Source organism: Sphingomonas albertensis (assembly GCF_014358075.1).
Lineage (GTDB): Bacteria > Pseudomonadota > Alphaproteobacteria > Sphingomonadales > Sphingomonadaceae > Sphingomonas > Sphingomonas albertensis.
Genome location: NZ_JACONT010000005.1, coordinates 1 through 55280, shown reverse-complemented (window position 1 = coordinate 55280; position 55280 = coordinate 1). Strand labels below are relative to the sequence as shown.

Here is a 55280-nt window from a genome sequence, read left to right as displayed (position 1 = left end):
TAGTTCACCCGCTATGGCCAGCAAAGCGCGCAACCCTGCGGGTAGCTGCCGTCGTCCGGAATAGTAGAGGTAGAAGCCGGGCCCCGTCGTTGCCCAATCGGTTAGCAGCAGACGCAAGTTTCCATCGGTGACATGCTTGGCAAACAGTGGCTCAAGCCCGAACGTCAGACCTGCACCGTTCAACGCCATCGCTAGCGTCGATCGGCTGTCATCGGCTGTCATCGCGCTTTTGATGGGCACGTCGAAGTCACCCTCCGGCCCCTCGAACTCCCAACGGTAGATACTGTCGTCACCGAGCCGAACCCCGAGGCAACGGTGGTGCTTCAACTCCTCCGGATGGGTTGGCGTGCCATGTTCGTCCAGATAGCGCGGGGATGCCGCGACGACCCATCTGAGGTCGGCGGAAAGACGCTGCGCGATCATGTCTTCAGGAACGGTGCCACCATAGCGCACGCCTGCGTCGAACCCTTCACCGACGACATCGATGATACGGTTGCTGGAGACAAGGTCGACCTCGATATCGGGGTGGCGGCGAGACAGCTCGGCAAGCACGGGACCGAGAACTAGCGTTACCGCATCGACGACGGCGTTGATGCGGATCTTGCCGCCAGGAGTGGCACGAAGCCGATCGAGGCTTTCAAGTGCGGACCCGATGTCAGCAAATGAGCCGGAGACCGACTGCTCAAGCGCCTTACCAGCCGACGTCAGGGTAACGGAGCGGTTGGTCCGGTTGATCAGACGGACGCCCGCGCGCTCTTCAAAACCTTTAAGGGCGTGGCTGACCGCGGAGGCTGATACGCCAAGCTCCAAACCGGCCAAGCGGAAATTCCGATGACGCGCGATCGCCAAAAAATAGGCAAGGTCCGTCAGATTGGTACGGGTAACAAGCATACGCCAATGCTGAACTTGATTCATCGTTGCATCAAGTGGCGCATGGGTAACTCGCCATGCTTGAAAGCGTTTAATGATCCTAAGCGGCGCCCGTTGGCGCCCCCCGGAGGATTGCCGATGGCCAGTGAGACTTTCCAATTGTCACGAAGGGAGATGCTGATGAGCAGCGCCACGACGGCTGCAGTATCCTCTATCGTAAGCGAAACGGCCGCGGCCGCGCCGCGTGTGAAAGCCGTGCCGACGTACAAGGTCGCTATGACGGTGAACGGCAAGCCTCACCGACTGACGCTCGATCCGCGTACGACCCTGCTCGATGCCCTGCGCGAACATCTGCACCTGACCGGCACCAAGAAGGGCTGCGATCACGGGCAGTGCGGTGCCTGCACGGTCATCGTTAATGGGGAGCGGATCAACGCCTGCCTCAGTCTCGCCGTCCAGCATGAAGGCGATGCCGTGACCACGATCGAGGGCCTTGGCACCCCGGAGCGTCTGCATCCGATGCAGGCTGCCTTCGTGAAGCACGACGGGTACCAATGCGGCTACTGCACGCCGGGGCAGATCTGCTCTGCGGTCGCTGTGCTGGAGGAAATCAAGCGTGGCATTCCAAGCCATGCACAGGCCGATCTGATGGCAGCGCCACAGCCGAACGGTTCCGAGATGCGCGAGCGGATGAGTGGCAACATCTGCCGCTGCGGCGCCTATTCCAACATCGCCGAGGCGATGGCCGAAATCGCAGGAACGCGGGTATGAGAAGCTTCACTTACGAGCGAGCCTCGACGCCTGCCGACGCGGCTCGGATAGTCGCAAGCATTCCCGGCGCACGGTTCCTGGCAGGCGGTACAAACCTGCTCGATCTGATGAAGCTGGAGATCGAGACGCCCACCCATCTGGTGGACGTGCAGGACCTTAAGCTCGACCGGATCGAACCGACAGACGCCGGTGGGCTGCGGATCGGTGCGCTCGTCAGCAACACGGCGTTGGCGAGCGAGGAGCGGGTGCGACGCGACTATGGCGTACTCAGCCGCGCGATCGTCGCGGGGGCGTCGGGCCAGTTGCGCAACAAGGCGACGACCGCCGGCAATCTGCTTCAGCGGACGCGGTGCCCGTATTTCTACGATACCAACCAACCATGCAACAAGCGCAAGCCCGGGTCGGGCTGTGCCGCGATCGATGGCTATTCGCGCCAGCTGGCTGTCATCGGATCGAGCGAGGCGTGTATCGCTACGTATCCAGGCGACATGGCGGTTGCGATGCGGGTGCTCGATGCCACCGTTGAGACCGTGCGAGCGGACGGGAAGGCACGATCCATCTCGATCGAGAGCTTCCATACGCTGCCGGGCAACGCACCCGAGCGCGACAATGTGCTCGATCATGGCGAACTGATCACCGCGGTAACATTGCCCCGTCCGGTTGGCGGTACGCACGTCTACCGCAAGGTGCGCGACCGCGCGTCCTACGCGTTTGCGCTCGTGTCGGTCGCCGCCATTGTCCAGCGTGACGGCAGCGGGCGCGCTGCGTTTGGGGGTGTCGCCCATCGGCCATGGCGGGTGGAGGCAGCGGAGGCCGCCATGTCGCGCGGCGCGGTCGAGATGTCCCGCACGGTGTTCGCAGATGCGCGGCCGACCGCTGACAACGCGTTCAAGATTCCGCTCGCTACGCGCACGCTCGCCGCAGTCCTTGCAGAGGTGAAGCCATGATCTTCGACAAACCCGCAGGCGCCAATCCGACCGATCGGATGAAGGTGCTCGGCAAGCCACTCGATCGCTACGAGGGGCATCTCAAAACCACCGGCACGGCGACCTATGCCTATGAATGGCAGAATGTCGCGCCCGGCTTTGCCTATGGCTACATCCTCGGCGCTGCGATCGCCAAGGGTCGGATCACGACAATAGACACGCGCGATGCCGAACGCGCGCCCGGGGTAGTTGGGGTCGTCACCTATCTGAATGTTGGTAAACCCGGGGTCGGCAAGTTCTACGTTCAGAAGATGCTCGCTGCGCCCGAGGTGGAGCATTACCATCAACCGGTCGCCGTCGTCGTCGCCGAGACCTTCGAACAGGCTCGTGCCGCCGCCGCGCTGGTCCGTGTCGACTATCAACGGACGGCTGGACAGTTCGATCTAGCAGCGCAGAACGGCAGCGCGCCCGTCCCGCCGGAAGGCGAGTATGGCGGTCCCAACGAGAAGCAGGTCGGCGACTTCGTTAAGGCGTTCGCCGCGGCGCCGGTCAAGGTCGACGAGACCTACACCGTGCCCGATCAGGCGCACGCGATGATGGAGCCGCATGCCTCGATCGCCGAATGGGACGGCGACCGGGTGACGTGCTGGACATCGATCCAGCAGATGAACTGGGGAACGCGCGATTTGGGGCTGATTCTCGGTATCCCCAAGCAGAACGTCCACCTGATCTCGCCCTACATCGGCGGGGGCTTTGGCGGTAAGGGGACCGTGCAGATCGATCTCGCGCTGGCAGCGATCGCCGCGCGCGTGGTCAAGCGCCCGGTAAAGATCGCGCTGCAACGTCCGATCATGTTCAACACGACGATCCACCGGCCCAAGACGATCCAGCGTGTGCAACTGGGGGCGGGCCGTGACGGGCGGCTGACGGCGATCGGTCACGATAGCCTGTCGGGCAACCTCATCGGTGGGCGTACGGAGCCGACCGTTACCTCCACGCGGACGCTGTACGCCGGCGCGAACCGGCTGACGCGGATGCGGCTGGCGACGCTTGATCTTGCCGAAGGCAATGCGATGCGTGCGCCGGGCGAAGCGCCTGGGCTGATGGCGCTCGAGGTCGCGATGGACGAGCTGGCGGAAAAGCTGAAGATGGATCCGATCGAGCTTCGCGTCTTGAACGATACGCAGGTCGATCCGGAGAACCCAGACAAGCCTTTCTCGACCCGAGCCTTTGCCCGCTGCCTGCGCGAGGGTGCGGAGCGCTTCGGCTGGGACAAGCGCCAAAGCAAGCCCGGCAAGGTCCGCGAGGGACAATGGCTGATCGGTATGGGCATGGCGGGCGCAATTCGTGGCGGCAAGATCGCCAAGGCAGGCGCACGGGCCCGGCTCGACCGGCACGGCGTGGTCACGATCGAGACCGACATGACGGACATCGGCACCGGCAGCTACACGGTCGTCCAGCAGACCGCGGCCGAGATGATGGGCGTCATGCCCGACCGGATCGTCGTCAAACTCGGAGACTCCACCTTCCCTGAAACGCCAGGGTCGGGCGGGCAGCAGGGCGCGCCTTCTGTGACAGCAGGTGTCTATGCGGCGTGCATGAAGCTGCGCGAGACGGTCGCGCAGCGGCTCGGCTTCAACACCACCAACGTCGACTTTGCCGAGGGGCAAGTCCGCAGCGGTAACCGGTCGGTAAAGCTCGCTGACGCGGCGAAGAACGGCGATATTGTGGTCGAGGACCTGATGGAGTTCGCCAAGCTCGCCGATCAGTTCCAACAGCAGACCTTCGGGGCGCATTTCGCTGAGGTCGCGGTCGACGCATACACTGGCGAGGTCCGGGTACGGCGTATGCTCGCAGTGTGCGCGGCGGGGCGAATCCTCAACGCAAAGACCGCACGAAGTCAGGTGATCGGTGGGATGGTGATGGGCGTCGGTGCGGCGCTGATGGAGGACATGGCGATCGACAAACGCTTCGGTTTCTTCGTGAACCACGATCTCGCTGGCTACGAGGTGCCCGTGCATGCCGATATCCCGCATCTCGACGCCTTTTTCATCGACGAGGTCGATCCAACGATCTCGCCGGTAAAGGCCAAGGGCGTGGGCGAGCTGGGTCTGACCGGGGTCGCGCCCGCGGTCGCCAATGCGATCTACAACGCAACAGGCGTCCGCGTGCGCGAGTATCCGATCACGCTCGAGAAGCACCTCGACGCGCTGCCGGTGCTAACGTGATGCGCCTGCTGAAATTCGGCACGGTCGTCGGCTTGCTGCTGCCCGTCAGCTTCGCTCAAGCCCAAAGAGGACCTCCCGACATGACCATCGCCCGCAAATCCGAGATGAAGACCGTCGACGGGCCGGAGGCGAATTTTACCGGCAAGGTTACGATCTCCGGGCGATTCCAGCGCGACGACCCGTCGCGCGTCTCTGGCGCGATCGTCCATTTCGAGCCCGGCGCCCGGAGTGCCTGGCACACGCACCCCGCCGGCCAGACGCTGATCGTGACCGAGGGCATAGGCTGGACGCAAATCGCGGATGGCCCGAAGCTGGAGTTCACCGCGGGCGACATCCTGTGGTGCCCGGCAGACCGGAAGCACTGGCACGGCGCGACGGCGCATCAGGGCATGACGCATGTCGCCATCCAGGAGTCGGCCGACGGCTCGGCCGTGACCTGGATGAACAAGGTGACGGACGCCGAGTATCTCGCGCCGCTCGGAACCGAGTGAACGGTCGCCCCCCCCATCAAACGCGAGTATCTTCCATGACCAATCCCCATCGCTTTTCCGGCAAGGTCGCCTTCGTCACCGGCGCCGCCAGCGGCATCGGCCGCGCGACCGCCGTCGCCTTCGCAACCGAGGGCGCGCAGGTCGCGATCCTCGATCTGACCGAAAATGCCCTGTCCGAAACCGCGGACGCCGTCAGGAACGCCGGCGCACAGGTCCTGGTCCTTGCCTGCGACGTGTCGAAGCCGGACCAGGTCGAGGCGGCGATCGGGCGGGTGATCGAGACCTTCGGCAGTCTCGACATCGCCTTCAACAATGCCGGAGTCGAGAACAACGCGGCGCCGGTCGCGGCGATCGACCTCGCCGAATGGGACCGGATTCTCGACATCAACCTGCGTGGCACGTTCGTCTGCATGAAGCACGAGCTTGCGCAGATGGTGCGTCAGGGTAGCGGCGTGATCGTCAACACGTCGTCGGGGGCTGGTGTCCGGGGGGTGGCGGGCGGAGCGTCCTATGCCGCTTCCAAGCACGCGATCATCGGCCTGACGAAATCAGCCGCGCTCGACTATGCGAAGCAGAATATCCGCGTGAATGCGATCCTGCCGGGCAACATCGAGACGCCGATGATGGATCGCTTCACCAACGGTGACATCCAGAAAGCCATCGATCTCGAGCCGGTCGGTCGTCTGGGAAAGCCCGAGGAGATCGCCGACGCCGTGCTGTGGATGAGCGCGGATCTTGGCGGATTCGTCACCGGTGCCGCAATTTCCGTGGATGGCGGCTGGTCACTTTAACTGCCCAAGTAGAGGCAGACTCAAGACGGTGAGCGCGACAGCCGCTATCAATTCCTGTCTTGCGCCATTTGCTCTTAAATGGAGCGGCGTCGCGAACGGAAAATGAACGAACGGCTGATCTGGAGTTCGCAAATACTGTCGCAAACGTCCGCTTCTGGGTCCGAGCCGACGTGGTCAAACGGTCTTAGCTCGGACATCGCAAGCCTTATCGGCGTGACGGACGGAGGCATCAGAACAAAGCCGTGTCCCGCAGGCGTCGCACTGTCCTCATGCACCGACGGCAGGTGGTTCGTCCTTGTCGGGGTCACGCCCATGCTGTCGGTCGAGGAGACGCATGATCGGCGTCACCGTCAAACCGTGCAGGACGATCGATAACAGCACGACCAGCCCAACCAGCCCCCATAGGCGTTCGGCTCCGACAGCATGGATGTGGTTGAGGCCGTAGGCGAGATAGTAAATCGAGCCGACGCCACGGATACCGAAGAAGGCCAGCGTCAGCTTCTCCGAACGGTCCGCCTCATGCCCTGCCAAGCCAATCATGCCCGTGATCGGCCGGATGACCAGCAGGATCACCAGCGCCGCGAGGACATCCGCCACCGATATTTTCGCCAGCAGCCCATTCACCAGCGCACCACCAAACAGCAGGAGCAAGACCATCATGGCCAGCCGTTCGATCTGCTCGGTGACGTTGTGCATGTCGTGATGGAAATCATGGCTGCGATGCGTGCCGCGGAAGCTGAGCGCGGTCACGAATACGGCCAGGAAGCCGTAGCAGTGGATGATCTCCGTGACGCCGTATGAAATACATGTGGCAGCCAGCGCGATCAGGCCATCGCCGGTTTGGGCGAGCTTGGTCTGCGCGGGCACGTGAAAGGTCAGCCAGCCAAAGCCGCGGCCGATCAGCCAGCCGGCACCGACGCCCGCGCCGATTTCCCACAGCACCCGGTAGCTGAACCATTCGCCCAGCCATGACGTGTCCGTCCCGGCCGCGGCAGCGAGCATGATGGCGAGGTGCACGAAGGGGAATGCCAGACCGTCGTTGAGCCCCGCTTCCGACGTCAGCCCGAACCGAACCTCGTCCTCGTCCTCGCTTTTCGGCGGCCCGACCTGGATATCCGCGGCCAGGACGGGATCGGTCGGCGCCAGGCTCGCGGCGAGCAGAATGGCGATCGCCCAAGGCAGGCCAAGCCCCCATGCGGCCAGTGCGGCGATAGCCAGGATACCAAGCGGCATGGTGATCGCCAGCAGGCGCCAGGTGACCGTCCAGTTCCGCCAGTTGAATACGCGGTCGATCTTCAGGCCTGCCCCCATCAGCGCGATGATGACCACGAACTCGGTGAAGCGCTCGGTGATCTCCGGATAGAGCAACGGCAGCGGCTTCAACGTGACCTGCGGCAGCGAGAACAAGGCGGCCCCGAGCGCGATACATACGATCGGCAGCGACAAAGGTAGCTTGCGCAGGGCCAGAGGCAGCCAGACGACCAAAGCCGTGAGCAGGCCAAATCCCGTCAGGATCAGGATATAGGTATCGGGCAGGCCGGCAGTCGTGGGCATATGTGATAATCCGGCAATCGAAGACGCTGTAACGCGGGAGGCCCGTTCATAGTCGTCCAGGCCTATAGGCGGCGTCTGCCGAGGCGGGTCATCGACACCGCAACACCGGCAGCCAATATCCCCAGAAACAGCCCGGCCGGTCGAATCTTCTGGACCTGCAACACCGTGCTCGAGTCGCGCGCATGGACGGTCTGGCTTCCGCGCAAGGCATCGTCGCGCGGCACGTAGAGGTTGTCGCGTCGGGCCGGGTCGCCGGGATCTTTGGGCTTTTGCTGCAGGACCGTGCCGAGCTTTTCCATGATCCGGTCGCTCAGGCGCGGTGCCGCCCGCGATAGCAGCGAAGACAGCCAGCCGCCGCCACCCGCATACAGCGTGCGGCGCTGCGTCTCGCACGCGAACAATATGGCATCGGCGACGACGGACGGCGCGTATAGCGGCGGCGGCAGGCGCGGCGGCTGATCCATGAAGTTGCGCGCGTGCTCGGGAAACGGCGTATCGATCGCGCCGGGCTTGATCAACGTGACCGAGATACCCGCATCCTCCCGTTCCAATTCCATCCGCAACGTATCGGTCAGCGCCTGAACGGCATGCTTCGTCGCGCTATAGGGGCCCTGCTGGACGATCGTCCGATCGCTGAGAATCGACCCGACATTGATGATGGCCCCGCCGCGTCCGCGCAGATGCCGGGCCGCCACGAGCGAGCCATGCAGCACGCCGAAATAATTGACGTCGAACACCCGGCGGTGATCCGCCAAGGGCACCCGCTCGAGCGTACCATAGGTGCCCGCACCGGCGTTGTTGACCCAGCTATCGAACCCGCCGAACGCGTCATTGGCGACGGTCGCAATACGCTCCACCGCGCTGGGGTCGCTGATATCGGCGACACAGATCGCAATGCGGCCGCCGCCAGCCGACATGCCCTCCGCGAGCGCCTCTAGGGCGGCTGCATTGCGTGACGTGGCGACCACTGCGGCGCCGCGACGTATCGCTTCCTCGACCGTTGCAAGGCCGTTGCCACTGGTCGCGCCGGTAACGACGATGATCTGATCGCGGACGGGCTTCAACCGAACGGCCATGGCGCTCAGCGACCCAGCGGCGAGGTTGCGAAGTCCGCGAGCAACGCCGCGACATCGTCGTAAAGCGCGATCGCGCCCGCAGACTGCAATTGCTCATCGGTGAACTTGCCCGACCGCACGGCGATCGCGGCGATACCGCATTTCGCAGCGGCCTCGACGTCATAGGGCGTGTCGCCGACGACGATGACGTCGGCAGGGGCGATCCCCGGCAGCTTCTGCATCGCGACCGCAAAGATATCCGGTGCGGGCTTCGTCTTCTCGACGTCGTCGCCGCTGGTCGTCGCATCGACCAGATCGCGTGCGTTCAGAAGGTCGATATAGTGATCGACCTCCGCACCCGACGCGGACGACGCGAGGACCACGCGCTGGCCCCGGCCATGCGCCTGCGCCAGCAACGCGTGCGCCTGTGGGAACGGCCTGATCGCCCCCAGATACTTTGCCTTGAAGATCGCGCCATGCGCATCGCCGAGGTCCTTCTGCTGGGCCCCGTCCGTATCGGGCAACAGCGTCGGCACGAGCATGTCGGTACCTTTGCCGATCTGGTCATGGATCACCTGCCGGTCGAACGACTTACCGATGCCCGCGAAGGCTTCCTCCCAGGCGAGCACGTGCATGTCGTTAGAGTCCGCCAGCGTGCCGTCGATATCGAAGAGGATCGCTTTGATCTGCATGATGGTATCCCAAATTCTACGGACGCACCCGCTTGTCCCGATCGTCTGGTCTAAACGATGAGCTTGCCAGCGATGCCGGTGGATAATGATTTCCTCCAACGCGTCGCGGCAGAAGGAGGCCCCGAAACTCCTGCGCATTAATGTCGATTAATGCGAAATATAAGCGCGATCTGCTGCACGGATAGGGAACGATGGGGCTTTCAGATCGCTATATCTCATAATTGAGAATCCGATCCGATAATCTCAATATTTGTTGTATGGATGGGTTCTAAAATCTGCCCTATATCAAGTATAGCTTATTCATGCTTGACGTAGTTTCGGCGATCTTATTACGATCTGCTATGGAAAGTGGGTCGAAGTCATGGGCTCGTGCGACATATATGTCGGTTTTATTGGAGATCGGGTGCCGCCGTCGTCGCTACGGTGTCGGAGGCAGTTCACGCACTTCCGTGGCGCCAGATGCTGCATCTTCACCTCCGCCGGGCTCGTCCCGTACGTTCAACACTGAGGATATTTCATGGCCGACAAGGTTCCGATGCCGGTGAGCGGCAACCCCGATACCAAGGGTGCGCCAGACGGCGTGTCCGGCGTTCCGGAAGGCGATGGCGGGGCTAACGTCCATGGCAGGTCGGCCGGCGGGGAGAGCGGCGGCGGTGCCTATCCCAACCCGCACGCCGGGAAGGTCGCCACGAACACCGGCTTGATGGCGCACGGCGGCCAGACCGACATCGCCTATCACGGCGGTGGCCAGGCCGGCGAAGAGGGCGGTAGTGCGCCGAACGGGGTCGCCAGGTCCGGTGACGGCGCTCGCTCGACGATCGCCGCCGACCCCGATGCCGACCGTAAGCCGCACGCGCTGGCGGACGATGAGAGTTCGATCGACGTCGTCGAGACGTCCGGAATCGCGGAAGCCGAGGCCGAGGGGAAGGTCGGTACCGACGCCCGGTACGAAGCCGAACAGACGCATCCCGGTTCTGGCTGAGCCAGCCGGCACATTTCCAAATTTCCCCGTTGAACCCAGGCAATGGGCCTGGCTCCCGAAAGGACGATCACCATGTCGGCACCCGAAGATCTGAAAGACATCTATACCGACGAACTGAAGGACCTGTGGTCCGCGAACGACCAGATGAAAAAGGTGCTCAAGAAGATCACCGCCAAGGCCAGCGACGATGCGCTAAAGTCGATGCTGACCGATTCGCAGGCAGGCATCGAAAAGCATACCGACGTCCTCAAGGAACTGATCGCGGCCAACGACGAGAAAGTTTCGAAGGAGCATTGCAAGGGCATGGAAGGCCTGGTCGCCGAAGCCACCAAGCATGTCCTCAAGGAAGGGCCGGACAAGGGGCCGTTGCTCGACGTCATGATCATCGCGCAATATCAGCGCATGACGCATTACGGCATTGCCGGCTTCGGCACCGCCGCGGCCTATGCCAAGGCGCTCGGCCTCAAGGACGACCACAAGAAGCTGACCGCGGCCACCAAGGACATCTACGGTGGCGACGAGTATATGACGAAGCTCGCCGAAACGAGCGTCAATCTCCAGGCTGAAGACGCGTAAGTCCGAGCCCGCCGGCCATAGGTCGACGGGCAAACGCGGTTCGCGCTATTAACCCGTCAGGCGGGGCGGCTTGGCTGCAAATCGGATCGACATGAAGATCTCACCGATTCACCCGGAACGAATAGGGGCTTCTTCGTAGTCCCGCGTGCGGTGCGAAGGCCGCGACAGAAGCTCTCTGATGACGACGTCATCCTCGCGGGCCTCGACCGTTACCAGCAATTGCACCTAATGTCTTTATCGTTGAGATCAAACGGATTGATCCAGATTGAGAAGGCGAGAACGTTAGGAACATTGGCGGGTGGCGTCGGTTCCACTTGAAGCTGCGGGTCGCGATTGCCGCAGCATTCTCAGGAGAATGTCATGACCAAGCTTTTCGCGCTGGCAGCGATGATCGCAATGCCGGCTGTCGCAGCCGTGGCGCAGGCGCCGATGGCCGCGCCGACCTATGTGATGAAGGCTGGTGCCGGCGATCAATATGAAATCCAGTCCAGCCGTCTGCTTCTCGCATCGACGAAGAACGCCAAACTCCGGTCGTTCGCGTCGATGATGGTCGCCGACCACACAAAGTCGACCGCGGATGTGAAGGCCGCCGCGATGCGCGCAGGCCTGCACCCCGCGCCGCCCAAGCTCGATGCGATGGGTACCAAGGACGTCGCGGCATTGCGCGCAACCACCGGGACGGCGCGCGACCGGTTGTACGTCGAACAGCAGAAGGCTGCGCATCAACGCGCGCTGACCCTGCACCAGACCTATGCGCAGACTGGGACGGCCGCGCCGCTCAAGACGATCGCGGCATCGATCGCGCCGGTCGTTGAGACGCACATCGGTGAACTCTCCGCGATGTGACTCATGCACGGGCCGGCGACTGCATCTGCACGCCGGCCCGCGTTGCGACTGAGACTTGGCGCCGCGCGTAACCGGCAGGAGATTCGACATGAATGATACCAATCTGCATGGCGACGACGCGCCGCCAAGCACCTGGAAACAAGGCGAACCGCTTGCCGCGAGTGGTATCCCCGAGCGCAAGGGCGACTCGATCGTCGCGCGCGCGGTCACCATCAACCGGCCCGTTGCCGAGGTGTTCGCGTATTTCCGTAACTTCGCGAACCTGCCGACCTTCATGGAGAATGTCGAACGGATCGATACGCTCGACGCCATGCGGTCGCACTGGGTCGTGAAGGCACCCGCGGGAAAGACGGTCGAATGGGATGCCGTCATCACCGACGACGAAGTGGATCGCGTGATTGCATGGACCTCCGAGCCCGGCGCGGGCGTCGCCAATAGCGGGCGCGTGGAGTTTCGCGATGCCGGCGCACGCGGCACGGTCGTCGTCGCGACGATCGCTTATGATCCGCCGGCCGGTATGGTCGGCAAGCTGATCGCCAAGATGTTCCAGCGCGAACCCGCAATTCAGGCGCGCCGGGACCTGCGACGCTTCAAGCAACTGTTGGAAACCGGCGAGATCGCGACCGCGGCGATGAATCGCAAGCAGCACGAAGAGGAACTCTCCTGATGCGCGCACTGGCATGGCACGGTAAGCACGACGTCCGCGTCGACACCGTCGACGACCCCGAGATCGTCAATCCCCGCGACTGCATCATCAAGGTCACCGCGACCGCGATCTGCGGCTCGGATCTGCACCTCTACGACGGCTATATCCCGACGATGCAGGCGGGCGACATCCTCGGCCACGAGTTCATGGGCGAAGTTGTCGAGGTCGGCGCGAAGTCGACGCTGAAGAAGGGCCAGAAGGTCGTCGTGCCGTTCACGATCTCGTGTGGCAGCTGTTATCATTGCGGCAAGCATCAATATTCGGCCTGCGACAACGGCCTGCCTACCGACAACCAGGACATCGCGCAGGAGCTGTATGGTCAGCCGATGGCAGGCCTGTTTGGCTACAGCCACATGACCGGCGGCTATGCCGGAGGCCAGGCCGAATATGTTCGTGTGCCGTTCAGCGACATCGGCCCGATCGTCATTCCCGACGGCGTCGAAGACGAGAAGGTGTTGTTCCTGTCGGACATCCTGCCGACCGGCTGGATGGCGGCGGAGAACGCACAGATCGAGCCGGGCGATACGGTCGCGGTCTGGGGCTGCGGTCCGGTCGGGCTGTTCGCGGTGCAGTCGGCATTCCTGATGGGCGCCGAACGCGTGATCGCTATCGACCATTTCCCGCGCCGTCTGGAACTCGCCCGCAAGTTCGGTGCGGAGACGATCAATTACGAGGAAAGCGCGGTCTATGAGGCGCTGATGGTGATGACCGGCGGGATCGGTCCCGACGCGGTGATCGACAGCGTCGGCTTGGAGGCACACGGCGTCTTCGTCGACAATGTGGTCGACCAAATCAAGGCGTCGACCTTCCTCGGCACCGATCGGACGCACGCGATCCGCCAGGCGATCATCGCCTGCCGCAAGGGCGGACGCGTGTCGATGCCCGCAGTCTATGGCGGGTTCGTCGACAAGTTCCCGCTGGGTGCGTTCATGGAGAAGGGGCTGACGCTCAAGACCGGCCAGACGCACGTCCAGCATTATATGCCCGCGCTGCTCAACGCGATTCTGGAGGGCAAGATCGACACGACCTTCCTGATCTCGCACCGGATGGACCTGGAGGACGCCCCCAAGGGCTATGACATGTTCAAGAACAACCAGAACGAAGTGACAAAGGTCGTGCTCAAGCCCGGCTTCAACTGAGAGGATTCGACATGGCTGAGAAGTTTGCAATCATCACCGGCGCTTCGACGGGCATCGGCTTCGAACTTGCCACCCTGGCGGCCAAGGATGGCTACGACATTCTCGTCGTCGCCAACGAGGCGCTGATCCAGGCCGCTGCGGCCGACTTCAGGCAGTTTGGCACCGAAGTGACCGCCGTCGAGGCGGATCTGTCGACGATCCAAGGCGTCGACGCGCTGCTCGCCGCGACCAACGGCCGCAAGGTCGACGTGCTCTGCGCGAATGCCGGGCATGGCCTGGGCCACGGCTTCCTCGGCCAGCAGGTCGCCGACTGGCGTTTGGTGGTCGACACAAACATCACCGGTACGATCTACCTCGTCCAGAAGGTGCTGCCGGCGATGGTCGCGCGTAACGACGGCAAGGTGCTCGTCGTCGGCTCGGTCGCGGGCTACATCCCCGGCGCCTTCCAGGCGGTGTACAACGGCACCAAGGCGTTCATCGACAGCTTCACCGAGGCGCTGCGCAACGAGATCAAGGACGCCGATGGTGTCACGCTGACGACGCTAATGCCCGGCCCGGTCGACACCGAATTCTTCGACCGCGCCGACATGAACGACACAGACGTCGGCACCGACCCCAACAAAAGCGATCCGGCCGATGTCGCCAAGGATGGCTGGGACGCGCTGATGGGCGGCAAGGCCTCGATCTTTTCGGGTTGGAAGACCAAAGTCCAGGGCGTGCTGGCTAACGTCATTCCAGGATCGGTGCTCGCCGAGCAGCATCGTAAGATGGCGGAGCCGGGCAGCGCCAAAGACTAGGGTCAGCACCATCGATGTTAAACGCGCGATCTGACTCAGGCTCCGCGAGGAGACTGAGGATGAGCGACGGACGGCTGAAGGACTGGCGCCGCGTTGCGGCCGTTCCACGTTCCTCTCCCGATTCACGACAACGATGACGGACGATCATGGGCCAAGCGAGTCAGCGCGGGGGTGAACGAATGTCTGAAGTTGGAAAGCGGGAAAAGGTGCGCGAATGTCCGGGTTTGGGTCGGTAGCTCTCGCGATCAAGAAGCGACCGCGGGCTGCTGCTAAGACCTGAAGGTGACTAACTCGTATGGTCTCGCTGCCCACCTCACAGGTCATATTGCGCCGATCGACTCGCTACTTAAGCGGGAGCGGCTCGGTCGAGCCCGCCTAGGGCGCCACAACCCCAAATACCGCGCAAGAACCCCCGCCTCGCCCGCGCGCTTTTTAGGTGGCTTAGGATGCAGTTCGCGGATCTGGTGCAGCCCGGCGAAAACCTAGCTTTTGTGGGCACTTTCGAGCGTGGCGGTTGGATGCAGATTGCTGCACCTAGATGCAGATATTCGACATGGCGGGGACACGCCCGCGCTGCCGCCTTTTTAGTCGCAAAATCGCGCTAGAATCGGTCTGAGCTGTGGCGTTTTGCGACCACGCTTTCCCATCAGGCCAGCCTGCCGCGCGGGAAAACCCTAATCTCCCTAATCTATCCGGCATATCTCGCATAAGTGTTTACGATAGCACGATATATTAATCAGGGTCGGACCCTTACCTGACCTAACCTTTTCATCCCGAAAACCTAATCCCATTGAAAATAAACGATTTTCCTAACCGGGATTATCTCGGTCATTGGTCATAATCTGATTATAGTAATGTTAGGGTAAAGGTTAGGCCAAAAACCGCAGAAATCCGCCGATGTTAGGCAGGTTAGGGTTTTCCCGCGCCCTACTTTATATTCTGCGAGCCGCCCCCTGCTCGTGCTTTCGAGTATGGAATGCCACTAGATCTTCGAGAAAGAACGCTCGTAAAGTTCGCTGTCGACGTCGCTTGTGAAGCGACGGAAGCGGCTGGCACCGTGCGCGGGGATAGCTCAGCCGTTCGGTTGGCCTTGCGCGTACTACCGCCGCACTGCCCTGAACGCCCATATCCGGACACCCGGGCATGCGATCCAAGCTCCCTATAAAAGCCACTCGTTCAGCGCATCTTTCTCGGTTTGGAGTTGCCCAATATGCCCCAACCTGCTGCCCCAACTTTCACTGTCCCATGAAAGTCGTCGTGCAAACTAACTTAAATCAAGTTCTGTTCGGCAACCTATGGTATAAATCATAAATTGCTGACCGATCGCGGCCCTTGGCAACTGAGAGACGCAATGCTCCCGCCAATATACGGGAACCCTGTTTTGATCTCGGAAATTGACCCTCATGGTCTGATTGCGAAAAGCCTATCGGCGTATTCGCGGATACAAGTTTTTGACAGCGAAGCTTTAGGCCGTCTGAAAGCTCGAACAAAAACGTTTGAGTCGGGAAGCTACGTATTCAGGGAAGGCTTGTCATCTTCCGACTATGTGTTTGTAATATCGGGCTATCTATTTCGTCAAAAGCAAACATTGGACGGTTATCGACAAAATGTATCGCTGATAATTCCCGGAGACATGGTTAATCCGGAAAGCAGATTTGTGAATAGTTTGGACTACAATGTGGTTTGTGCAGAAAAATCGAGCATCATCTACGTTCAAAGATCCGAGTTTGAAGAATTAATAGATTCACACCAATCCATTCGGTTGGCTTTGGATCTAAGAACAATTGCGGAGTCGCGACAACTGCGGGAGTGGTTGTTGAATATTGGTGGGCGTTCCGCACGGACTCGTGTAGCTCATTTTTTGAACGAATTTGCCGCCAGGACTAGGTTACGGGGCTTAAGTGATGGGTTGCGTTTTTCCTTACCTATGTCGCAGGAGCAGATGGGGGATAGCGTCGGAATCACACCTGTCCACGTTAATAGGTCTATCAGGTCGCTAGTCGAAAGTCGCTTAATCAATCACGCCAACCGAAAATACGAAATAATTGATCTCGACGGCTTTAGGCAAGCTGGTCAATTCTCGGAAAGGTTTCTTTTGGTCGATGATTTGCCTCATTAATTTGCCATGTGGTGGATACCATGATGGCCGACGTTCGACGAAAAAACGCCAGTAATGTGTTAACTGCGTTCGGCCGGTCCCTGGACCCATCGAAGACGGCGCCATAGTCAACCGACTTGATCCAGATTAATCCTATATTGGTAGGGTCATCTCGCTTTCTTAATCTAGGTTATTTCCGGTGCTCACGGTACATGTCGGAATACTAGATAGGAGGCCGGGGATGACGTTCGACCAACAGGAAAAATTGAAAGCGCTCCTGCTGGAAGCGCTGGTCATAGCCGACAAAATGGAAGGGCGTGGTGTTCTCGCCCTCTACATTGTTCAGGCACTAGATACCCTGACGCCCAAGGTTCGGCGTTAAGCGGTTTAATGTCCGTTATCGCCGCCTGCCTCACGATAAGAGGACGGTCCGTTTTCCTTCCCGTTCCTTCCATTCTACTATCGCCCCGTCTCAGCGGTTCCGCCATGTTCGCGCAAAGATCGGAGATTGCTCTACCTTTCTATCAGTTTTATGAGGCGATATCGGTACGTCTGGCCTGGAGCACGGTGCCGATGGAGGCACCTGACGTGTCTTCGCTCAACATGGAGCGAAACCATGTCCGAAGTAATGGGACGCGCTTATTTCAACGCTCGCGGTGCTAAGGCGCTTCAGTTGGCTCGAAAAGCAAAAGACTCGCAAATAGCAGAAATTTACCATCGGATGGCGAAAAGCTATTTCGAACTCGCAGAACTCGCGCCAGAGGAAAGCTCGCTGCCAACTCTCTCCGCTGAGCAGTTAGGTAAATCCCAGTGAAGTTGGATATAGAACCTAAGATTTTACGTGTATCAGTTGGGGGTAATGTAACGATAGGTGCTAGAAAGTTGCTGCGTGATATATTCTGCCGCTCAGTTGAGCTTGGTTATTATCCTACAGCTTGGTCGCTTCGAGTCGGCTTCGTTGAACTGATGCAGCGAGATGCGTACTTAGTGTTAGGATACATACCAGCCAGGATCGACAGTTTCATGGGGCTGCCGATAACCATATCCGGCTCGGGTTTGCAAAATCGCCTCATAACGGCGACCGGCAGTATGGCCGTTCCAGAACTTGAAGACGTTCCGCGGACTAGATCGTATGCCAACGATTGAATTGCGAAGTGGCTCACCGGCCTTAGCGTTTCAGACCCGGCTCTGAAGCCGTCTGTCAGCTATTGCCATCCGGCTTCCCGAAAGCGGAAGGTCCGCTTTCCTTCCCATCCCGGCCATTCCGATTACGCCCACACCCGGACGTTCCGACCGGCAGCTCGCAGACCCGAAAGCGGACATTCGTTCATCGCCGCTATCACTGATGCAAGAATCAAGAGTTCTGCATCAAGCAGTGGTGCAAAGCAGCCGGTCAGCTGACGCCAAATCCTTGCCCTTTTTTGCGTTCACGAAATCTCTTAAGAGCGGTCGTTTGATAGGGAGACGCCGGCAGTGTTTGGCAGGATCTTTAGCTCGGTTTTGATGATGATGGCTTCGCCCATTGGCGCGGCACAACCACCCTTGCCATCATCGACCGGTGCGCCGCTGCTACGGGTAGCAAACGGAAGGCTAGACCATGTGTTCAGCATCCCATTCACGGGCAACCCAGTCGTCGTATCGATGATCAATGGGCTTGAGTCACCGACGGTTGCTCGGACCTCGGACGGTGGCGGGATCAAGATCGTGCTGGACGATGCAGGGCCTTTTCCAAGCAAAGTGACTGCGGTGAAGGTTATCAAGAACGCAGGCGTAGATGCGAGCCAGGTGATTGACCCGCTACGACCGCCCTCCACAATGCCGCACCGCCCCGGATACCGATTGGTCAGTACTTTTTGGGTGCCCGGTAAAAACAGCTATCTTGCTGCTTGGCGCAAACTGCGCTCAGATGAGGGCAGTTTGACCTTTGAGACTGAGAGCGGTCAAGCTGGCAAACCCATGCTCATTGCCACGTCCGGCAGCCCTATTCTTGGCGCAGCTGTACAACTTTCTGTTCATAGTCCGGACCTGACGATTGCCGTATGGTCCAAGGGGAGCGCCGCTGGTGATGTGGTCGTTGGCATGTATCGTTGGACAGACCACAACTGGTAGTCGTCAGAGCAAACGGCAGTTTGCAGGTATGGGCAACCCAAAACCCGCCAGCCCACAGGTCGCCATTTTTACCGTTCGTGATGCAAAAACTCACGGATTTCGCATCAGCTCAAAAACGGCAGGAAACTGAGGGCTCCAGCCAAGCAAAATACTGATGCATCTAGGATACCCGTTCAGTGGTCGATTTCCTGGGGTGTGGCCTCCAAAGCGGACGGTCCGCTTTCCTCCCCAAACCAGCCGTTCGTTCGACGGCAAGAAACGGCTTCATGCCCGGACTGTTGGCACCTGTGCGATGTCGGTTGTCCACGCCGGCGATCGCATCTCCGATCGCATTTTCCACTCGCGCTTAAACCCCTGCGACGCAGTCACTGCCGTCCAAGTGCCAAATCTGCCGTTGATCGCATCGAGCGCGCTCATCAGCCGGTCACGCTTTAACGTGTCCTCCTCAAACAGCGTTCGCGGCCGTTCATCCTCTGAAAGAAGATCGTCGAGCATGATGCCGGCCTTCGTATAGGCGTAGCCATCGCGCCATGCTTTCTCGGCGCCGCGCCTGGCCGCCGCGATCAGCTCAAGGCTGTCGTTCGTCATCGGATGCAACGTCACCATGCGCGATGCACCGTACTGGGGCCGGTCGGGCTTGTGCTTGTTCGTGTGGAAGAACGCCGTTAGGCGGGCCGCAACCAACCCGTGTGATCGCAGCTTCTCGCCAGCCCGCAGCGCGTATTGCGACAGCGCTCCCATCATCTGCTCGAAGTCGCAGATCGGCGTACCGAACGATCGGGTGACGGCCATGCCCTTCCGGCGCGGCTCGACTGCCTCGACCGCGTTGGACGGGACGCCGCGCAGTTCGGCAACCAGACGCTCGAGCACGACGGTACCGACGGCACGCGCCTGCTTAATCGGCATGTCACGAAGCGCCCCAGCGGTGTGTATACCGAGAGCAGTCAGCTTGTGTGCCGTCGCACCGCCCACGCCCCACACGTCTCCGACCGCGAAGGCGTGCATGACATCGCGCCGTACGTCGTCGTCCCGGAGATCGGCCACGCCAGCGAACTGCGGGTCCTTCTTAGCCACAGCATTCGCGAGCTTCGCCAGCGTCTTGGTGTCGGCGATGCCGACGCAGGTGGGGATCGTCGTCCATAGTTGGACCTGGGCACGCATCGCATTGGCGTGGACGACGAGATCGCGCCCTTCGAAACCGGCAAGATCCAGGAACGTCTCGTCGATCGAGTAGATCTCGAAGTCGCGGGCGAAGGACTCGCAGGCGGCGATCACCCGGCGCTGCATATCGCCGTACAGCGCATAGTTCGACGACCGCACTTGGATGCCGTGCTGTTTCACCTTGTCGCGCAGGTGGTGGATCGGATCGCCCATCTTGATCCCGAGCGCCTTGGCTTCCGCGGATCGTGCGATCGCACAGCCGTCATTATTCGAAAGGACGATGACCGGCACGCCTACAAGACTGGCGTCGAAGGCGCGTTCGCAGGATACGTAGTAGTTGTTGCAGTCGATGAGGGCGATCGGCGTGTTCATGCCATTTTGCGCGCAACGCCGACGACCGTACCCCAGATCTCAACATGTTCGTCCACGAGGATGTCGGAAAACCCTTCGGCCTCGGGGACGAGCCAGTGTCGGCCATCGATATAGCGCAGCCGCTTCAACGTCCGATCACCATGCACTAGCGCCACGACGATCGCGCCGGTCTTCGGCTTCTTGGCGCGGTTGACGACGATCAGATCACCATCGTTGATCCCGGCGCCAGACATTGATTGGCCATCGACCCGCATGATGTAGCTCGCGGCTGGATGCTCGACGAGCCAAGCCCCCAGATCGATCGGTTCCTGCATGTCGTCCTGCGCAGGCGAGGGAAACCCGGCCTGCGTATGGACGAGGAAGAAGGGCACCTCGCACGGCACCAGTTCGAACGCGACGTCGTGAAGCCGTAGCGCATCGTTAGGGCGGTTCAGCGGGACGACGACCGAGCGATCTCGATTTGTCGCAGACACGGTCTAAAGGATCGCCGCGAAGAAGAGCTGATCATGCTGGGCGGCTAGAACCGACTGGGCATCCTGGGCTGCGCCAACGGCTTGGCGGTACTCTACGGTCCCGAACCGCTCGGCCTCGTCGAAGCTGAATTGCACCGTGGCAGCAGGTGGATAGACGTTGTCGTATATCACGCGGGCAGCTGCTCTCAGCCGCAGATCGTGCTCCATTTCGTTGCTCCGTCAGTATCGAGTCGCCGGTCGTGGCGTGTCCCTAGCTAGGCCTGATCCAGATTGATTCGCAAGAACATTGCGGGAACATCAATCTGATGCGATGAGCAGGCCGACGATACGAAGGACAGGATGATGGCCGACTACGACGACGACCAGCAGGAGCCCAAGCCCGCGTTCGGCCAGTGGCTTATCACGCAAAAAGACCGAAGCGATCTGGTCGGTCAGCTCGCGGCCGGAGCCGTTGCCGATCGCCGCTTTCCCCGCAACGGGAATCCGGAAGCGGTGCGTAAGCATCTCAGCGCCATGCAGGCCGAAGGGGATATGTTCGCCGCGGTCGACGATGCCGAGTCCGACTGGTTGTCCGCTTGATGCAGGACGCTTGGCAGCAGGCTTTCGCGCTGATGGCTGATCATGGGCAGCTGGGTGCGTGCCAGTTCGTCGCGTCCGGTATGCAGAAGACGCCACCAGGGCAGCCGTAGCAGTACCGACAGTGGGAGGTTTCAGCTGACTGCCTGAACGCTGTAGCAGATGCCGGTCGGACGAAGCACTGATCCGAGTGGTTCGATGATCGCGCTTGCACCAGCGTCGACGTCCTCTTGCACGGTCACGCGCGTACATGACGGCGACGGACCGATATGGTGCTCGAACGGCGTCAAGGTCCGGATTGCCGGCGTCCAGGCGCCCGACTTCGAAAGCGCATCGCCTCGTCGCGCGGCAGACCCGAGGCGGGTAAACTATCGCTGTAACAACACGGCGGCGCAGCGAAGCCAGCAGATCATCGAACGTCTGGTCCTCCGCAGAACGTTGACATGTGAGGCGACCGGTAAGAGCTACAGCCGCGTTGTGTCCCGGTGCACGCTGCCGGACGGAAGGTCGTTGTCGTGTGCTGCGATCGCGTCCGGGGCGGCGGTTCGTTGGGATCGATACTGCGTCAGTATCGCATGGGTGAGTGCCGCTAACTTCCCCTCTTAATAACACCGCGGTATCGATCGTTATGGCACGTGCGCAAAAGCTAAAAGTTTATCGGACGGTTGCAGGCTTCAACGACGCGTATGTCGCTGCCCCCAGTCAGAAAGCTGCTTTGGAGGCTTGGGGCAGCGAGCGGGACCTATTCGCGCGAGGAATCGCAGAGCTCGTCACAGACCCGGCACTGACCGCAGAGCCATTGGCGTCGCCAGGCGTGGTCGTGAAGCTTTCCCGGGGCACGACTGCCGAGCAGATCAAGGCCATGCCGGCCCCCGAACCGAGAACAACACATCGAGGTGGCTCGGATCACACCGAAGCGTCCGAGCAGCCACGGAAACCAAAGCCGGCACCGAAGCCGAAGCCTAGCAGCGCCAAGCTCGAGGCGGCGGAGACTGCGCTGGAAACAGTGACGGCCGACTACGCCGGCAGGATGAAGGCGTTGGCGAGTCGGGAGGCGAAACTGGCGCGGGAGCGGCGCAATCTCGAAACGCGGCAGCACGGCGAGGTGGGGGCGGCAGAAGCTGCCGTCATAGGGGCGCGTCAGGCATACGACGGAGCATTGCGACAATGGCGAAAGTCAAAAAACAACTCCTAGTTCGTCGCGGCCGATGTTCATGTTTGACGTCCAGACAGTCGCCACCTGGTCGCGATGTCATCGGCAAAGCCGGTACAGACGGCCGCCCGCAAGCCGATCTCTACGGACGAAGCCTGACCGCGCAAAACTATTCAAGGTTACCGCACCGCTAACCCTCAATATCCGGAACGATCATCTTTCGACACCGCTTCTAGGGGCATCTGCAACCCAAGACATCGACAGGAATCATAATGAGCACGAACCTAGTATCTGCCGTTTTCGATAATCATACCGAAGCAGAGCGCGCTGTATCCGAGCTTCGCGCCGCAGGTGTCAATGACAGCGCCATTTCTGTCGTAGCTCAACATGATGGGAAGAACACGGCTACCGACGGCAGCGGCAACGACACGCAGGAGTTTGTCGGCAAGGTCGCGGCTGGTGCTGGCATTGGCACTCTCTTGGGTATTGCTGCCCTTGCTATCCCCGGGGTCGGTCCGTTGGTTGCCGCGGGGGCAATCGCCTCGGCCGCTATCCCGGCTGCTGCAGTTACCGGCGCGGCTCTTGGCGGCGCTGTGGGTGGCCTCGAGAAGGTGATGACCGATCACGGCGTTAGCCGCGTTGATGCCAGCTACTACGAGGGTCGCATTAACGAAGGTGGTGTGTTCGTGTCTGTTGATACAAGTGCAGCGGGCATTAGCGCAGAAGATGCCGCCGATGTGCTGTATCGTTCGGGCGGACATACCTCGACGCGCACTAAGGTGACGATGGCGTAACCGCCGACGTCCTTAAGTTTGCATCCAAAAGGGGCGTTCCGGTGACGGGACGCCCCATTTTGTCCTGACGTTTCCGTTCCGGTGCAGGAGGGAAGTCGCGCTTGCCGGCGGCGACCGCCCATTTGCAGACATTCAAGGTGCATGTGAAAGTAGCGTCGATGGAGGGTGTCTGTGACTGTATCGGCCAGTTCTCGAGCAGCTAATCTCGGCCGCTCGCGTCTAGCCCTTTGGGCTATCCTTGGAGTCTTAATCCTCCTTCCGGACATCGCGATGTTGTTCACCGACGAGGTGCGTTGGACAGGTGCCGATTTCATTGCGGCTGCCGCCATTTTCGCCGTTTTCGCCTGTGCGATTGAGCTAATTGTTCGGTTCGTTGACCGGTCGGTTTCACGGCTGGCTCTCGTTTGTGGAATAATATTAGCTGCCTTGGTGATCTGGGCCGATGGTGCAGTCGGCATCCTCTAGCTTGTTTATCGGGACGGCGACTTTCCTTCCCTTGTCGGACGCTCGGGGTATCCGCAGCGCGGCCACTTGGACCCCCAAACTAGATCGGGAGTTTTACGTAACCTATGCCCCCCCTTGTGCCCACGCAAACCGTAGCTACCCGCGCGTTTCGTGTGTTTGCAATGGGCCTAAATCTCAGCAAATGGCGGGAAAGATGGCGCCCCCGGCGAGATTTGAACACGCGGCCTACGGTTTGGGAAACCGTGCCTTTCTCGCCCTCTGATATCCTGCACACATCCGAACCAAATATGGGTTGAGCAAAGGGATCCAGTCATCTTTCCCAGGATGCACGGGACGGCGCAAGCCGGCGCGCTCCCCCGCGGTCCCTGGATGAAGAACATGTTGGGTTCAGGGCCTTTGGGGGCTCGCTGGCGCTTCAATCTGCGGACGCCATAGGCGTTCCTCTTCTAATTAGATCTTACAGGGCCTCTGTGTGACCGCTCGGCGGATTTGCACTATCGACAGAAGCACGGACGCGGGCGAGGATGGCGCGCAACTCGGGACTTTGCACCTCGGCAATCACGTCATCAACCGTTGCGGCGTCCAGCTTCTTCTGGCGTGCCAGCTTCTCAGCAACCGCGCGGACGAACTCGCTTGGCTTGCGAAGCATGCGGCGCACACACTCCCGCACCGTTGGGGGTTGTAGCAGGATGAAGGCGTTGGAGATTTGCTCGCTCTGCTGCTCGTCGGGCTGGGCGCCCTCGATCGGCACGCATCGCCGGATCCAGTCGAGGAAGCCGCACGCCTTTAAGCGCGCGACGGCTTCGACGACAGCACTACGCGATCTATGAATTTTGTCGGCTATCCACTGATAAGTCGGATCGAGCCGGCCATCCTTACGGCCTCGCAGCCGAAGAAGGCAGCGCAGGACATCGAGGCCGATCCCACCTAGGGCACCGTTGCGCTTGCCCGGTAGCTTGGTCTCATGCTCGAACGCTTCTGCCGCGCGCATACGCGCGTTATGCTCGGTCTTTGGAAATGTGTTGTGCGTGCGCCAGAGTGAAACCTCGGCACCACCAGCGTTCTTACTGTGACGGCGAACATGCGAGTTCGATCGCGCGCGATCGCGGACTCCCGTTGTGATCTCGCTAAAGGAGCGGGCGATATTGCCCGCGCCGGAGGATGCGCGGGCGGACGTTGCGAAGGGCAGTGAATTCGACATCTTGTCGGCTCCCGAAGGAAGTCGATGGCAAGCATTTGGCCGGCGCTGATGCGTCCGGGCGAGTGCTGTTGCGATGAGCCTGAGGGCTCGATGTCGGTGATTTCCAGCTCCGGTGCGGTTCCGGTGCAGTCCGCTTTTGGTAACGGAATTCTGCGGGCTAGAAGCAGTGGGCCTCAACCGTTTCCCGAGCAAAAACGTTGGAAGACCGGGCTAACGGCTTCGTTCGTAATGCGGGGGTCACAGGTTCGAGTCCTGTAAGCGCACTATTTAGACCTTATAAACTGATTGTTTATGCCACGGTCCCGAGTTGGTCGTTGCACACCGATGTCGCGCACCCTCCGGATCACCTTCAATCTGTTTAAATTGTGCAATTTCACAGGCAGCACTGTGGCACCCGCTACTTGACCGGTGGACGGATCGAAGACGCTGCCTTCGGCGCTGCCCCACCGGGCGGGGTGGCCCCACGCGGCGGAGCCAACCGCTATTACCATATGAAAAAATGGTGCTGCCGGTGAGGATTGAACTCACGACCTCAGCCTTACCAAGGATGCGCTCTACCACTGAGCTACGGCAGCACTCGCTGGCATCGCTGCCGGCGGAGTGGGGCTAAGAGACGAGGGCGGGGCGATTGTCAAGCGGTCCCGCCAAGATGTAGGGCGTATTTATGGACGATCGGGATCGAAAGGCGGCGGAGAAGGCCGAGCGCATGGCCGCCGCGCTGCGCGAGAATTTGCGGCGGCGTAAGGCGCAGGCGCGTGCCGTCGGGGCTGCGCCTGCGCCTCGGGACAAACCTTCTAACTGAGAGGCGCGCACTTTGCCGCGAGCCACGCGCGATCGTCTGCGTCGGTCATTTCCGGGGTGAGGACCGCCAATACCTTGGCATGATAGTCGTCGACCCATTGGCGCTCTTCGGCCGTCAGTAGCGCCGGCACGATCAGCGTGCGTTCGATCGGGCAGAAGGTGAGCGTCTCGAAACCGAGCATTTCGCGGTCGGCGCCGGGGATCGTGCGGGGTTCGATCAGGATCAGGTTTTCGATGCGGATGCCGTATTCGCCAGCCTTGTAATAGCCGGGCTCGTTGGAGAGCATCATGCCGGCGCGCAGGGGCTCCATCGCTGCGCCACCGGGGTAGTTGGGTGCGGCGATGCGTTGCGGACCCTCGTGGACTGCGAGGTAGGCGCCGATGCCGTGGCCGGTGCCGTGGCCGAAATCCAGGCCTGCTTCCCAGAGAGGACGGCGCGCGAACGCGTCGATCTGGCCGCCCATCGTGCCGTCGGGGAAGACCGCGGTGGCAATGCCGATATGGCCCTTCAGGACGCGGGTGAAGCGGTCGCGCATTTCTGCGGTCGGTTCGCCGATCGGCATCACGCGGGTGACGTCGGTAGTGCCGTCGGCATATTGGCCACCGGAGTCGATCAGGTAGAGCTGGCCGGGCTCGATCGGGGCGCTCGACTCTTCGGTGACGTGGTAATGCGGGATCGCGCCGTGCGGGCCGGTCGCGGAGATCGTGTCGAACGAGGTGTCCTTGAGCACGCCGGTCTCTTCGCGGAAGGCGAGCAGCTTGGCGGCGGCGGAGAGTTCGGTCTGGCCGCTTTTTACGCATTCGGTTTCGACCCAGCGCAGGAAACGGGCGAGCGCGGCGCCGTCGCGGGCGGAGGCGGCGCGGTGGCCGGCGATCTCGACCGGGTTCTTGATCGCCTTGGCGAGGACGACGGGGTCGCGCAGGGGGAGGATCTTGGCGCCGCCGGCTTGTAGGGCTTGCGTGATCGCGGCGACGGCGCGCTCGGGATCGGCGGCGACGCGCTTGCCGGCGTAGGTGGCGAGGGCGGCGGCGAAGGCGGTGCGGTCGTGGAGGCGGACGGCGTTGCCGAGATGCTGGCGGACCGCGTCGTCAAGCTTGTCGGGGGCGACGAACAGGTCGGTGGTGCCGTCCGCGCTCACGATCGCGTAGGAGAGCGCTACGGGCGTGTGGTCGACGTCGTCGCCGCGGACGTTGAGCGCCCAGGCGATCGAATCGAGCGCGGTGAGGACGACCGCGTCGGCTTTGTGCTCGGCCAGCCAGTCGGCGATCGCCGCGCGCTTCTCGGCGGAGGAGGCACCGGTGAACTGGTCGGGCTGGACGGTCAGTTTTGCTGGCGAGGGGGCGGGGCGGTCGGTCCAGATCGCGTCGATCGGGTTGGCTTCGACCGCTATGAGTGTTGCGTTGCGTTCGGCGAGGGCGATGGTGGCGTCGGCGACCCAGGTTCCGGTGTGGAGCCAGGCGTCGTAGCCGATGCGGCCGCCTTCGGGGGTGTGCTTTGCGAGCCACGCGGCGGGGCTGGTCTGCGGCACGGGTTCGTACGCCCAGTGCGCGCCGTCGACCTGTTCGCGGACCTGGATCGTGTAGCGGCCGTCGGTGAAGATCGCCGCGCGATCGGCGAGAACGACGGCGGTGCCGGCCGAGCCGCCGAAGCCGGTAAGCCAGCCGAGGCGCTGCGCGTAGCCGCCGACATATTCGCTCATGTGCTCGTCGGTTAAGGGGATGACGAAGCCGTCTAGGTTCGTGCTGGCGAGTTGGGTGCGAAGGGCGGCTAGGCGGTCGGTGTGGGTCGGCATGTTGGGGTCTCTCGTCGGTCGATGTCGGGTGATGCGGGGGTTCTGCCAGAAAGGGGCATCGCAGGACAGCGTGGGGAGGGGGGGACACTTCCCAAGGGGCGAGGAGGGCGCAATCGAACGGTGCTCCTCCTTGTTCTCCCGCGAAGGCGGGAGCCCAGTCTGGGTCCCCGCCTTCGCGGGGAAACACATTTCGTGCACATTCGCAGAACTAGCCGCCACCACCCCGGCGGAGGCCGGGGCCCAATTGGGGGACGATGGTAACGGAGGACTGCGCGCAGTTACTGCGACCTTTCCAATTGGGCCCCGGCCTTCGCCGGGGTGGTGGCATTGTGATGGTGGCATTGCGGGTGGGGCGCACTCTTCCTCAGCCGCTCGCCAACGCCACAGCGTTTGGCATCCACCCCCCGCCCCGCTAACACCGCTGCATGACCACGCCCCCTATTGCCGCACAGCGCCCGCACAGCTTCACCACGCATGGCGTGACGATCAAGGATCCCTATGCCTGGCTGAAGGATCCGAACTATCCGGAGGTCGATGACGCCGACGTGCTGGCGTATCTGGCCGCCGAGAATGTGTATTTCGAAGCGCAGATGGCGCCGCATAAAGCGCTCACCGACACGATCTACGAAGAGATGAAGGCGCGCATCAAGGAGGATGAATCCTCGGTGCCGCAGAAGGATGGCGATTGGTTCTACTGGACCGCGTACGAGACCGGCGGGCAATACAAGAAATGGTGGCGGAAACCTGTCGCGGGTGGTGACGACGAGCTGTTGCTCGACGAGCCGGCGCTGGCGGAGGGGCATGAGTATTTCCGGCTCGGGGCGTTCTCGATCAGCAATGACGGGCGCTATCTCGCTTATGCGATTGACGACAATGGGAGCGAGCGGTTCGAGGTTCGGGTCAAGGACCTGGATACCGGCGAGCATCTGCCCGACGTGATCCCGGGGATGCTCAGCGAGATCGTCTGGACCGCGGACGATGCGGGCTTCCTGTACGGGCTGGCGAACGAACAGTGGCGGACGGACAATGCGCGGTTCCACCGGTTGGGGACGCCGATCTCCGAAGACGTCGTGCTGTTCCACGAGGAGGACGAGGGGTTTCGCGTCGGCGTCGGCGAGACGAGTTCGCGGAAGTGGATCGTGATCGCTACCAGCGACCATGTGACGACCGAGCTGTATCTGCTGCCTGCGCACGAGCCTTTGGCGGTGCCGATCCTCGTGTCGGCGCGGAAGGTGGGCCGCGAATATGATGTGGACGAGCATGACGGGACGCTGTTCATCCATACCAACGACGTCGATCCGAATTTCCGGCTGTGCACTGCGCTGGTCGAGGAGCCGGATGCGTGGAGCGAGCTGATTCCGGCCTCGCCGCATTTCTATATGACGGGCGTGGAGTGCTATCAGGACTTCTTCGTGGTCGACGGGCGCGAGGATGGCCTCGATCAGATCGCGATCCACCGGTACGAGACGCCGACCGAGGGCAGGCGGATCGACTTTCCCGAGGCGAGCTATGTCGCCGGGCTGGGGGATAATCCCGAGTACGACATGACGGTGCTGCGGCTCGGGTATGAGTCGATGGTCACGCCGGGAACGGTGTACGACTATGACGTCGATACCGGTGAGCGGACGATGCTCAAGGTGCAGGAAATCCCGAGCGGGTACGACCCGGCGAAATATGCGACCGAGCGGCTGAAGATCGTTGCGCGGGACGGGACCGAGATTCCGGTTTCGATCGTGTATCCGGCGGGGTTCGTGCGCGACGGGTCGGCGCCTTTGTTCCTCTATGCGTATGGCGCGTACGGCTATGCGATCCCGCCGGGGTTCTCGACCGGGCGGATGAGTTTGCTCGATCGCGGGTTCGCCTATGCGATCGCGCATATCCGGGGTGGCGACGATCTGGGTCAGCAATGGTATCTGGATGGCAAGCTGGAGAAGCGCGCGAATACGTTTAACGATTTCGTCGATGTGGCGAAGGCGCTGGTCGACGCGAAGTGGACGTCGGCGGGGAAGATCGCGATCGCGGGGCGGTCGGCTGGCGGCGAGCTGATGGGGGCGGTGGTCAATTCCGATCCCAAGCTGTGGGGCGCGGTGATCGCGGACGTGCCGTTCGTCGACGTGCTGAACACGATGCTCGACGAGAGCCTGCCGCTGACGCCGGGCGAGTGGCCCGAATGGGGCAATCCGATCGAGGACGAGGCGGCGTTCAAGCTGATCCGGTCGTATTCGCCGTACGACAACGTGAAGGCGCAGGACTATCCGCCGATGTTCATTTCCGGCGGGCTCAACGATCCGCGTGTGACCTATTGGGAGCCGGCGAAGTGGGCGGCCAAGCTGCGGTTGATGAAGACCGACGACAATGTGCTGCTCCTCAAGACCAACATGGGCGCGGGGCATGGCGGCAAGTCGGGGCGGTTCGAATCGCTGCGGGAGGGCGCGGAGGAACACGCGTTCGTGCTGTGGCAGCTGGGCGTCGCGGGGTGAGCCGGTTCACGCTCTCGATCACGGCGCAGGACGCGGATATCGACGAGCTTGGGCATGTGAACAATGCGGTCTGGGTGCAGTGGATCCAGGCCATCGCGACCGCGCATTGGGAGGCTGTGGCGCCGGCCGAGCACAAGCTGGCGTATGTGTGGGTCGTGACGCGGCATGAGATCGATTACCGCGGGAGTGTCGTCGCGGGGGAGACGGTCGTTGGTGAGACCTGGGTTGAGGGGGCGCCTAAGGGGGCTCGGTTCGATCGGCATGTTCGGTTTTTGGGCGGTGATGGGAAGGTGAAGCTTGAGGCGGTGACGACCTGGGCTTTGCTGGATCGGGGGACCGGGCGGTTGATGCGGGTGCGCGAGGATGTCGCTGCGCCGTTTTATCCTCCCCGGAACGGGGAGGGGGACCGCGACGCGTAGCGGCGGGGTGGAGGGGGCGTGCCCCAGGCGCGACGGCAGCGGTGGAGGGATCCGGGGTGTTGCGCGTGGGTGACGGCGAGTCTCACGGCTGGTACTTTTGTCGCACCCCCCTCCACCAGCTTCGCTGGTCCCCCTCCCCGTTCCGGGGAGGATTAGCCGCTGTTTCGCAGGGCGGTGGCGATGGCGTTGATGGAGAGGAGGATGCCTTCGCCGATGCGGGGGTCGTCCTCGCCTGCTCGGCGGCGTTTGATCAGTTCGATCTGGAGGAGGTTGAGCGGCTCGATATAGGGGAGGCGGAGGCGGATCGAGGCGTCTAGCGCGGGGTGCTTTTCGAGCAGGCGCGACTGGCCGGTGACTTGCAGAAGCCCGTCGTGGGTCTGGTGCCAGCCGTCGCGGATCGTGGTGAAGATCTCGCGGAGTTTGTCGTCCTCGACCAGCCCGGCATAGCGCTCGGCGATGCCGATGTCGGACTTGGCGAGCACCATCTCGAGGTTCGCCAGTGCGGAGGCGAAGAGTGGCCAGCCTTGCGCCATGTCCTTCAGCAGCGCCTTGTCCTCGAAATCGGCGATCGCGCGGCCGACCCCGTACCAGCCGGGGAGCATGACGCGCGCCTGCGCCCAGCTGAACACCCAGGGGATGGCGCGGAGGTCTTCGATCCGGTCGGACTTGGTGCGGCTGGCGGGGCGGCTGCCGATCTTGAGGCCGGCGATCTCGGCGATCGGCGTCATCTGGCGGAAGAAGGTGCGAAAGCCTTCCGTACCGTAGACTAGGTCGCGGTAGCTGTGGAATGCGGTGTCGCTGAGCGTGTCCATTGCCGCCGAGAAGCTGGCGTTGTCGGCGTTGGAGAGACGTTCGGGCTCGAGGCTGGCTAGTAGCGTGGCCGACGCGATCGCCTCGAGGTTGGTCATCGCGGCATCTCTCGTACCGTATTTGGCGGCGATCACTTCGCCCTGCTCGGTGATGCGGATGCGGCCCTGGACGGTGCCCGAGGGCTGGGCGCGGATCGCGCGGAAGGCGGAGCCGCCGCCGCGGCCGACCGCGCCGCCGCGGCCGTGGAACAGCTGCATGCCGACGCCGGCCTTCGCGAAGACGGGTTTGAGCGCGGTCGAGGCTTTCGAGAGCTGCCAGGTCGAGGTGAGATACCCGCCGTCCTTGTTGCTGTCCGAATAGCCGATCATCACTTCCTGATGACCGCGCGCCTTGGAGATGGTCGCGATCTCGGGAAGTGCGAACCACGCGGTCATGACTGCGGGGGCGGCTTCGAGATCGCCGATCGTCTCGAACAAGGGCACGGCCATGATCGCTGCGGTCGGGGTTTCGCCGGGGCGGTAGAGGCCGACTTCCTTGAGCAGGAGGTTCACTTCGAGCAGATCGGTGACCGACTGCGCCATCGAGACGATGTAGTTGGTGATGCACGCCGGGCCGTAGGCGGCGTGCGCGTCGGCGGCGGCCTGGACGATCGCGAGTTCGCCGGCGGTTTCTTCGGAATATTCGGCAAAGCGCGAGGTGAGCGGGCGGGCGTTGGCGAGCTCGCGACGGAGCAGCGCGACGCGCGCGTCTTCGTTGAGCGACAGGTAATTGTCCTCGACGCCGGCAACTTTCAGCAGTTCGGCGACGACGCGTTCGTGGACGGCGCTGTTCTGGCGGAGGTCGAGTGTGGCGAGGTGGAAGCCGAACGTCTCGACCGCGCGGATCAGCCGGCCGAGCGCGCCACCGGTCTTCAGCGCGATGCCGAGGCCGTGCGCGAGCGTGACGAGGTCGGCGCGGAAGTCGGCGGGGTTGGCGTAGGGTTCGCCGACGAGCCGGCCGGGGCGGGGGGCGTGCTTGCCGGTAAGCGCGTCGTGCGTCGCGGACAGGCGGGCGTAGATGCCGGAGAGCGCGCGGCGATAGGGCTCGTCGCTGCGGCTGGCGGCATCGTCGCCGCTGGCGTCGGCAAGCGCCTGGACCGCGGCATCGGCGGGGGCGTGCTCGGTCGAGATCGAGAGCTCGGCGCCGAGCGCGTGCACTGCGTCGCAATAATAGCCGAGCACGGCCTCGCTCGCCTTCGACAGCGCGGTCTTGAGCGAGTCGGCGGTGACGTACGGGTTGCCGTCGCGGTCGCCGCCGATCCAGCTGCCGGGGCGCAGGAAACTGGGCGTACGTTCGCCGAGTGCGCGGTCCCAGCGCTGGTAGAGCGCGGGGAGCGCGGGGAGGAACACGTCGCGGAGGTAGCTCAGCGCGGTGTCGACCTCGTCGGTGACGTAGAGGCGGTCGCGGCGCAGGACGCGGGTTTGCCAGAGCAAAGCGATCTGGCGGAGGATCGCGTCGTCGACGCTGTCGCCATCCGGCGTGGTGTCGCGGCCGAGATCGCGCAGGCCCATCAGCTCGGCGATGCGGTTGCGGTGGTCGATCATGCTCTTGCGCCGCACTTCGGTCGGGTGCGCGGTGAGCACGGGAGCGATCAGCGCGTGATCGAGCAGCGTACGGATCTGGGCGCGGTCGATGCCTTCGGATTCGAGCTGCGCGATCGCGGAGGCGAGATCGGCGCCGTCTTCCGCGGCGATGCCCTGGCGATCCTCGGCGAGGTTGGCGAGCATCGAGAACAGCATGAAGCCGCGGACGAAGTCGAGTGTCTCGTCGAGGCTGAGCTTTTCGAGGCTGAGATCGACCGCGCGATCGTCGCCGGGCTTGCCTTCGGAGGCATCGCGGTGGCGCTCGACCGAGGCCTTGCGGATCGTCTCGGTGGCCGCGAACAGACGCTCGCCGCCATAGGCGCGGATGACGTCGCCGAGCAGTTTGCCGAGGAAGCGGATGTCGGAATTGTTCGCGATTGCGGGGAGGCTTGCCATGGCGCCTTGCTGCGCTGCGGCAGGGTTTAGGTCAACCCGATTTGGAGCGTGAGCGGCGTGAAACCGAATGCGGAGAGGTCCATTGGCGTAATATTATTATCGTCGGGCGTCACCGGACACCTGTGTGAAACTGCCACTTCTTACTCCGTCATCCCAGCGAAAGCTGGGATCTCACAGTGTGGCATGTGTCGCGAACCCCGAGGGATACCCCAGCTTTCGCTGGGGTGACGGGTGTTTGGGCTCAGCGCTTCCGCGACTCCGCGCGTTCTTCGGACGTCACCGTGCCGTCTCGGTTGAGGTCCATCCGATCGAACCAGGCGAGCGTGCCTTCGCTCCACTCGATCGCGGTGATAATACCGTCATTGTTGCGGTCGAACGCCTTGATGCGCGCGTTCGGCGCGGGGAGTTCGTCCTTGGTTATGCGGTCGTCGGCGTTGCGGTCGAGCGTGCGGAAACGGCGTTCCATGCTGGCGCCGAAATCTAGGCGCGACGTTACCGAGGGGGGTACGAAGCCGACCGCGTTGGCGTCGGCCTGTGCGCGCTGCTCGTCCTTGTCGCCGCACGCGGACATGAAAAGTCCCGTCGCGGCGAGCGCCGCCACCAGTTTCACCTGCATAGAATCTCCCGTCGTCTCGAAAGCCGTTACGCTTCCAGTTCAACGTCCCAATACAGCCAGTCGTGCCATGTGTCGTGCAGGTAGTTGGGCGGAAAGCTGCGGCCGTGTTCCTGCAAGTGCCAGTTGGTCGGGCGGATCGGCTCGAGGTGGAGCGGCATCGCCGCCTGTTTCGGCGTGCGCCCGCCTTTCTTGAGGTTGCAGGGCGAGCAGGCGGTGACGACGTTCTCCCAGGTGGTACGACCGCCTTGCGCGCGCGGCACGACATGGTCGAAGGTGAGATCGCGCAGCTTGCCGCAATATTGGCAGGTGAACTTGTCGCGCAGGAACAGGTTGAAGCGTGTGAAGGCGGGAAATTGCGACGGTCGGACGAACTGCTTCAGCGCGATCACCGAGGGCAGTTTCAGCGCGAAATTGGCGCTGCGGACTTCGCGTTCATAGGTGGCGACGATGTCGACACGATCGAGGAAGACAGCCTTGACCGCAGTTTGCCACGGCCAGACGCTGAGCGGATAGTAGGAAAGCGGCGTATAATCGGCATTCAGCACGAGCGCCGGACAACCATCCGGGTGGCGTATCAGGTCGGGGTGAAACACGGCTCCTCCCACTCAGGCTTCGCTGGCCGCCCTATGGACGACAGCGATGACAAGGACATGACAGCACGGCGCGTATCGTCAGGTCAAGCGCGGTGAGCGGCGAGACGGTTATTACACGGTTCGCGCCGAGCCCGACCGGACGGTTGCACCTGGGCCACGCGGCATCGGCGATCCGCGCGCATGACTATGCGCGGGAGCGCGGCGGGCGGTTCGTGCTGCGGATCGAGGATATCGACGGGACGCGGAGCCGGCCCGAGTTCGTCGCGGGGATCTTGGAGGATCTGGCGTGGCTCGGGTTGCGGTGGGATTTGCTCGTGTTCCAGTCGGAGCGGCTGGCGAAATATCAGGCTGCGCTGGAGACGTTGAAGGCGCGCGGGCTGGTCTATCCGTGTTTCTGTACGCGGGCGGAGATCGCGGCGAGTGCGTCCGCACCGCAGGGGGATGCTGCGCCGGTCTATCCAGGAATCTGCCGGGATCTGACTGTCGAGGAGGTGACCGCACGCGCGCATCTGGCGCATTGCTGGCGGCTCGATATGGCGAAGGCGGTGGCGATTACCGGCGCGCTGGCGTGGCATGATGCGATTGCCGGGGCGGTGGTGGCCGATCCTCTGGCGCAGGGGGATGTGGTGCTGGCGCGCAAGGATGCGCCGGCGAGCTATCATCTGGCGGTGACGCTGGACGATGCCGCGCAGGGGGTAACCGATGTGGTGCGCGGGGTGGACCTGTTCGCGGCGACGGACGTGCACCGGGTGTTGCAGGCTTTGCTGGGGTTGCCGGTGCCTTCGTACCATCATCATCCGCTGGTGGTGGATGCGGCGGGGCGGCGGTTGGCGAAGCGGGACGGGGCATTGTCGCTGGCGGAGATGCGTGAGGGTGGGGAGGATGGGGCGACACTGGCGGCTCGGGTGCGGGGTGGGGATCGGCTCGCGACTTCTTGGTGAGGACCTGAGCTAAGGTGGTGCGACTGTCCTCCCGTCACGGTGGCCTTATAACGGCTGGCGATCTGCACTTCCTTGTTCTCCCGAAGGCGGGAGCCCAGTCTGGGTCCCGCCTTCGCGGGGAAACAGCGAGGAGGTGTGACGCCTGTAAAATGCCACCACCCCGGCGAAGGCCGGGGCCCAGTTGGAAAGGTCGTGGTAACGAGGCGCGTCCCTCAGTTAGCAACGTTTCCCAACTGGGCCCCGGCCTTCGCCGGGGTGGTATTTCTGCTGGGTGGTGGCGCTGCTCGAGGAGGTGCGCGCCGCTATAGCTCGATCCCCAGTCTCGGTGCGGCCCAGGTCATTGCTGCGTACAATGCGATCGTCAGTATGCACCCCGCCACCAGCGACACCCAGAAGGGTACACCGTGTCGCAACAGCGCGGGGATCAGCAGGAACATCGGCAGCGACGGCAGCACGTACCAGAAGGTCGCGCCGGCGTGCGCGGCCATCGTCCGCGGATCGGGTTTGTCGTGCCAGAGCCAGATCATGCCGAGCACCGAAACCAACGGCAGCGACGCCACGAGCGCACCGAAACCGGGATAGCGCTTCGCGAGTTCCGAAGCGGCGGCAATCAGGATACCGGAAATCAGGGCCTTCAGGGCGAGATAGAGCATGCGCCATGTGCGCTACCCACGCGGCAGTCCGCAACATTGCTTATCGGCAACATGGGTCATTTTCCGGCTTCGGGTACGCCATTGCTACCCCGCCGGTGCGCGCTTACATTCGGATCATGAACACATTCCTCGTCATCCTCCTGATCGCGGCGATGATCGCGACCGTCGTGGCTCTGGTGCGGGGCGTCGTGTCGTTCCTGCAGGAGGGCAGCGCGCAGGTCCGCGATGGGAACGGGCCGAGTGCCGCGTCGCTGAAATCGAATCGGATGATGCAGCAGCGTATCTTCTTCCAGGCGCTGGCGATCCTGATCGTGGTCGTCATCCTGTTCGCGGCGGGGCGGACTTAAGCGGCTTTGCACTTGGCGCTATTCTGCCTGCAACTTGCTCCGTCCCAGCGGATGCTGGGATCTCACCGTTTGGCGGATGTCGCGAGCCACGAGGGATACCCCAGCTTTCGCTGGGGTGACGGAGTGTGGTCGCTGGGGCGGGGTTATTGGCACGGCGACTGGGCGTTGATGCGCTTCAATCTGGAACATTCATGGTCAAGCTGAACAAGATCTATACGCGGACCGGCGACGACGGCACGACCGGTCTCGTCGACGGATCGCGCGTGTCGAAGTCGAGCGCGCTGATGCAGGCGATCGGCGATGTCGACGAGGCGAACTCGGCGATCGGCCTCGCGGTGATCGCGCTTGGCGATCAGCCGATGGCGGCGGCGCTAACCCGGATCCAGAACGACCTGTTCGATCTCGGCGCGGACCTGGCCACACCCGCCGGCGCGGACGATTTCACGCCGTCGGAAATGGTGTTGCGGATCGTGCCCTCGCAGGTCGAGCGGCTGGAGCGTGAGATCGACGCGATGAACGCGCACCTCTCCCCGTTGCGGAGTTTCATCCTGCCGGGTGGCTCGGCGGAGGCTGCCGCGTTGCATCTGGCGCGGGCGATCAGCCGGCGGGCGGAGCGATCCGCGGTCGGCGCGAGCGAGACGCAGCGGCTTAATCCGGCCGCATTAGCGTATGTTAACCGGTTATCGGATTTCCTGTTCGTGGCGTCGCGGGCGGTGAACCAAAACGGGGCCGGCGACGTTCTATGGCGACCGGGGGCTACGCGCGACTAGGCGCGTATCGTCGCTTGCGTTCCAACGTCGCATCGGTCGACGTAGAACTGAGGAGAGATCGATGCCGAGTCCCGTCCGTCCCGATCGCGCCACGGCGCCGGAGACCTCTCATCTAGCCGAGCGGTTTGCCGCGGTTCGAGATCTGACGCTCGCACTCGCCGCTCCCCTCTCGGATGCCGATGCGACGGTGCAGTCGATGGCCGATGCGTCGCCGACCAAATGGCACATGGCGCATACGACGTGGTTCTTCGAAACGTTCGTCCTGCGCGATCATGTCGCAGGCTATGCGCTGCACGACGAGCGGTTCCCGTTCCTGTTCAACAGCTATTACGAGGCCGAGGGGCGTCGCCATGCGCGCGACCGCCGCGGGATGGTGACGCGGCCGTCGCTCGACGAGGTGCGGGCGTATCGCGCGCATGTCGATGCGGCGCTGCTCGACGCGCTGCCGACCTTGTCCGAGGATGCGCAGGCGCTGGTGGCACTCGGTTGCCATCATGAGGAGCAGCACCAGGAATTGCTGGTGACCGATATCCTCCACATGTTTTCGGAGAATCCGCTCGAGCCGGCGATGTGGCCGGCGGCGCGCAAAATTCCGGTGGCGATGCCGGGTCCGATCGGATGGATCGAGCGTGGGAGCGAGATCGTGGAGATCGGCCATGACGGCGAAGGGTTCTCGTTCGATTGCGAGGGGCCGCGTCATGCTGCGTTGCTGTCGCCGCACGCGATCGCCGACCGGACCGTGACCAATGGCGAATGGGCCGTATTCATCGCCGATGGCGGTTACCGCGATGCCCGGCACTGGCTGGCCGATGGCTGGGCGTGGGTGAAGGCGGAAGGGATCGTCGCACCGCTGTATTGGGAAGAGCGCGATGGCGAGTCTGGGAGCGGCTGGACCCGGTTCGGGCTCGATGGCCGCCGCGCGATCGATCCGGCCGCGCCGGTGACGCATGTCAGCTTCTTCGAGGCAGATGCGTATGCGAGCTGGGCCGGGGCGCGATTGCCGACCGAGTTCGAATGGGAGGCGGCCGCGGCTTCGCACGACGCCTCCGGTGGCAACCAGATGGACGTCGCGGGTCCGGTCGAACCGCGGCCTTCGCCGGGCGGTCCGGCGTTCTTCGGCGATGTCTGGGAATGGACCGGCAGCGCATATCGTCCCTATCCGAAGTTCGCAAAGGTCGACGGCGCGGTCGGCGAATATAACGGCAAGTTCATGAGTTCGCAGTTCATCCTGCGCGGCGGCAGCTGCGCGACGCCGCGCGGTCACGTGCGCGCGAGCTACCGCAATTTCTTCTATCCGCACCAACGGTGGCAGTTCACCGGCGTGCGCCTCGCGAAAGATATCTGATGTTGAAGCCTGAGATCGAGGACGGCCAGCAGACGCTCGCCGACCCGCAATTCCGCGCCGATGTGCTGGACGGGCTCGCGCGGGTGCCACGGGCGATCCCGGCCCGGTGGTTCTATGACCGGCGCGGCTCGGAACTGTTCGAGAAGATCACCGACCTGCCCGAATACTACCCGACGCGGACCGAGCGCTCGATCCTAGAGACCGTGTGTCTCGAGGTCGCCAGGTTAGCCGGCGAGGGCCGTGCGGTGGTCGAGTTCGGCTCCGGCTCGTCGACCAAGACGCCGATCCTGCTCGATGCGGTCGCGCCGTCGGTGTATGTGCCGATCGATATCTCGGGCGATTTCCTGCGGGAATCGTCGATGGTGCTGGGCGAGCAGTTCCCCGACCTGCTGGTGCTGCCGTTCGAGGCCGACTTCATGCGGCCGTTGAGCCTACCGAAGACGATCACGGATACGCCGAAGCTGGGGTTCTTTCCGGGATCGACGATCGGCAACATGATCCCGTTGATGGCGGTCGACCTGCTGCGCGCGATGCGGGCGTCGCTCGGCGTCGGCGCGATGCTGTTGATCGGCATGGACCGCATCAAGAGCGAGGACGTGCTGGTGCCGGCGTATGACGATGCGCAGGGCGTGACGGCGGCGTTCAACCTGAATTTGCTCGAGCGAATCAATCGGGAGCTGGGCGGCGATATTCCGGTCGAGGCGTTCCGGCACAAGGCGGTGTGGAACGACGATCGTGCGCGGGTCGAGATGCATCTTGAGGCGACGCGCGACGTTGCGTTTAGCGTGGACGGGCGGTCGTTCGAAATGTCTGCGGGTGAGACGATCCACACGGAAAACTCGCATAAATATGGCGAGCGGGATGCGCGGATCCTGTTGCGGTCGGGGGGGTGGACGCCGGTGGCGGCGTGGACCGATCCTGAGGGACTGTTCGGGGTGTATCTGGCCGAGGCTCAGGTGGAGCGGCCGGCGCCCTGAGCCGGGGCGCGGTCGGCTTAATGCTGGTATCGCCCAATCTCGGACATTCGAAGTTCTGCGACTGACGGGTGAGGAGCGTAGCGTGCTTGCATTCGCGGCCGCGAACAGCATAAGCTCGCAGGCATGTGGCGGTTCGTTACCAGGGCTAGAAGGTCTCGCCTTAGTGACCCAGAGACGCCGATGGGAGCCTCATCTACGGATCACCCGCCGCGTGCATATCTTGACCTTCTGATTTATCAAAGTGATCAACTTTGGTCCCTCGAAAACAAAACGAGCATAATAGAACTTGCCGCAGTGTCGGGATGGTTTGCGGTCCACCAGAGCACTGCCGCAAATAGGGAAATACTAAGTTATTGTGTAATATGCGCTGCCTGTTTCTTCCTTTTATTGCAGTTTTTTTTGCTCCGACGAGTAGTTCAATACTTGGAGCATTACAAGAAAGCGTGTGGAACTCTGATCGATGTCCCGCGTGATCCTTGTTCGATCTCTAGCGCGAAGATTGCAAAGTTTACCCCGCTTCTGGCTATAGCCATGAACGCGGCCCTTGTGTTTATAGACGTATCGACCCACCACCCGAACCCCGCGAGCGGCCCGCGACCAAACGCCTCGGCTGCTCTGCGCTGACGCGCAAAATGGTCCGCTCTCCTTCCCAAATTAGCCATCTAACTACTGTTGGATATGCGCGAGCCCGACCCTGCCCTGATGGGTAGCTTATTTGCGCACGACCTTCGCGCGCCATGTCGTGATGTAGTCGATGTTGCCGCGGCATTCGCCCATTTCGGATTGTTCGGACAGGCGCAGGCGGGTGCCGTCCCAGACGAAGCTCTGGATCACGCCGCAGTCGCCGAGGCCGCGGCCCTTGGCGTAGCTGGTCAGGATGCCGTTCTTGAACGCGCCGTTCACGACGGTCTTTGCCTGCGTGCCAGAGTCGGCGCCGGTTTCCTCGAAGCCGGAGGGGGCGTCGGTCTGGGCCGGGGTGATCGTGGCGCCGTCGATGATGAAGAGCGCGCCGATCAGATTGTACGCGCCGGTCGAGCAGGGGAGGATGGCGAGCGACTTGCCGCCGCCCAGCGCGTGGACTTCGGGAGCGAACTGGGTCGGGTCGGCGCCATCGGGGAAGCCACCGAGATCGCAGGAGCCGCGTTTGCGCATCGTCGCGACCTGCGCGGCGGTGAGTTTTGCGGCGCTGCCCGATGGCGCGACTGCGGCGATGACGGGGAGGGCTGGGGTCGGCGCGCGGGCGGGGTCGGGGCCTTTGGCGACGATCGCGTTGGTGGTGCCCGCGCGACCCTGTTGCGCGTCGATGTAGCGGAGCGCGGCGGCGGCGCCCTTTAGCGAGACGGTGGCCAGCGTGGCACCGTTCGCGTCGAGGATCTTCAGCGACTGGGCGTTGGCGATCGCGGCGGCGAGGGCGGCGGCGTCACGCAGGGCGATGGGCTTGCCGTCCACGATGAAGCTGGCGGGCGGGCGCTTGGTGGCGACCTGGTCGTTGCGGGTTTCGATCGCCAGGGAGACCTTGCCGCCGCCGTTCGCGACCGGGCCGGGCTCTCGGGTCAGGTTGAGGGTGATCGTGTCCTCGCCGATGCTCGCGTCGGGGAGGAGCGAGCCGAGCGTGCAGCGTAAGCCGTTGTCGCAGCCTACGGTCCAGTCGGTGAAGGTCTTCGTGGCGCCGGGCTTGGGTGGCGCGTGCGTGTCGGTCGTGGGGGTCGGCTGCGGTGCTGTCGGGACGACGGGGGCGGGCTCGGTGCTGGCCTGGGGCGCGGAGTCGGCCTTGGGCTGCGGCGTGGGCTGGCTTGGCGAACAGGCCGTCGTCAGCGGGAGCATGACGAGGGGCGCTAGGAGGGGCGCGAGGGCGGAAAAGATCGGTTTGCTCAGCATGTTTGCAGCCTAGCGCGCTGGCAGCGCGGGGAAAAGCGGCTAGGGAGGGGCAACGATTTTAGGAGAGAGATGTGCAGACGATCGGTGTGATTGGTGCAGGCCAGATGGGCGCGGGGATCGCGCAGGTTTCGGCGCAGGCGGGGTACCGTGTGCTGCTGGCCGACGTGTCGCTGGAGGCGGCGAGCAAGGGCAAGGCGGGGATCGCCAAGGCGCTCGGCCGGCTGGTCGAGAAGGAGAAGATCGCGGGTGAGGCGCGCGATGCGGCGCTGGCGCTGATCGAGCCGGTCGCGAGTGTGGCGGAGATGGGCGACTGTGCGATCGTGGTCGAGGCGGCGACCGAGCGCGAGGCGGTGAAGCGTCAGATCTTCGCGGAGGTCGGCAAGGTGCTGGGGCCGGATGCGATCCTGGCGTCGAACACCTCGTCGATCCCGATCACGCGGCTGGCGCAGGCGGCGCCCGATCCGGCGCGGTTCATGGGGGTGCATTTCTTCAATCCGGTGCCGGTGATGCGGCCGATCGAGCTGATCCGGGGGCTGGCGACGTCGGACGCGACGGTGGCGGCGGTCGAGGCGTTTGCGGAAAAGCTCGGCAAGCAGGTGGTGCATGCGAACGACGCGCCGGGCTTCATCGTCAACCGCGTGCTGATGCCGATGATCAACGAGGCGTGCTTCGCGCTGGGCGAGGGCGTGGCGAGCGTGCGCGACATCGACCTCGCGTGCCAACTCGGGCTGAACCATCCGATGGGGCCGCTGACGCTGGCGGACTTCATCGGGCTGGATACGTGCCTGGAGATCACGCGGGTTCTGTTCGAGGGGACGGGCGATCCGAAGTTCCGGCCGGCGCCGGTGCTGGTGAAGTATGTCGAGGCCGGGTGGTTTGGACGGAAGACGGGCCGCGGGTTTTACGATTATTCGGGGGCGGAGCCTGTGCCTACGCGGTGAGGGGGTGACGCAGTCGTTTCGGTGGGAGCGGCTGCGGTTGGTTCCGCAGTCGGTCGGGTTCGCTACGCCATGATGTGCAGTAGCTTCAGTGGTTAGTGATTTGGGCGGGCGGGGCCGTAGTCTGCCTTTCGTTCGGCTTGGTGATCGGCAGCTAAGCGCCCTGAACTCGACCATTCCGACAATGAGTCGCGACGTTGGAAGGCGCCCTTCATATGAGTGGCACCTAAACGTCCGCTAGTCCTGTATGGGCGGCTACGCATTCTGGCACCAAATTGAATAGCAGAGGGCTCGCTTGATAAACGAGCCCTCTGCGTCAATTGAAGAAAGAATGCCGAGGTGGGGCTGCAGCCTCGGCAAACTCAATAATTCTATGATTAATTCGACCTCCTATCTCAGCAGTAACTGCTTCGAAAGGAAGTGACTTTATCTCGTTCATTGCTTCCGTGTAGGCGCTCTGAAGTGACCTGCTTGCATCTGCTACTGGAGGATCTACAGCCAAAAGAATAGACTTATCCTCAATCTTTCCTTGGTCTAGAAGATACATAAGGCGTCGCTTCCACATTGCGCCGTGATCAAACACAGCCAAGGGAGTCTTTTGTGTAAATACCATAGGTTGAATAGCGTTCAGCTTGCCGTTCCTATGGGCAAGCGGGAAAGTCACAGGAACGACATCATCTACCACGCGAATCGCGCGAAAACCCTTAATGCCGTTAGCTACGAGTTCATGCCGAATATCTTTGATAAGATCTAAATCATGAGCCTCTTGGCGCTGTCGTTCAATTAGCCTGGTAAAAAGCATATCGACGACATCGCCTATATGATCCTTGGACAGCAGGGTTCGGACCTCGCTGAAAATAATGGAAGACTCATGTTTGCGTGTCAGATGAGAAAATGCTCGTTCAGGATTCCAGTTCGCCCAGAATCCGCCGCTCATAGTAAAAGATGCCAATTCCAAACGTAAATGTTCAATGGCCGCACCATAGGCGCGGTAGGCATCCTCTCCAAAAAACTCACGAAGTCGCCGAAATCTCGAGCGAGCAAGCCGAAACTCAAGTATTTTGTTTTGGCTATCTAGAGCGACGATGCCAATGTTTGCAAACTCGCCCAAATCCGCGAAAGGCAAAAAGCGGATGATGGAATATTGATAGATCGCGCTCATCCGAGTTCAGCCCAAAATTCAGGTGTATCGCACCTATCCAACATGGCGGCAGCCGTGACTAAAAAGCTCGGACGGTCCTCCACCCATTCATAGGGCAAGTCACTTACCAACGCATTAAGTGCGAGTCGTGCTGTTACCATTTTACCTAAAAGCCTTGGTATGAAACCGCCGCTTTTGCCAATCGCCTGCCAGCTCCGCCTACCCGCATGCACAGCGAGTTCAGCGGCGCTATAGCCTTTGCTGAAGGCCAAATTATGATCGAACACAACAAGTTTTTTGTCACTCAAATTATACAGCAGATTAGGGTTGCCGTCTTCATCGCCTAGCGATCGATCGCCGTTGGCAATCCAGTGATCGAACGCATAGAGCGTCGCAAGAAATTCCGGGCTTTGCCTATCACGCATCGTGGGGGTTAACGGTTCGCAAGCGTTCTGCCAATGCGAAGCGAAGCCCGTGCCCACACCCAAAGAGTGAGAAACCTCGGCGTCGGTGGAAACCTTGATAAGGGCTGCAGGAATCTCAGCGATTACAAAGTCGGGAATCGGTAGGCCCATCGCTTGGCCGAGCGATGCAGCGCACACTTCCGACAGCAAACCCTCAGCTAAAGCTCTACGACCTTTGACCGCATAGATTTGGTCATCTTCAAGTCTGCACTGGTAGGGCTGCGTGAACCCGCTCTTTATAGGCCGAATTATCTCCACAACCTGCAATCGATCTCGGGCGCCCATTAGTTATCAGTCCCATCCACTAACTGTGGCCTCCAAACGTAGAAGTCAGGAATACGTCGGAGCCGAACTGGATGGCGTTCATGCCATTGCCGACCGCTGAGCATAATTCCGATATCGATTTTCTCGGGTCATTTCATCGTTTCAAGGAGAATCGTTAATGTTATTTAGAGCCCGTTTCACGACGGGAGCATACTCACTCAACGCATATCGTCAAAGCGGTGAGCTGGGCTGTCGCTTCAAGGAAGCGACCGATCCTCTTTAAGAAGCCGGCTCGCGATGTTCACCGCTATTACTCTAGGTAAATGTAAGCGACCTGCTAGTCTGACCGAACCATATCGGTTAATCTGCTTGACATCGTTACGCTCGTTTGGTACATAACAGGAACGCTGAAGAATTGCGGGTCGGGCTGGTGGCTCGGGGGGAGAGAGGCCGGGACGGTCGGGGTGGGAGCCTCGGGTGTCGCCGGCCTTTTCGCGTTCTGGCGTCCTATCGGGAGAGCGGGGATGGTGCGGTTGGTGGCGGCGGATAATCGGGTCGTGCAGTGCGCCGCGGTGCGCAAGGATGGGTGGACCAAGGCGCGACGTGAGGGGTTTTTCGCGATGCTGAGTGCGACGTGCAACGTGCGGGCTTCGGCGGCGGCGATGGGGATGACGGATTGCGGCGCCTATTATGTGCGGCGACACGATCCGGTGTTTGCGGCGCAGTGGCAGGAGGCGCTGGCGGAGGGCTATGGGCGGCTCGAACAGGCGCTGATGGCACTGGCGCTGGAGGGGATCGACCCGGCGCCCGCGATCGAGGCGGGGATCGAACAAGCGCGGGCGGCGACGTGCGGCGAGGCGAAGACCGAGGGCTTCGGAGCGGAGCGGCGGCGGGCGGAAGCGGCGGCTCGGGCGGCGGACGGGGGCGGGGATGCGGTTGTTCCCGGTGCCGGGCCCGAGGCTGGCGCTGATGCGGGAGGTCGCGATGGCGTGATCGTGGGGTCGCTGGGTGGTACGCCGACCATAACGAGTGTCGACCTGGCGCTGCGGTTGCTGGCGCGGAATGCGGACCGGGTTGCGGGCGTGGCCGGCGGGCGGGGGCGCAAGGCTCGGGCTTCGGCCGAGGAGACCGATGCGGCGCTGATCAAACAGCTCGATGCGCTGGCGCGGCGGATCGCGGCGAAGGAGTTCAAGCGGGTCGGGGGCAAGGTCGTCGAGCAAGTGTCGATCGAACAGGGGGCGATCGAGCAGGGCGCTATCGAGCATGGCGGGATCGGGCAGGATGTCGTGGCCGGAACTCCTTCGGAATGAGTGCGGACGAGGAGGAGGCTCCGGTGCGCGATCCGGTGGCGGAGCTGGCGATGTTGCCGCGGACGCGCGCGGATTGGGTGTTGGGCATGCTGACCACGGCGCAGCGCCGGGAACTGCATGATCGGTGGGAGGTGTGGGCGCATCCGGGGCAGCATCTCGGGGCGGGGGCCGACCTGCGCGACGACTGGCGAATCTGGGTGATTTTGGCGGGGCGCGGGTTCGGGAAGACGCGCGCCGGGGCGGAGTGGGTCAGTCAGGTGGCGCGGGACAATCCTGGCGCCCGCATCGCGCTGGTCGGGGCGACCGTCGAGGACGTGCGGCGGGTGATGATCGAGGGGAAGAGCGGGCTGCTCGCCGTCGCGCGCGATGACGAGGATCCGGTGTGGCGGGCGGGCTCGGGCGAGCTGCGGTTTGCGAACGGGGCCTTGGCGTTCGCCTATTCGGCGGAGGCGCCCGAGGCTTTGCGGGGGCCGGAGCATCAGGCGGCGTGGTGCGACGAGGTCGCCAAGTGGCGCAACGGGAAGGCGACTTGGGACAATCTGATGATGGGGCTGCGGCTGGGCGATCTGCCGCGGATCGTGGTGACGACGACGCCTCGGCCGGTGGCTTTGCTGCGGCGGATACTGGCGTTGCCGGGGGTGGTGCGGTCGCAGGGGCGGACTGCCGATAACGTGCATCTGCCGGTGAGTTTCGTCGAGGCGGTGACCGCGACCTATGCGGGGACGCGGTTGGGACGGCAGGAGCTCGATGGCGAGCTGATCGAGGATGTCGCGGGGGCTTTGTGGACTCGGGCGTTGGTGGAGTCTCGGCGGGTGGCGTTTGCGCCGGCGGTGACGCGGGTCGTGGTGGGGGTTGATCCTCCCGCTGGCAGCGTTTCCGGGGGGCCGGGGGATGCTTGCGGGATCGTGGTCGTTGCGCTGGGGGTCGATGGGTTTGCCTATGTGTTGGAGGACGCCAGCGTTTCCGGGGCCAGTCCGGAGGGGTGGGCTCGGGCGGTGGCCGAGTGCGCCGAGCGGCATGGGGCGGATCGGGTGATCGCGGAGGCTAACCAGGGGGGGAAGATGGTCGGGAGTGTCCTTTCCGGTGCTGATCGGGCGATGCCGGTGAAGCTGGTGCATGCGTCGCTGGGGAAGGTGGCGCGGGCGGAGCCGGTGGTGGCTTTGTATGAAAGCGGGCGGGCCTGGCATGTGGGGGCGTTTCCGGATCTGGAGGATGAGCTTTGCGGGTTGATTGCCGGCGGGGGGTATGAGGGGCCGGGGCGGTCGCCGGATCGGGCTGATGCGCTGGTTTGGGCGATGACGGAGGTGATGCTGGGGCCGCGGGCGCGGGTTTCGGTGCGGGTTTTGTAGGGGGTGGCCCTCTCCCCGTCGGGGAGAGGGAAGGAGGAGCACTTGCGACGGGAGGGTGAGGGGTGGTTGGGGCTGGCGTTCCTAGCCTCACTCCCCTCTCCCTCCCACGCGCAAGGGCGCGCGGGCCCCTCCCTCTCCCCGGAGGGGCGAGGGAATTTACAGGAGATCATCGATGAAATTGTTCGGGTGGAAATCCGGGCGCGATGAGTCGCGGCCGGTGTTGTCGCGTGCGCTGAGCGCGCCGGGGTTTCAGGGGGCTTTTGGGGATGTGCCGTACTCCTACGAGGCGCAGGTGCGGGCGGGGTATCTGGGGAATGCGATCGTTCAGCGGGCGGTGAAGCTGGTGGTGGAGTGCGTTGGGTCGGCGCCTTTGCTTGGGTCTGATCCGGCTTTGGTGGCGCTCGTTACCGCGCGGTCCGGGGGGCAGTCGCTGGTCGAGACGGTGGCGGCGCAGATGCTGTTGCATGGGAATGCGTATGTGCAGGTGCTGCGCGACGTCGATGGGGGCGCGGCGGAGTTGTTTGCGCTTCGGCCAGAGCGGGTTGCGGTGGAGGCGGATGCCAGCGGGTGGCCGGCGGCGTATCGGTACCGCGTCGGGGAGCGGGTTACGCGGCTGCATGCGGATCCGGTTCGGCCCGAGGTGATCCACCTGAAGAGCTTCAATCCGGTGGATGACCATTATGGGCTGGGGTGCCTGGGGGCGGCGTCGAGCGCGGTGGCGATCCACAATGCGGCGGCGCGGTGGAACAAGGCTTTGCTGGATAACGCGGCGCGGCCTTCGGGGGCGTTGATGTACGATCCGAAGGATGGCGCGACGCTGTCGACCGAGCAGTTCGAGCGGTTGCGGGGGGAGCTGGAGGCGTCGTTCTCGGGGGCGGGGAATGCCGGGCGGCCGATGCTGCTGGAGGGGGGCCTCAGGTGGCAGGCGTTGAGTCTGTCGCCGGCGGATATGGATTTCGTGGGGACGAAGGCGGCGGCGGCGCGGGAGATCGCGCTGGCGTTCGGGGTGCCGCCGATGCTGCTCGGGCTGCCGGGGGATAATTCCTATGCGAACTACCGCGAGGCTAACCGGGCGCTTTGGCGGCTGGGGGTGCTGCCGTTGGCGTCTTCGATTTTGACGGGAATCGCTCAGGGGTTGGCCGGGTGGTTCGAGGGGGCGGCGATTTCCGTCGATCTCGATCGGGTGCCGGCACTGGTCGAGGATCGGGAGCGGCTTTGGGGGATGGTGAGTGGGGCTTCGTTTCTTAGCGATGCGGAGAAGCGGGCGCTCTTGGACATATCGGAGGTGGTCTGATGGATGGGGCGGTTTTGGCGCAGTTGATGCGGCAGGGGGCTGAGCGGGGCGTCGACCTCGTGACTCTGCGGGCGATCGTGGAGGAGGCTGGGGAGCTGGGGGCGGCTCGGGCCTTGGCGCGGGTGGCTTTGAGCGACGAGCGGGCTCGGGAGGATGTGGCGGAGTTGCGCGAGCTGTTGGCGGCGTGGCGGGATGCGAAGCGGTCGGTTTGGAAGGCGGTGGTGGGGTGGATCGCTCGGCTGGCGATGGCGCTGATGTTGGCCGGGCTGGCGGTTAAGCTGGGGTTTGCCGCGTGGTTGAAGTGACGGGCGTCGGGACGGTGGCGTTTGCCGGGTATGCGGCGGTGTTCGATGTCGTCGATCGGGCGGGGGATGTGGTGCGGCGGGGGGCGTTCCAAGGCGCGGGCGTGGTGCCTTTGTTATGGCAGCATCGTGGGGGGGCGGTCGGGTCTCTGTCCGTCGTTGTGGAGGACGCGCGGGGGTTGCGGGTCGAGGGGGTGGTGGAGGATCTGGCGCTGGCTCGGTTGGTGCGGGGTGGGGCGGTGGCTGGGTTGTCTGTTGGCTATCGGGCTTTGTCTGTGCGGCAGGGGGTGCGGCGGGAGTTGCTTTCCGTGGAGTTGGTGGAGGTTAGTTTGGTGGCGGTTCCGATGCAGAGCTTGGCTCGGGTTGAGATCCTCCCTCTCCCTGACGGGGAGAGGGAGGGAGGAGCTCTTGCGACGGAAGGGTGAGGGGCTTTGGGGCGGGTGTTGCATGCCTCACGCCCCTCTCCCTCCCACGCGCAAGCGCGCGCGGGCCCCTCCCTCTCCCCGTAGGGGCGAGGGTTTTCGGTGAGTTTCATGAGGCGTCCTGCGGGGCGCCTTTTTTCGTTTCATGCGAGGAGATGGACATGAGTGTTGTTGACCGGCCGGTTCTGGAGGGGGCGGCGCCTCTTGGGGTGAGTGCGGCGTTTGCGGGGTTCGTTCGGACTGGCGCCACGCTGGAGATGAAGGCGTTTACGGGGGTTACGGGGGACTCTGGCGGCTTTGCGGTGCCGCGGGAGATCGATGCTCAGATCGATACGCTGCTGAAGGCGGTGTCGCCGATCCGGTCGATTGCCAATGTGGTGAAAGTTGGCTCGGCTGGGTATCGGAAGCTCGTCACGACGGGGGGGACGCCGTCCGGGTGGGCGGCGGAGAATGCGGCTCGGCCAGAGACGGCTTCGCCGGTGTTCGTCGAGATCGCGCCGCCTACGGGGGAGCTGTATGCCAATCCTTCGGCTAGCCAGGCGATGCTCGACGATGCCGCGTTCGATGCCGAGGAATGGCTGGCGGGCGAGATCGCGATGGAGTTTGCGAAGGCCGAGGGGGCGGCTTTCGTGTCCGGGTCGGGCGTGTCGCGGCCGAAGGGGTTTCTGACTTCGGCTACCGCGGCGACTGCGGATGGCGTTCGGGCTTTCGGGACCTTGCAGTATCTGGCGAGCGGGACGGCGGGGGACTTTTCGGCGAGTCCGCAGGAGCGGTTGATCGATCTCGTCCAGTCTCTGCGGGGGCCTTATCGGCAGGGCGCGAGCTTCGTCATGAATGCGGCGACTCTGGCGCGGATCCGGAAGTTCAAGACGACGGATGGCGCGTTCGTGTGGGCGCCGAGCCTGGCGGCGGGGCAGCCGGCGACGCTGCTCGGGTATCCGGTGGTGGAGGCCGAGGACATGCCGGATATCGCGGCGAATGCGCTGGCGATCGCGTTCGGGAACTTCCGCGCGGGGTACATCATCGCCGAGCGGACCGAGACGGGCATCCTGCGCGATCCGTATTCGAACAAGCCTTTCGTGAACTTCTACGCGACCAAGCGGGTCGGTGGGTGCGTGACGAACTCCGAGGCTATCAAGCTGATGAAGTTCTCGGTGGCTTGATCGACGGGGGAGGAGGGGTTTGGGGCGGGGGTTGCTCGTCCCAACTCCCCTCTCCCTCCCACGCGCAAGGGCGCGCGGGCCCCTCCCTCTCCCCGGAGGGGCGAGGGAAATAGGAGAAATTCCATGGGTGGGTCGGCGATTTCTGCCGGGGTGATCGCTGAGGTGGTCGTCGCGGCTAGGGCTTTGTTGCGGGTGGAGACGGGGGAGGATGTCGTGTTGGCGCGGTTGGCGCAGACGGCTTTGCTGCTGGGGGAGGCTTTCCTGGGGGCGGCGGTGATCGGGCGGCCGTTCGAGGATGTGGTGACCAGCGCGGCGGGGTGGCAGCGGTTGTTGGTCGCGCCGGTTACCGTGATTTCCGGACTGACCGGGTTGCCTGGCGAGGGGGCGCCGTTCGTGTTGGCTGTCGGGGCGTATGCGGTCGATATCGATGCGGATGGGTTCGGGTGGGTTCGGGTTCTTGCCGCGGGATCGGCTGGGCGGGTGGCCGTGGCGTACTCGGCTGGGCTGGCTTTGACTTTCGAGGCGGTGCCGGCGCCGATCGCGCAGGGGGTGGCGATGCTGGTGGCGCACCTCTTTGACCATCGGGAGAGCGATGTCGCGCCGCCGGCGGCGGTGGCGGCTTTGTGGCGGCCTTATCGGCGGATGCGGTTGGGCCTCGAGGTGCATTCGTGAGTGGGCGGGTGGTCTTGCAGGCGGCGATCGTGGCTCGGCTGAACGCGGTGCTGGATGTGAGCGTGTTCGATGCGCCGCCGGTGCGGGGTGGGCTGCCTTATGCGGTGGTCGACGAGCCGGTGTTGTCGGACTGGAGCACGAAGACCTGGGTCGGGCGGGAGGGGCGCGTTCTGCTGACGCTGTTCGATGGAGGGGAGCGGCCGGTTCGGGTGCGTTCCTTGCTGGCTGCTGCCGAGGAGGGGCTGGAGGCGCTGCCGCCTGATCTTGGCGAGGGGTGGCGGGTGGTTCGGCTGGCGCTGGTTCGGTCTCGGGTGCTGCGGGTCGGGGATCGGTGGCGGGGGACGTCGGAGTTTCTGGTGCGGATGTACCGGGAGAGTTGAGATTTTGCGCCGCGAAGACGCGGTGCAGGTTCCCGCCTTCGCGGGGAAACGTCTTTGGGGGAGATCGACATGGCGGTGGAGAAGGGGAGTGCGTTCCTGCTGAAGGTGGGGAACGGGGCGGCGCCGGTGGTTTACGCCACGGTCGCCGGGCTGCGGACGACGCAGATGTCGGTGAATGGCGAGGCTATCGTTGTCACCACCAAGGACTCTGGGGGGTGGCGGCAGTTGCTGTCGGGGGCTGGGGTTCGGAGCGTTTCGGTGTCGGGGGCTGGCGTCTTTACCGGCTCGGTGGCGGAGTTGCGGGTGAAGGCTAGCGCACTGACCGGGGTGCTGGATGATTATCGGCTGGCGTTCGAGGGCGGGGATACGATGACGGGGAAGTTCCTGGTGTCTCGGCTGGACTATGCCGGGGATTTCAATGGGGAGCGATCTTATACGCTTAGTCTGGAGATTTCTGGTGCGGTGGTGGTGGGGTAGCGGCTTTCCCTCGCCCCTTCGGGGAGAGGGAAGGAGGAGCTCTCGCGACGGGAGGGTGAGGGGCTTTGGGGCGGGTGTTCCGTGCCTCACTCCCCTCTCCCTCCCACGCGCAAGGGCGCGCGGGCCCCTCCCTCTCCCCGGAGGGGCGAGGGAATTTTGGAGATATCTTATGACGGATCTGGCGAATTCGGTTCGGGGGGAGGGTGCTCTTCGGGTCGGGGGGGAGACTCTTGTTTTGCGGCCCAGCTTTGCGGCTTTGGTCGCGGCTGAGGGGGAGTTGGGGCCTTTGTTTGCGCTGGTCGAACGCGCGGCGGAGGGGAAGCTTGGGATTGGGGAGATGGTGGGGCTGTTCTGGCATTGCCTGCGCGAGTGCCCTGAGGGGGTTACTCGGGAGCGGTTGGGGGAGGCTGTCGTCGAGGCGGGGCTGGCGGCGGTGACGCCGGTGTTGCGGGTGCTGTTGCGGCAGATCCTGGCGGGGAAGTGACGTTTTCCGATAGCGCGGCGCGGCTCGCCGGGTTCGCGGGGGCGGTGTTGGGGTGGGCGCCGGAGGTGTTCTGGCGGGCTACGCCGGCGGAATTGGCGGGGGTCGTGGGGGCTTTGGTGGGCGACGTGCAAACGCCGCCGGATGCTTCGACGATCGCGCGGTTGAGGGGGGCTTTTCCTGATGGATGACGATCTGGAGCCGGCGCTGCTGAGCGTGCGGGTGGGGACGACCGGGTTTGCGCGCGATGTCGCGTCGATGCGGGAGGAACTGGAAAGCGTGCTGGGGAGCGGGGCGGAGCGGGCTTCGCTGCGGGTCGAGGCGGGGCTGTTGCGCGCGGTGCGGTCGGGGAAGCTCGGGTTCGAGGAGCTGAAGGGGGTCGCTCTGTCGGCGCTGGATGCGATTGCTTCGGCGGCTTTGAAGGCTGGGGTGCAGTCTGTGTTGGGTGGCGGGGGTTTGAGTGGGGCGCTGGCGGGGCTGGTTGGCGGGTTGCCTGGGCGGGCGACTGGTGGGCCGGTGTCGCCGGGGCGGGCGTATGTCGTGGGGGAGCGGGGGGCGGAGGTCTTCGTGCCTACCTCCAGCGGGCGGGTCGAGACGGGTGCGCCGGGGGGCGTGCGTGAGGTTCGGGTGGCGATTACGGTGAATGCTGCCGGGGGGAGTGCTGCGGGGGTGTTGGCGCAGTCTGGGCGGCAGGTGGCGCGGGCGGTGAAGGCGGCGCTCGCGGTGGAGTGAGGCGGCAGCGGAGTAGGGCTGCGGCGGATAGCCGTCCTCCGATCCGTCATTCCCGCGCAGGCGGGAAGCCATACTGGCTGGCCGACGGCAATGATCGCTGGCGTTCGAGTTTATGGGTCCCCGCCTCCGCGGGGATGACGAAGAGGTGGGGGCGAGCGTTCCGTGCCTCACGCCCCTCTCCCTCCCACGCGCAAGGGCGCGCGGGCCCCTCCCTCTCCCCGTAGGGGCGAGGGAATTAGGAGGATCTTATGGCGCATTGGCTTTGCTCGGGGCGGACTGTGCAGGTCGAGGGGCTGGTCTCGCGGTTCGATCCTCGGTTTTGGACGGTGGATTTTCCTCGGCCGATGATGGCGTCCGTAGTGACCACCGGTCCCGCTTCGCTGCGGGTGGATGCGGTTTTCTATAAGGCCGACGATCTCGCGGGATTGATCTGGGAGGCGGTCGATCGGTTCGACCATCCGTTGCTCAAATATGAGACTTCGCGGGATTTTCGGGACTGTCGGCTGCGGTTTCGGTGGCGGTCTTCGGGGGTGATGGCGCTGGACGCGATCAATGGCCCGACACTCACGATCGAGGGGCGGGATGCGGCGGGGGTCGCTCGGTCCTGGTATGTGCGGTTGTGGAATTTTGTGGTGGGGACGCCGGAGGATGCGGTGGTCTCGCTCGATTTCGCGGCGATGGTTGGCGGGTTCGAACTGCCCGAGGATAGCGATCCGGTGTGGGCGGGGGATATCGACCGGATGTTCGTGTCGGTGGTGCCGCCTGAGTATTCGGGGGCGGACGTGGCCTTGGCTGCGCCGCGCGAGGGGTGGGTCGAGTGGACCGATCTGGTCTGCGAGGGGCCGGGGTCGGTGCTGGCAATCGGTGACGCCGTCGTGCCGGAGCACGGGGTGCGGATCGCTGGGGGGTATGACGATAGCTACAACCTGACGCCGGCGCGGTTGCTGCGGAATGCGCTGCATCTCGGGTATCGCGGGAGCATGACGCACTATGTGGGGATGAGCCATTATTTCCGGCTCGAGGCGGCTGGGAGCGGGTTTTACGTGTCGCTGGCCGGGGGCGTGCTGAATGCGGCGTGCGCGGCGTGGCATCGGGATTTTGCGGTGCGGGCGAACGCTCTCGGCTTCGACGTGATCTGGTCGCTGAGTTACGAGCTGTTCGATGCGCATTGCTGGGGCGACTGGAAACAGCGCGCCGCCGATGGGTCGCCGGCGCTGACCGGGTGGGAGCCGCCGTCTACGTTGCTGTCGCCGGCGCATGGCGGGGCGATGGAGTATCTGCAGGCGGTGGCGCGGGCTTTCCTGGGGATCGCGGTGGCGGCGGGGTTGGCGGCGAAGTTTCAGGTCGGCGAACCCTGGTGGTGGATCATGCCGGATGGGCGGCCGTGCATCTATGATCCGAGCGCGGTGGCGGCGTTCGCTCCGGTGGCGATCGGTAGCATCCTGGGGGTCAAGAATGCCGCGCGGATCGCGACTTTGGATGCAGCGGGGGTGTGCCTCGCCGCATCGACGGCTGCGCTGGTGGCGGCGGCGAAGGCCGAGGCGCCGGGGTGCGTGACGCATCTGCTGACGTATCTGCCGACTGTTCTGGATGCGGCGGCGCCCGAGGCGAAGCGGGCGAACATGCCGGTGGGGTGGGCCAGTCCTGCGTTCGATGTGTTGCAGCTGGAGGATTACGACTGGGTGACGGCGGGGGATTCCGCGTCGTCCGCGGAGGGCGTGGCGGTGGCGTTCGCGCGGCTGGGGTATCCGGTCGAGAGGCAGCATTATCTTTCGGGGTTCGTGCTCCAGCCAGATTTGGGGCCTGACCAGGCGGTGCAGTGGGGGCTGATCGAGGCGGCGGCGGAGGTGGCTCGGGGGCGGGGGGTGGCGGAGACCTTCCTCTGGGCGCTGCCTCAGGTGATGCGGGATGGGTTCGTGCATTTCGATACCGAACAGGAGGATGCCGTGGACGCGTTCGATGACGTGCTGTTTCCGTTGGCGCTGGGGCGTGAGGCCGAGGTGGCGCCGGGGTTCTCGACCGCGATCCTGACGAGTTCGGGGGGGCGGGAGGCTCGGAATGCGGCGTGGGCGGAGGCGCGGACGTCGTATGATGTCGGGCCGGGGCTTCGGAGCGAGGCGGATATCGGGGTGCTGCTCGCGTTCTTTCGGGCGCGGATGGGGGCGGCGCGGGGGTTTCGGTTGCGGGATCCTTTCGATTTCGACGCGGTGGGCGAGGTCGTCGGGGTTGGCGACGGGGTGGCTCGGCGGTTTGCTCTGGTGAAGTCGTACGGGGCGATGGAGCGGCGGATTACCCGGCCGGTTGGGGGGAGCGTTTCTGTTGCGGTGGATGGCGTTGGGACTTCGGCGTTCTTCGTGGAGGCTGGGGGGTGGGTGGTGCTGGATGTGGCGCCTGCTCTCGGGGCTTTGGTGACGGCGGGGTTTGCGTTCGATGTGCCGGTTCGGTTTGCCGAGGATCGGTTGAGCGTGGCGCGGGCTACGTTTCTGGCTGGGGTGGCGGCGAGTGTGCCTTTGGTCGAGGTGCGGGAGGCGTGATTTTCCCTCTCCCCGTCGGGGAGAGGGAGGGAGGAGCCTCTTGGCGACGGGAGGGTGAGGGGTGGTTGGGATTCTGGTCCTGAGCCTCAC

General features: G+C 63.4%; 57 protein-coding genes and 1 tRNA gene (1 of these 58 running past the window's edge). 41 read left to right on the top strand and 17 right to left on the bottom strand.

Translation table 11 applies throughout. The features are described 5' to 3' along the window. Window positions 1-915 carry the 5' portion of a LysR family transcriptional regulator gene (locus H8S47_RS03860; protein ID WP_235982594.1) on the bottom strand. 15 nt of this gene lie to the left of the window's left edge, so only the first 915 of its 930 coding nucleotides appear in the window; it begins with the start codon at window positions 913-915; its stop codon lies off the left edge, out of view. A gap of 93 nt (window positions 916-1008) precedes the next feature. Here H8S47_RS03860 and paoA point away from each other — a divergent pair, with 93 nt between their 5' ends. The 5 genes from paoA to H8S47_RS03835 are packed head-to-tail and all read left to right on the top strand — an operon-like array spanning window position 1009 to window position 6077. Next, window positions 1009-1641: an aldehyde dehydrogenase iron-sulfur subunit PaoA gene (gene paoA, locus H8S47_RS03855; RefSeq protein ID WP_187502606.1), complete on the top strand. Its 633-nt coding sequence runs from the start codon at window positions 1009-1011 to the stop codon at window positions 1639-1641. Then, window positions 1638-2588 carry an FAD binding domain-containing protein gene (locus tag H8S47_RS03850; protein WP_187502605.1) on the top strand — a complete coding sequence of 317 codons (951 nt, stop codon included), beginning with the start codon at window positions 1638-1640 and terminating at the stop codon, window positions 2586-2588. Before paoA ends, H8S47_RS03850 begins: the two co-directional genes overlap by 4 nt. After that, window positions 2585-4795: an aldehyde oxidoreductase molybdenum-binding subunit PaoC gene (gene paoC, locus H8S47_RS03845; RefSeq protein WP_187502604.1), complete on the top strand. Its 2211-nt coding sequence runs from the start codon at window positions 2585-2587 to the stop codon at window positions 4793-4795. Before H8S47_RS03850 ends, paoC begins: the two co-directional genes overlap by 4 nt. Beyond that, window positions 4795-5286, top strand: a complete 492-nt coding sequence (locus H8S47_RS03840) for a (R)-mandelonitrile lyase (protein ID WP_235982592.1) — start codon at window positions 4795-4797, stop codon at window positions 5284-5286. The genes paoC and H8S47_RS03840 overlap by 1 nt, the downstream gene beginning before the upstream one ends. Before the next feature lie 35 nt (window positions 5287-5321). Next, entirely contained in the window at window positions 5322-6077 is a 756-nt protein-coding gene (locus tag H8S47_RS03835) for an SDR family NAD(P)-dependent oxidoreductase (RefSeq protein ID WP_187502603.1), read from the top strand. Between the two features lie 267 nt (window positions 6078-6344). Here the strand turns inward: H8S47_RS03835 and H8S47_RS03830 are convergent, their stop codons facing one another. The 3 genes from H8S47_RS03830 to H8S47_RS03820 all read right to left on the bottom strand — a co-directional run bounded on the left by H8S47_RS03830 (window position 6345) and on the right by H8S47_RS03820 (window position 9378). Next, entirely contained in the window at window positions 6345-7631 is a 1287-nt protein-coding gene (locus H8S47_RS03830) for a cation:proton antiporter (protein ID WP_187502602.1), read from the bottom strand. 62 nt (window positions 7632-7693) lie between these two features. Continuing rightward, window positions 7694-8707, bottom strand: a complete 1014-nt coding sequence (locus H8S47_RS03825) for an SDR family oxidoreductase (protein WP_187502601.1) — start codon at window positions 8705-8707, stop codon at window positions 7694-7696. Between the two features lie 5 nt (window positions 8708-8712). Continuing rightward, complete coding sequence (locus H8S47_RS03820; RefSeq protein WP_187502600.1) at window positions 8713-9378, bottom strand: HAD family hydrolase; 666 nt, start codon at window positions 9376-9378, stop codon at window positions 8713-8715. 517 nt (window positions 9379-9895) lie between these two features. Here H8S47_RS03820 and H8S47_RS03815 point away from each other — a divergent pair. The 10 genes from H8S47_RS03815 to H8S47_RS03770 all read left to right on the top strand — a co-directional run bounded on the left by H8S47_RS03815 (window position 9896) and on the right by H8S47_RS03770 (window position 18631). Continuing rightward, window positions 9896-10360, top strand: a complete 465-nt coding sequence (locus tag H8S47_RS03815; protein WP_187502599.1) for a hypothetical protein — start codon at window positions 9896-9898, stop codon at window positions 10358-10360. A 72-nt stretch (window positions 10361-10432) separates the two neighbouring features. After that, window positions 10433-10936, top strand: coding sequence for a YciE/YciF ferroxidase family protein (locus tag H8S47_RS03810; RefSeq protein ID WP_187502598.1), 504 nt, complete (start codon window positions 10433-10435; stop codon window positions 10934-10936). A 360-nt stretch (window positions 10937-11296) separates the two neighbouring features. Then, window positions 11297-11782, top strand: a complete 486-nt coding sequence (locus H8S47_RS03805) for a DUF4142 domain-containing protein (protein ID WP_235982591.1) — start codon at window positions 11297-11299, stop codon at window positions 11780-11782. Between the two features lie 88 nt (window positions 11783-11870). Then, window positions 11871-12449 carry an SRPBCC family protein gene (locus H8S47_RS03800; RefSeq protein WP_187502597.1) on the top strand — a complete coding sequence of 193 codons (579 nt, stop codon included), beginning with the start codon at window positions 11871-11873 and terminating at the stop codon, window positions 12447-12449. Then, window positions 12449-13627 (top strand): zinc-dependent alcohol dehydrogenase, encoded by a 1179-nt coding sequence (locus H8S47_RS03795; protein WP_187502596.1) that lies wholly within the window; start codon window positions 12449-12451, stop codon window positions 13625-13627. The genes H8S47_RS03800 and H8S47_RS03795 overlap by 1 nt, the downstream gene beginning before the upstream one ends. A gap of 11 nt (window positions 13628-13638) precedes the next feature. Continuing rightward, window positions 13639-14424 carry an SDR family NAD(P)-dependent oxidoreductase gene (locus H8S47_RS03790; protein WP_187502595.1) on the top strand — a complete coding sequence of 262 codons (786 nt, stop codon included), beginning with the start codon at window positions 13639-13641 and terminating at the stop codon, window positions 14422-14424. Between the two features lie 1381 nt (window positions 14425-15805). Next, a complete protein-coding gene (locus tag H8S47_RS03785; protein WP_187502594.1) occupies window positions 15806-16543 on the top strand; it encodes a Crp/Fnr family transcriptional regulator in 738 nt (245 codons plus the stop codon). A 220-nt stretch (window positions 16544-16763) separates the two neighbouring features. Continuing rightward, a complete protein-coding gene (locus tag H8S47_RS03780) occupies window positions 16764-16904 on the top strand; it encodes a hypothetical protein (RefSeq protein WP_156348902.1) in 141 nt (46 codons plus the stop codon). A 234-nt stretch (window positions 16905-17138) separates the two neighbouring features. Beyond that, window positions 17139-17336, top strand: coding sequence for a hypothetical protein (locus tag H8S47_RS03775; protein ID WP_187502593.1), 198 nt, complete (start codon window positions 17139-17141; stop codon window positions 17334-17336). Window positions 17337-17995: 659 nt separating this feature from the next. After that, window positions 17996-18631, top strand: coding sequence for a hypothetical protein (locus H8S47_RS03770; RefSeq protein WP_187502592.1), 636 nt, complete (start codon window positions 17996-17998; stop codon window positions 18629-18631). Between the two features lie 264 nt (window positions 18632-18895). Here the strand turns inward: H8S47_RS03770 and H8S47_RS03765 are convergent, their stop codons facing one another. From H8S47_RS03765 to H8S47_RS03755, 3 genes are read right to left on the bottom strand one after another with little or no spacing between them, the layout of a single operon-like run. Further along, a complete protein-coding gene (locus H8S47_RS03765; protein ID WP_187502591.1) occupies window positions 18896-20164 on the bottom strand; it encodes a Y-family DNA polymerase in 1269 nt (422 codons plus the stop codon). Continuing rightward, window positions 20161-20637 carry a LexA family protein gene (locus H8S47_RS03760; protein WP_214654922.1) on the bottom strand — a complete coding sequence of 159 codons (477 nt, stop codon included), beginning with the start codon at window positions 20635-20637 and terminating at the stop codon, window positions 20161-20163. Before H8S47_RS03760 ends, H8S47_RS03765 begins: the two co-directional genes overlap by 4 nt. A gap of 3 nt (window positions 20638-20640) precedes the next feature. Then, entirely contained in the window at window positions 20641-20844 is a 204-nt protein-coding gene (locus H8S47_RS03755) for a hypothetical protein (protein ID WP_187502590.1), read from the bottom strand. 135 nt (window positions 20845-20979) lie between these two features. On the opposite strand from H8S47_RS03755, the gene H8S47_RS03750 reads away from it, so the two are divergent. The 4 genes from H8S47_RS03750 (at window position 20980) to H8S47_RS03735 (ending at window position 23625) form a co-directional block, all read left to right on the top strand. Beyond that, entirely contained in the window at window positions 20980-21216 is a 237-nt protein-coding gene (locus H8S47_RS03750; protein ID WP_187502589.1) for a YozE family protein, read from the top strand. Between the two features lie 580 nt (window positions 21217-21796). Then, window positions 21797-22408 (top strand): hypothetical protein, encoded by a 612-nt coding sequence (locus H8S47_RS03745; RefSeq protein WP_328805417.1) that lies wholly within the window; start codon window positions 21797-21799, stop codon window positions 22406-22408. 230 nt (window positions 22409-22638) lie between these two features. After that, window positions 22639-23160, top strand: a complete 522-nt coding sequence (locus tag H8S47_RS03740) for a hypothetical protein (protein ID WP_187502588.1) — start codon at window positions 22639-22641, stop codon at window positions 23158-23160. A gap of 270 nt (window positions 23161-23430) precedes the next feature. Next, complete coding sequence (locus tag H8S47_RS03735) at window positions 23431-23625, top strand: hypothetical protein (protein WP_187502587.1); 195 nt, start codon at window positions 23431-23433, stop codon at window positions 23623-23625. Window positions 23626-24082: 457 nt separating this feature from the next. Here the strand turns inward: H8S47_RS03735 and H8S47_RS03730 are convergent, their stop codons facing one another. Then, window positions 24083-24826, bottom strand: a complete 744-nt coding sequence (locus H8S47_RS03730; RefSeq protein WP_187502586.1) for a hypothetical protein — start codon at window positions 24824-24826, stop codon at window positions 24083-24085. Between the two features lie 500 nt (window positions 24827-25326). Further along, window positions 25327-25401: transfer RNA gene (locus H8S47_RS03725), tRNA-Thr, on the bottom strand. A gap of 89 nt (window positions 25402-25490) precedes the next feature. On the opposite strand from H8S47_RS03725, the gene H8S47_RS03720 reads away from it, so the two are divergent. Beyond that, window positions 25491-25628: a hypothetical protein gene (locus H8S47_RS03720; protein ID WP_187502585.1), complete on the top strand. Its 138-nt coding sequence runs from the start codon at window positions 25491-25493 to the stop codon at window positions 25626-25628. Here the strand turns inward: H8S47_RS03720 and H8S47_RS03715 are convergent. After that, window positions 25621-27420 (bottom strand): aminopeptidase P family protein, encoded by a 1800-nt coding sequence (locus H8S47_RS03715; RefSeq protein WP_187502584.1) that lies wholly within the window; start codon window positions 27418-27420, stop codon window positions 25621-25623. The genes H8S47_RS03720 and H8S47_RS03715 overlap by 8 nt on opposite strands. 425 nt (window positions 27421-27845) lie before the next feature. On the opposite strand from H8S47_RS03715, the gene H8S47_RS03710 reads away from it, so the two are divergent. Continuing rightward, on the top strand, window positions 27846-29900 hold the full coding sequence (locus H8S47_RS03710; protein WP_187502583.1) for a S9 family peptidase: 2055 nt from the start codon (window positions 27846-27848) through the stop codon (window positions 29898-29900). Further along, complete coding sequence (locus H8S47_RS03705) at window positions 29897-30319, top strand: acyl-CoA thioesterase (protein WP_187502582.1); 423 nt, start codon at window positions 29897-29899, stop codon at window positions 30317-30319. Before H8S47_RS03710 ends, H8S47_RS03705 begins: the two co-directional genes overlap by 4 nt. Before the next feature lie 152 nt (window positions 30320-30471). On the opposite strand, the gene ppc is transcribed toward H8S47_RS03705, so the two are convergent. From ppc to H8S47_RS03690, 3 genes are all read right to left on the bottom strand, one after another. Continuing rightward, a complete protein-coding gene (gene ppc / locus H8S47_RS03700) occupies window positions 30472-33147 on the bottom strand; it encodes a phosphoenolpyruvate carboxylase (RefSeq protein ID WP_187502581.1) in 2676 nt (891 codons plus the stop codon). Window positions 33148-33388: 241 nt separating this feature from the next. Beyond that, entirely contained in the window at window positions 33389-33763 is a 375-nt protein-coding gene (locus H8S47_RS03695; protein WP_187502580.1) for an EF-hand domain-containing protein, read from the bottom strand. Window positions 33764-33789: 26 nt separating this feature from the next. After that, window positions 33790-34356, bottom strand: coding sequence for an HNH endonuclease (locus tag H8S47_RS03690; protein ID WP_187502579.1), 567 nt, complete (start codon window positions 34354-34356; stop codon window positions 33790-33792). 92 nt (window positions 34357-34448) lie between these two features. Here H8S47_RS03690 and gluQRS point away from each other — a divergent pair, with 92 nt between their 5' ends. Then, window positions 34449-35297: a tRNA glutamyl-Q(34) synthetase GluQRS gene (gluQRS, locus tag H8S47_RS03685; protein ID WP_187502578.1), complete on the top strand. Its 849-nt coding sequence runs from the start codon at window positions 34449-34451 to the stop codon at window positions 35295-35297. A 302-nt stretch (window positions 35298-35599) separates the two neighbouring features. On the opposite strand, the gene H8S47_RS03680 is transcribed toward gluQRS, so the two are convergent. Continuing rightward, a complete protein-coding gene (locus tag H8S47_RS03680) occupies window positions 35600-35950 on the bottom strand; it encodes a DUF3147 family protein (protein WP_187502577.1) in 351 nt (116 codons plus the stop codon). A 116-nt stretch (window positions 35951-36066) separates the two neighbouring features. Between H8S47_RS03680 and H8S47_RS03675 the strand changes: the two genes are divergently transcribed. From H8S47_RS03675 to egtD, 4 genes are all read left to right on the top strand, one after another. Then, the gene (locus tag H8S47_RS03675) at window positions 36067-36297 is read left to right on the top strand and encodes a twin transmembrane helix small protein (RefSeq protein ID WP_056418893.1); all 231 of its coding nucleotides are present in this window, start codon (window positions 36067-36069) and stop codon (window positions 36295-36297) included. Window positions 36298-36488: 191 nt separating this feature from the next. Next, entirely contained in the window at window positions 36489-37067 is a 579-nt protein-coding gene (locus H8S47_RS03670; protein ID WP_187502576.1) for a cob(I)yrinic acid a,c-diamide adenosyltransferase, read from the top strand. 61 nt (window positions 37068-37128) lie between these two features. After that, window positions 37129-38412: an ergothioneine biosynthesis protein EgtB gene (gene egtB, locus H8S47_RS03665; protein WP_187502575.1), complete on the top strand. Its 1284-nt coding sequence runs from the start codon at window positions 37129-37131 to the stop codon at window positions 38410-38412. Next, the gene (gene egtD / locus H8S47_RS03660) at window positions 38412-39389 is read left to right on the top strand and encodes an L-histidine N(alpha)-methyltransferase (RefSeq protein WP_187502574.1); all 978 of its coding nucleotides are present in this window, start codon (window positions 38412-38414) and stop codon (window positions 39387-39389) included. Before egtB ends, egtD begins: the two co-directional genes overlap by 1 nt. 711 nt (window positions 39390-40100) lie before the next feature. On the opposite strand, the gene H8S47_RS03655 is transcribed toward egtD, so the two are convergent. Then, window positions 40101-41213: a DUF1176 domain-containing protein gene (locus tag H8S47_RS03655; RefSeq protein WP_187502573.1), complete on the bottom strand. Its 1113-nt coding sequence runs from the start codon at window positions 41211-41213 to the stop codon at window positions 40101-40103. 125 nt (window positions 41214-41338) lie between these two features. Between H8S47_RS03655 and H8S47_RS03650 the strand changes: the two genes are divergently transcribed. Then, window positions 41339-42208 carry a 3-hydroxybutyryl-CoA dehydrogenase gene (locus H8S47_RS03650; protein WP_187502572.1) on the top strand — a complete coding sequence of 290 codons (870 nt, stop codon included), beginning with the start codon at window positions 41339-41341 and terminating at the stop codon, window positions 42206-42208. A 313-nt stretch (window positions 42209-42521) separates the two neighbouring features. Here H8S47_RS03650 and H8S47_RS03645 read toward each other — a convergent pair whose 3' ends face one another. Both H8S47_RS03645 and H8S47_RS03640 read right to left on the bottom strand, forming a co-directional pair. Next, entirely contained in the window at window positions 42522-43367 is an 846-nt protein-coding gene (locus tag H8S47_RS03645; RefSeq protein ID WP_187502571.1) for a DUF3037 domain-containing protein, read from the bottom strand. Then, window positions 43364-44095 carry a HipA family kinase gene (locus H8S47_RS03640; protein WP_328805416.1) on the bottom strand — a complete coding sequence of 244 codons (732 nt, stop codon included), beginning with the start codon at window positions 44093-44095 and terminating at the stop codon, window positions 43364-43366. The genes H8S47_RS03645 and H8S47_RS03640 overlap by 4 nt, the downstream gene beginning before the upstream one ends. Before the next feature lie 503 nt (window positions 44096-44598). Here H8S47_RS03640 and H8S47_RS03635 point away from each other — a divergent pair. The 13 genes from H8S47_RS03635 to H8S47_RS03575 all read left to right on the top strand — a co-directional run bounded on the left by H8S47_RS03635 (window position 44599) and on the right by H8S47_RS03575 (window position 55190). After that, window positions 44599-45384 carry a hypothetical protein gene (locus H8S47_RS03635; RefSeq protein ID WP_187502569.1) on the top strand — a complete coding sequence of 262 codons (786 nt, stop codon included), beginning with the start codon at window positions 44599-44601 and terminating at the stop codon, window positions 45382-45384. Further along, window positions 45381-46733, top strand: coding sequence for a DNA-packaging protein (locus tag H8S47_RS03630; protein ID WP_398457655.1), 1353 nt, complete (start codon window positions 45381-45383; stop codon window positions 46731-46733). The genes H8S47_RS03635 and H8S47_RS03630 overlap by 4 nt, the downstream gene beginning before the upstream one ends. 172 nt (window positions 46734-46905) lie before the next feature. Beyond that, window positions 46906-48027 carry a phage portal protein gene (locus tag H8S47_RS03625; RefSeq protein ID WP_187502568.1) on the top strand — a complete coding sequence of 374 codons (1122 nt, stop codon included), beginning with the start codon at window positions 46906-46908 and terminating at the stop codon, window positions 48025-48027. Beyond that, window positions 48027-48332: a DUF6127 family protein gene (locus tag H8S47_RS03620; RefSeq protein ID WP_183129183.1), complete on the top strand. Its 306-nt coding sequence runs from the start codon at window positions 48027-48029 to the stop codon at window positions 48330-48332. The genes H8S47_RS03625 and H8S47_RS03620 overlap by 1 nt, the downstream gene beginning before the upstream one ends. After that, window positions 48320-48754, top strand: coding sequence for an HK97 family phage prohead protease (locus H8S47_RS03615; protein ID WP_328805415.1), 435 nt, complete (start codon window positions 48320-48322; stop codon window positions 48752-48754). Before H8S47_RS03620 ends, H8S47_RS03615 begins: the two co-directional genes overlap by 13 nt. Before the next feature lie 158 nt (window positions 48755-48912). Continuing rightward, complete coding sequence (locus H8S47_RS03610) at window positions 48913-49914, top strand: phage major capsid protein (RefSeq protein WP_187502567.1); 1002 nt, start codon at window positions 48913-48915, stop codon at window positions 49912-49914. Between the two features lie 123 nt (window positions 49915-50037). Beyond that, a complete protein-coding gene (locus H8S47_RS03605) occupies window positions 50038-50586 on the top strand; it encodes a head-tail connector protein (protein WP_187502566.1) in 549 nt (182 codons plus the stop codon). A gap of 29 nt (window positions 50587-50615) precedes the next feature. Beyond that, on the top strand, window positions 50616-50966 hold the full coding sequence (locus H8S47_RS03600) for a DUF3168 domain-containing protein (RefSeq protein ID WP_187502565.1): 351 nt from the start codon (window positions 50616-50618) through the stop codon (window positions 50964-50966). 69 nt (window positions 50967-51035) lie between these two features. Next, complete coding sequence (locus tag H8S47_RS03595; RefSeq protein WP_187502564.1) at window positions 51036-51443, top strand: phage major tail protein, TP901-1 family; 408 nt, start codon at window positions 51036-51038, stop codon at window positions 51441-51443. A 169-nt stretch (window positions 51444-51612) separates the two neighbouring features. Then, the gene (locus tag H8S47_RS03590) at window positions 51613-51927 is read left to right on the top strand and encodes a gene transfer agent family protein (protein WP_187502563.1); all 315 of its coding nucleotides are present in this window, start codon (window positions 51613-51615) and stop codon (window positions 51925-51927) included. Further along, complete coding sequence (locus H8S47_RS03585) at window positions 51924-52115, top strand: phage tail assembly chaperone (protein WP_187502562.1); 192 nt, start codon at window positions 51924-51926, stop codon at window positions 52113-52115. The genes H8S47_RS03590 and H8S47_RS03585 overlap by 4 nt, the downstream gene beginning before the upstream one ends. Then, complete coding sequence (locus tag H8S47_RS03580; protein WP_187502561.1) at window positions 52108-52656, top strand: tail tape measure protein; 549 nt, start codon at window positions 52108-52110, stop codon at window positions 52654-52656. The genes H8S47_RS03585 and H8S47_RS03580 overlap by 8 nt, the downstream gene beginning before the upstream one ends. Before the next feature lie 248 nt (window positions 52657-52904). After that, window positions 52905-55190, top strand: coding sequence for a DUF2460 domain-containing protein (locus H8S47_RS03575; RefSeq protein WP_187502560.1), 2286 nt, complete (start codon window positions 52905-52907; stop codon window positions 55188-55190). The last annotated feature ends 90 nt before the right edge of the window (window positions 55191-55280 follow it).

Excerpts from the sequence above, each read along its gene's own strand:
- H8S47_RS03790 (WP_187502595.1), top strand. The coding sequence starts at position 13,639 with ATGGCTGAGAAGTTTGCAATCATCACCGGCGCTTCGACGGGCATCGGC.
- H8S47_RS03670 (WP_187502576.1), top strand. The coding sequence starts at position 36,489 with ATGGTCAAGCTGAACAAGATCTATACGCGGACCGGCGACGACGGCACG.
- H8S47_RS03575 (WP_187502560.1), top strand. The coding sequence starts at position 52,905 with ATGGCGCATTGGCTTTGCTCGGGGCGGACTGTGCAGGTCGAGGGGCTG.
- H8S47_RS03590 (WP_187502563.1), top strand. The coding sequence starts at position 51,613 with ATGACGGATCTGGCGAATTCGGTTCGGGGGGAGGGTGCTCTTCGGGTC.
- H8S47_RS03830 (WP_187502602.1), bottom strand. The coding sequence starts at position 7,631 with ATGCCCACGACTGCCGGCCTGCCCGATACCTATATCCTGATCCTGACG.
- paoC (WP_187502604.1), top strand. The coding sequence starts at position 2,585 with ATGATCTTCGACAAACCCGCAGGCGCCAATCCGACCGATCGGATGAAG.
- H8S47_RS03645 (WP_187502571.1), bottom strand. The coding sequence starts at position 43,367 with ATGAGCGCGATCTATCAATATTCCATCATCCGCTTTTTGCCTTTCGCG.
- H8S47_RS03780 (WP_156348902.1), top strand. The coding sequence starts at position 16,764 with ATGACGTTCGACCAACAGGAAAAATTGAAAGCGCTCCTGCTGGAAGCG.
- H8S47_RS03810 (WP_187502598.1), top strand. The coding sequence starts at position 10,433 with ATGTCGGCACCCGAAGATCTGAAAGACATCTATACCGACGAACTGAAG.
- H8S47_RS03605 (WP_187502566.1), top strand. The coding sequence starts at position 50,038 with ATGGGTGGGTCGGCGATTTCTGCCGGGGTGATCGCTGAGGTGGTCGTC.
- ppc (WP_187502581.1), bottom strand. The coding sequence starts at position 33,147 with ATGGCAAGCCTCCCCGCAATCGCGAACAATTCCGACATCCGCTTCCTC.
- H8S47_RS03735 (WP_187502587.1), top strand. The coding sequence starts at position 23,431 with ATGTTGTTCACCGACGAGGTGCGTTGGACAGGTGCCGATTTCATTGCG.
- H8S47_RS03695 (WP_187502580.1), bottom strand. The coding sequence starts at position 33,763 with ATGCAGGTGAAACTGGTGGCGGCGCTCGCCGCGACGGGACTTTTCATG.
- H8S47_RS03610 (WP_187502567.1), top strand. The coding sequence starts at position 48,913 with ATGAGTGTTGTTGACCGGCCGGTTCTGGAGGGGGCGGCGCCTCTTGGG.
- H8S47_RS03730 (WP_187502586.1), bottom strand. The coding sequence starts at position 24,826 with ATGTCGAATTCACTGCCCTTCGCAACGTCCGCCCGCGCATCCTCCGGC.
- H8S47_RS03630 (WP_398457655.1), top strand. The coding sequence starts at position 45,381 with ATGAGTGCGGACGAGGAGGAGGCTCCGGTGCGCGATCCGGTGGCGGAG.
- H8S47_RS03820 (WP_187502600.1), bottom strand. The coding sequence starts at position 9,378 with ATGCAGATCAAAGCGATCCTCTTCGATATCGACGGCACGCTGGCGGAC.
- H8S47_RS03635 (WP_187502569.1), top strand. The coding sequence starts at position 44,599 with ATGGTGCGGTTGGTGGCGGCGGATAATCGGGTCGTGCAGTGCGCCGCG.
- H8S47_RS03675 (WP_056418893.1), top strand. The coding sequence starts at position 36,067 with ATGAACACATTCCTCGTCATCCTCCTGATCGCGGCGATGATCGCGACC.
- H8S47_RS03840 (WP_235982592.1), top strand. The coding sequence starts at position 4,795 with ATGCGCCTGCTGAAATTCGGCACGGTCGTCGGCTTGCTGCTGCCCGTC.
- H8S47_RS03815 (WP_187502599.1), top strand. The coding sequence starts at position 9,896 with ATGGCCGACAAGGTTCCGATGCCGGTGAGCGGCAACCCCGATACCAAG.
- H8S47_RS03805 (WP_235982591.1), top strand. The coding sequence starts at position 11,297 with ATGACCAAGCTTTTCGCGCTGGCAGCGATGATCGCAATGCCGGCTGTC.
- H8S47_RS03795 (WP_187502596.1), top strand. The coding sequence starts at position 12,449 with ATGCGCGCACTGGCATGGCACGGTAAGCACGACGTCCGCGTCGACACC.
- H8S47_RS03765 (WP_187502591.1), bottom strand. The coding sequence starts at position 20,164 with ATGAACACGCCGATCGCCCTCATCGACTGCAACAACTACTACGTATCC.
- H8S47_RS03710 (WP_187502583.1), top strand. The coding sequence starts at position 27,846 with ATGACCACGCCCCCTATTGCCGCACAGCGCCCGCACAGCTTCACCACG.
- paoA (WP_187502606.1), top strand. The coding sequence starts at position 1,009 with ATGGCCAGTGAGACTTTCCAATTGTCACGAAGGGAGATGCTGATGAGC.
- H8S47_RS03580 (WP_187502561.1), top strand. The coding sequence starts at position 52,108 with ATGGATGACGATCTGGAGCCGGCGCTGCTGAGCGTGCGGGTGGGGACG.
- H8S47_RS03825 (WP_187502601.1), bottom strand. The coding sequence starts at position 8,707 with ATGGCCGTTCGGTTGAAGCCCGTCCGCGATCAGATCATCGTCGTTACC.
- H8S47_RS03625 (WP_187502568.1), top strand. The coding sequence starts at position 46,906 with ATGAAATTGTTCGGGTGGAAATCCGGGCGCGATGAGTCGCGGCCGGTG.
- H8S47_RS03850 (WP_187502605.1), top strand. The coding sequence starts at position 1,638 with ATGAGAAGCTTCACTTACGAGCGAGCCTCGACGCCTGCCGACGCGGCT.
- H8S47_RS03620 (WP_183129183.1), top strand. The coding sequence starts at position 48,027 with ATGGATGGGGCGGTTTTGGCGCAGTTGATGCGGCAGGGGGCTGAGCGG.
- H8S47_RS03800 (WP_187502597.1), top strand. The coding sequence starts at position 11,871 with ATGAATGATACCAATCTGCATGGCGACGACGCGCCGCCAAGCACCTGG.
- egtD (WP_187502574.1), top strand. The coding sequence starts at position 38,412 with ATGTTGAAGCCTGAGATCGAGGACGGCCAGCAGACGCTCGCCGACCCG.
- H8S47_RS03640 (WP_328805416.1), bottom strand. The coding sequence starts at position 44,095 with ATGGGCGCCCGAGATCGATTGCAGGTTGTGGAGATAATTCGGCCTATA.
- H8S47_RS03595 (WP_187502564.1), top strand. The coding sequence starts at position 51,036 with ATGGCGGTGGAGAAGGGGAGTGCGTTCCTGCTGAAGGTGGGGAACGGG.
- H8S47_RS03775 (WP_187502593.1), top strand. The coding sequence starts at position 17,139 with ATGTCCGAAGTAATGGGACGCGCTTATTTCAACGCTCGCGGTGCTAAG.
- H8S47_RS03720 (WP_187502585.1), top strand. The coding sequence starts at position 25,491 with ATGGACGATCGGGATCGAAAGGCGGCGGAGAAGGCCGAGCGCATGGCC.
- H8S47_RS03655 (WP_187502573.1), bottom strand. The coding sequence starts at position 41,213 with ATGCTCCCGCTGACGACGGCCTGTTCGCCAAGCCAGCCCACGCCGCAG.
- H8S47_RS03835 (WP_187502603.1), top strand. The coding sequence starts at position 5,322 with ATGACCAATCCCCATCGCTTTTCCGGCAAGGTCGCCTTCGTCACCGGC.
- H8S47_RS03680 (WP_187502577.1), bottom strand. The coding sequence starts at position 35,950 with ATGCTCTATCTCGCCCTGAAGGCCCTGATTTCCGGTATCCTGATTGCC.
- H8S47_RS03755 (WP_187502590.1), bottom strand. The coding sequence starts at position 20,844 with ATGGAGCACGATCTGCGGCTGAGAGCAGCTGCCCGCGTGATATACGAC.
- H8S47_RS03740 (WP_187502588.1), top strand. The coding sequence starts at position 22,639 with ATGAGCACGAACCTAGTATCTGCCGTTTTCGATAATCATACCGAAGCA.
- H8S47_RS03750 (WP_187502589.1), top strand. The coding sequence starts at position 20,980 with ATGGCCGACTACGACGACGACCAGCAGGAGCCCAAGCCCGCGTTCGGC.
- H8S47_RS03715 (WP_187502584.1), bottom strand. The coding sequence starts at position 27,420 with ATGCCGACCCACACCGACCGCCTAGCCGCCCTTCGCACCCAACTCGCC.
- egtB (WP_187502575.1), top strand. The coding sequence starts at position 37,129 with ATGCCGAGTCCCGTCCGTCCCGATCGCGCCACGGCGCCGGAGACCTCT.